General features: G+C 70.8%; 47 protein-coding genes and 2 pseudogenes (2 of these 49 running past the window's edge). 24 read left to right on the top strand and 25 right to left on the bottom strand.

Features of this window, described 5'->3' with window-relative positions:
* The 3 genes in view from OHU89_RS12460 to OHU89_RS12450 are tightly spaced (each overlapping or abutting the next) and all read right to left on the bottom strand, a layout consistent with a single transcriptional unit that may run on beyond the window.
* On the bottom strand, positions 1-490 hold the 5' portion of the coding sequence (locus tag OHU89_RS12460; RefSeq protein WP_405642408.1) for an ATP-binding cassette domain-containing protein. The gene continues 185 nt to the left of window position 1, outside the view; the window shows 490 of its 675 coding nt (coding positions 1-490); its start codon is at positions 488-490; the stop codon falls past the left edge of the window.
* Complete coding sequence (locus OHU89_RS12455) at positions 487-3,159, bottom strand: ABC transporter permease subunit (protein WP_405642407.1); 2,673 nt, start codon at positions 3,157-3,159, stop codon at positions 487-489. Before OHU89_RS12455 ends, OHU89_RS12460 begins: the two co-directional genes overlap by 4 nt.
* Positions 3,159-3,632 carry a hypothetical protein gene (locus OHU89_RS12450; protein WP_405642405.1) on the bottom strand — a complete coding sequence of 158 codons (474 nt, stop codon included), beginning with the start codon at positions 3,630-3,632 and terminating at the stop codon, positions 3,159-3,161. The genes OHU89_RS12455 and OHU89_RS12450 overlap by 1 nt, the downstream gene beginning before the upstream one ends.
* A 123-nt stretch (positions 3,633-3,755) precedes the next feature.
* Here OHU89_RS12450 and OHU89_RS12445 point away from each other — a divergent pair, with 123 nt between their 5' ends.
* Positions 3,756-4,343 (top strand): hypothetical protein, encoded by a 588-nt coding sequence (locus OHU89_RS12445; protein ID WP_405642403.1) that lies wholly within the window; start codon positions 3,756-3,758, stop codon positions 4,341-4,343.
* A complete protein-coding gene (locus OHU89_RS12440) occupies positions 4,312-5,604 on the top strand; it encodes an ABC transporter substrate-binding protein (protein ID WP_405642401.1) in 1,293 nt (430 codons plus the stop codon). The genes OHU89_RS12445 and OHU89_RS12440 overlap by 32 nt, the downstream gene beginning before the upstream one ends.
* A 10-nt stretch (positions 5,605-5,614) precedes the next feature.
* Here the strand turns inward: OHU89_RS12440 and OHU89_RS12435 are convergent, their stop codons facing one another.
* On the bottom strand, positions 5,615-6,748 hold the full coding sequence (locus tag OHU89_RS12435) for an epoxide hydrolase family protein (protein WP_405642399.1): 1,134 nt from the start codon (positions 6,746-6,748) through the stop codon (positions 5,615-5,617).
* Positions 6,749-6,810: 62 nt separating this feature from the next.
* Between OHU89_RS12435 and OHU89_RS12430 the strand changes: the two genes are divergently transcribed.
* Positions 6,811-7,851, top strand: a complete 1,041-nt coding sequence (locus tag OHU89_RS12430; RefSeq protein WP_405642397.1) for a helix-turn-helix transcriptional regulator — start codon at positions 6,811-6,813, stop codon at positions 7,849-7,851.
* Positions 7,852-7,894: 43 nt separating this feature from the next.
* Here OHU89_RS12430 and ctaD read toward each other — a convergent pair.
* Positions 7,895-9,421 (bottom strand): annotated as a pseudogene (ctaD, locus tag OHU89_RS12425) (cytochrome c oxidase subunit I); the annotation flags it as partial.
* A 396-nt stretch (positions 9,422-9,817) separates the two neighbouring features.
* Between ctaD and OHU89_RS12420 the strand changes: the two are divergent.
* A complete protein-coding gene (locus OHU89_RS12420) occupies positions 9,818-10,033 on the top strand; it encodes an I78 family peptidase inhibitor (protein ID WP_046256722.1) in 216 nt (71 codons plus the stop codon).
* A 99-nt stretch (positions 10,034-10,132) separates the two neighbouring features.
* Here the strand turns inward: OHU89_RS12420 and OHU89_RS12415 are convergent, their stop codons facing one another.
* Together OHU89_RS12415 and OHU89_RS12410 are read right to left on the bottom strand one after the other, a co-directional pair.
* Positions 10,133-11,131, bottom strand: a complete 999-nt coding sequence (locus OHU89_RS12415; RefSeq protein ID WP_405642395.1) for a phosphatase PAP2 family protein — start codon at positions 11,129-11,131, stop codon at positions 10,133-10,135.
* Between the two features lie 237 nt (positions 11,132-11,368).
* A complete protein-coding gene (locus OHU89_RS12410) occupies positions 11,369-12,685 on the bottom strand; it encodes a mannosyltransferase family protein (RefSeq protein ID WP_405642393.1) in 1,317 nt (438 codons plus the stop codon).
* A 273-nt stretch (positions 12,686-12,958) separates the two neighbouring features.
* Between OHU89_RS12410 and OHU89_RS12405 the strand changes: the two genes are divergently transcribed.
* On the top strand, positions 12,959-14,554 hold the full coding sequence (locus tag OHU89_RS12405; RefSeq protein WP_405642391.1) for an MFS transporter: 1,596 nt from the start codon (positions 12,959-12,961) through the stop codon (positions 14,552-14,554).
* An 89-nt stretch (positions 14,555-14,643) separates the two neighbouring features.
* Entirely contained in the window at positions 14,644-15,834 is a 1,191-nt protein-coding gene (locus tag OHU89_RS12400) for an acyl-CoA dehydrogenase family protein (protein WP_405642389.1), read from the top strand.
* Between the two features lie 39 nt (positions 15,835-15,873).
* Here the strand turns inward: OHU89_RS12400 and OHU89_RS12395 are convergent, their stop codons facing one another.
* The gene (locus OHU89_RS12395) at positions 15,874-16,314 is read right to left on the bottom strand and encodes a cell division protein SepF (RefSeq protein WP_037715589.1); all 441 of its coding nucleotides are present in this window, start codon (positions 16,312-16,314) and stop codon (positions 15,874-15,876) included.
* Between the two features lie 290 nt (positions 16,315-16,604).
* Between OHU89_RS12395 and OHU89_RS12390 the strand changes: the two genes are divergently transcribed.
* The 6 genes from OHU89_RS12390 (at position 16,605) to OHU89_RS12365 (ending at position 24,428) form a co-directional block, all read left to right on the top strand.
* Positions 16,605-17,780, top strand: coding sequence for a DUF5685 family protein (locus OHU89_RS12390; RefSeq protein WP_405642387.1), 1,176 nt, complete (start codon positions 16,605-16,607; stop codon positions 17,778-17,780).
* A 590-nt stretch (positions 17,781-18,370) separates the two neighbouring features.
* Positions 18,371-20,128: an FAD/NAD(P)-binding protein gene (locus OHU89_RS12385; protein ID WP_405642385.1), complete on the top strand. Its 1,758-nt coding sequence runs from the start codon at positions 18,371-18,373 to the stop codon at positions 20,126-20,128.
* Positions 20,129-20,235: 107 nt separating this feature from the next.
* A complete protein-coding gene (locus OHU89_RS12380) occupies positions 20,236-21,267 on the top strand; it encodes an LLM class flavin-dependent oxidoreductase (RefSeq protein WP_405642383.1) in 1,032 nt (343 codons plus the stop codon).
* 5 nt (positions 21,268-21,272) lie between these two features.
* Positions 21,273-22,532: an NtaA/DmoA family FMN-dependent monooxygenase gene (locus tag OHU89_RS12375; protein WP_405642381.1), complete on the top strand. Its 1,260-nt coding sequence runs from the start codon at positions 21,273-21,275 to the stop codon at positions 22,530-22,532.
* A gap of 210 nt (positions 22,533-22,742) precedes the next feature.
* A complete protein-coding gene (locus OHU89_RS12370) occupies positions 22,743-23,648 on the top strand; it encodes a S1 family peptidase (RefSeq protein ID WP_405642379.1) in 906 nt (301 codons plus the stop codon).
* 123 nt (positions 23,649-23,771) lie between these two features.
* A complete protein-coding gene (locus tag OHU89_RS12365; RefSeq protein ID WP_405642377.1) occupies positions 23,772-24,428 on the top strand; it encodes a hypothetical protein in 657 nt (218 codons plus the stop codon).
* Here OHU89_RS12365 and OHU89_RS12360 read toward each other — a convergent pair.
* Complete coding sequence (locus OHU89_RS12360; protein WP_405642376.1) at positions 24,423-25,292, bottom strand: alpha/beta fold hydrolase; 870 nt, start codon at positions 25,290-25,292, stop codon at positions 24,423-24,425. The genes OHU89_RS12365 and OHU89_RS12360 overlap by 6 nt on opposite strands.
* 90 nt (positions 25,293-25,382) lie before the next feature.
* On the opposite strand from OHU89_RS12360, the gene OHU89_RS12355 reads away from it, so the two are divergent.
* Positions 25,383-26,273: a slipin family protein gene (locus OHU89_RS12355; protein WP_405642374.1), complete on the top strand. Its 891-nt coding sequence runs from the start codon at positions 25,383-25,385 to the stop codon at positions 26,271-26,273.
* A gap of 233 nt (positions 26,274-26,506) precedes the next feature.
* A complete protein-coding gene (locus tag OHU89_RS12350; RefSeq protein ID WP_405642372.1) occupies positions 26,507-27,589 on the top strand; it encodes a S1 family peptidase in 1,083 nt (360 codons plus the stop codon).
* Positions 27,590-27,668: 79 nt separating this feature from the next.
* Here the strand turns inward: OHU89_RS12350 and OHU89_RS12345 are convergent.
* A pseudogene (locus OHU89_RS12345) lies at positions 27,669-28,702 on the bottom strand (DUF3533 domain-containing protein).
* A gap of 133 nt (positions 28,703-28,835) precedes the next feature.
* On the opposite strand from OHU89_RS12345, the gene OHU89_RS12340 reads away from it, so the two are divergent.
* From OHU89_RS12340 to OHU89_RS12330, 3 genes are read left to right on the top strand one after another with little or no spacing between them, the layout of a single operon-like run.
* On the top strand, positions 28,836-32,291 hold the full coding sequence (locus OHU89_RS12340) for a DNA polymerase III subunit alpha (RefSeq protein WP_405642370.1): 3,456 nt from the start codon (positions 28,836-28,838) through the stop codon (positions 32,289-32,291).
* Positions 32,288-33,256 (top strand): DNA polymerase thumb domain-containing protein, encoded by a 969-nt coding sequence (locus OHU89_RS12335; protein WP_405642368.1) that lies wholly within the window; start codon positions 32,288-32,290, stop codon positions 33,254-33,256. Before OHU89_RS12340 ends, OHU89_RS12335 begins: the two co-directional genes overlap by 4 nt.
* A 14-nt stretch (positions 33,257-33,270) precedes the next feature.
* Positions 33,271-34,320, top strand: a complete 1,050-nt coding sequence (locus OHU89_RS12330) for an NADAR domain-containing protein (RefSeq protein ID WP_405642366.1) — start codon at positions 33,271-33,273, stop codon at positions 34,318-34,320.
* Here the strand turns inward: OHU89_RS12330 and OHU89_RS12325 are convergent.
* Positions 34,298-34,672 carry a cupin domain-containing protein gene (locus OHU89_RS12325; protein WP_405642364.1) on the bottom strand — a complete coding sequence of 125 codons (375 nt, stop codon included), beginning with the start codon at positions 34,670-34,672 and terminating at the stop codon, positions 34,298-34,300. The genes OHU89_RS12330 and OHU89_RS12325 overlap by 23 nt on opposite strands.
* Before the next feature lie 104 nt (positions 34,673-34,776).
* Between OHU89_RS12325 and OHU89_RS12320 the strand changes: the two genes are divergently transcribed.
* The gene (locus OHU89_RS12320) at positions 34,777-35,220 is read left to right on the top strand and encodes a MarR family winged helix-turn-helix transcriptional regulator (RefSeq protein ID WP_405642362.1); all 444 of its coding nucleotides are present in this window, start codon (positions 34,777-34,779) and stop codon (positions 35,218-35,220) included.
* A gap of 183 nt (positions 35,221-35,403) precedes the next feature.
* Positions 35,404-36,267: an esterase/lipase family protein gene (locus tag OHU89_RS12315; RefSeq protein WP_405642360.1), complete on the top strand. Its 864-nt coding sequence runs from the start codon at positions 35,404-35,406 to the stop codon at positions 36,265-36,267.
* A gap of 60 nt (positions 36,268-36,327) precedes the next feature.
* Here OHU89_RS12315 and OHU89_RS12310 read toward each other — a convergent pair whose 3' ends face one another.
* Positions 36,328-37,326: a lytic polysaccharide monooxygenase gene (locus tag OHU89_RS12310; RefSeq protein WP_405642358.1), complete on the bottom strand. Its 999-nt coding sequence runs from the start codon at positions 37,324-37,326 to the stop codon at positions 36,328-36,330.
* A gap of 159 nt (positions 37,327-37,485) precedes the next feature.
* Between OHU89_RS12310 and OHU89_RS12305 the strand changes: the two genes are divergently transcribed.
* Positions 37,486-37,935 (top strand): GNAT family N-acetyltransferase, encoded by a 450-nt coding sequence (locus tag OHU89_RS12305; protein WP_405642356.1) that lies wholly within the window; start codon positions 37,486-37,488, stop codon positions 37,933-37,935.
* Between the two features lie 29 nt (positions 37,936-37,964).
* On the opposite strand, the gene OHU89_RS12300 is transcribed toward OHU89_RS12305, so the two are convergent.
* Positions 37,965-38,099: a hypothetical protein gene (locus OHU89_RS12300; RefSeq protein ID WP_266829305.1), complete on the bottom strand. Its 135-nt coding sequence runs from the start codon at positions 38,097-38,099 to the stop codon at positions 37,965-37,967.
* Positions 38,100-38,272: 173 nt separating this feature from the next.
* Here OHU89_RS12300 and OHU89_RS12295 point away from each other — a divergent pair, with 173 nt between their 5' ends.
* Positions 38,273-38,887 carry a class I SAM-dependent methyltransferase gene (locus OHU89_RS12295; protein ID WP_405642354.1) on the top strand — a complete coding sequence of 205 codons (615 nt, stop codon included), beginning with the start codon at positions 38,273-38,275 and terminating at the stop codon, positions 38,885-38,887.
* On the opposite strand, the gene OHU89_RS12290 is transcribed toward OHU89_RS12295, so the two are convergent.
* Positions 38,884-39,387: a DUF402 domain-containing protein gene (locus tag OHU89_RS12290; RefSeq protein WP_405642352.1), complete on the bottom strand. Its 504-nt coding sequence runs from the start codon at positions 39,385-39,387 to the stop codon at positions 38,884-38,886. The genes OHU89_RS12295 and OHU89_RS12290 overlap by 4 nt on opposite strands.
* Complete coding sequence (locus OHU89_RS12285; RefSeq protein ID WP_405642350.1) at positions 39,368-40,297, bottom strand: GNAT family N-acetyltransferase; 930 nt, start codon at positions 40,295-40,297, stop codon at positions 39,368-39,370. The genes OHU89_RS12290 and OHU89_RS12285 overlap by 20 nt, the downstream gene beginning before the upstream one ends.
* 72 nt (positions 40,298-40,369) lie before the next feature.
* Between OHU89_RS12285 and OHU89_RS12280 the strand changes: the two genes are divergently transcribed.
* The gene (locus OHU89_RS12280) at positions 40,370-40,738 is read left to right on the top strand and encodes a GntR family transcriptional regulator (protein ID WP_405642348.1); all 369 of its coding nucleotides are present in this window, start codon (positions 40,370-40,372) and stop codon (positions 40,736-40,738) included.
* A gap of 25 nt (positions 40,739-40,763) precedes the next feature.
* Here OHU89_RS12280 and OHU89_RS12275 read toward each other — a convergent pair whose 3' ends face one another.
* Positions 40,764-41,858: a DUF5925 domain-containing protein gene (locus OHU89_RS12275; RefSeq protein ID WP_405642346.1), complete on the bottom strand. Its 1,095-nt coding sequence runs from the start codon at positions 41,856-41,858 to the stop codon at positions 40,764-40,766.
* Between the two features lie 158 nt (positions 41,859-42,016).
* On the opposite strand from OHU89_RS12275, the gene OHU89_RS12270 reads away from it, so the two are divergent.
* The gene (locus OHU89_RS12270) at positions 42,017-43,438 is read left to right on the top strand and encodes a GH39 family glycosyl hydrolase (protein ID WP_405642344.1); all 1,422 of its coding nucleotides are present in this window, start codon (positions 42,017-42,019) and stop codon (positions 43,436-43,438) included.
* Positions 43,439-43,500: 62 nt separating this feature from the next.
* On the opposite strand, the gene OHU89_RS12265 is transcribed toward OHU89_RS12270, so the two are convergent.
* The 7 genes from OHU89_RS12265 to OHU89_RS12235 all read right to left on the bottom strand — a co-directional run bounded on the left by OHU89_RS12265 (position 43,501) and on the right by OHU89_RS12235 (position 53,214).
* Positions 43,501-47,340, bottom strand: coding sequence for a lipopolysaccharide biosynthesis protein (locus tag OHU89_RS12265; protein WP_405642342.1), 3,840 nt, complete (start codon positions 47,338-47,340; stop codon positions 43,501-43,503).
* Positions 47,333-48,133 (bottom strand): polysaccharide deacetylase family protein, encoded by an 801-nt coding sequence (locus OHU89_RS12260; RefSeq protein WP_267016306.1) that lies wholly within the window; start codon positions 48,131-48,133, stop codon positions 47,333-47,335. The genes OHU89_RS12265 and OHU89_RS12260 overlap by 8 nt, the downstream gene beginning before the upstream one ends.
* Positions 48,126-49,115, bottom strand: coding sequence for a glycosyltransferase (locus OHU89_RS12255; RefSeq protein ID WP_405642339.1), 990 nt, complete (start codon positions 49,113-49,115; stop codon positions 48,126-48,128). Before OHU89_RS12255 ends, OHU89_RS12260 begins: the two co-directional genes overlap by 8 nt.
* Positions 49,112-49,933, bottom strand: a complete 822-nt coding sequence (locus OHU89_RS12250; RefSeq protein ID WP_405642337.1) for a glycosyltransferase family 2 protein — start codon at positions 49,931-49,933, stop codon at positions 49,112-49,114. Before OHU89_RS12250 ends, OHU89_RS12255 begins: the two co-directional genes overlap by 4 nt.
* A 377-nt stretch (positions 49,934-50,310) precedes the next feature.
* Positions 50,311-51,408 carry a GNAT family N-acetyltransferase gene (locus OHU89_RS12245; protein ID WP_405642335.1) on the bottom strand — a complete coding sequence of 366 codons (1,098 nt, stop codon included), beginning with the start codon at positions 51,406-51,408 and terminating at the stop codon, positions 50,311-50,313.
* Position 51,409: 1 nt separating this feature from the next.
* On the bottom strand, positions 51,410-51,832 hold the full coding sequence (locus tag OHU89_RS12240; RefSeq protein ID WP_266894492.1) for a hypothetical protein: 423 nt from the start codon (positions 51,830-51,832) through the stop codon (positions 51,410-51,412).
* A 179-nt stretch (positions 51,833-52,011) separates the two neighbouring features.
* A complete protein-coding gene (locus OHU89_RS12235; protein WP_405642333.1) occupies positions 52,012-53,214 on the bottom strand; it encodes a S8 family peptidase in 1,203 nt (400 codons plus the stop codon).
* Positions 53,215-53,531: 317 nt separating this feature from the next.
* Here OHU89_RS12235 and OHU89_RS12230 point away from each other — a divergent pair, with 317 nt between their 5' ends.
* Positions 53,532-54,326 carry an SGNH/GDSL hydrolase family protein gene (locus OHU89_RS12230; protein WP_405642331.1) on the top strand — a complete coding sequence of 265 codons (795 nt, stop codon included), beginning with the start codon at positions 53,532-53,534 and terminating at the stop codon, positions 54,324-54,326.
* 4 nt (positions 54,327-54,330) lie between these two features.
* Here OHU89_RS12230 and OHU89_RS12225 read toward each other — a convergent pair whose 3' ends face one another.
* Positions 54,331-55,926, bottom strand: coding sequence for a protein kinase domain-containing protein (locus OHU89_RS12225; RefSeq protein WP_405642329.1), 1,596 nt, complete (start codon positions 55,924-55,926; stop codon positions 54,331-54,333).
* 57 nt (positions 55,927-55,983) lie between these two features.
* Positions 55,984-57,043, bottom strand: the 3' portion of a protein-coding gene (locus OHU89_RS12220) for a sulfite exporter TauE/SafE family protein (protein ID WP_405642327.1). The gene runs 647 nt beyond the window's last position; only the last 1,060 of its 1,707 coding nucleotides appear in the window; its start codon lies off the right edge, out of view — the gene reads right to left on this strand; the stop codon is at positions 55,984-55,986.

Genomic DNA, 57,043 nt, shown 5'->3' with positions numbered 1-57,043 from the left:
TGCGGGCCGCTACCGTCGGCGACATGCCCTGCGTCGGTTCGTCGGCGAGCACCACGCGCGCGCGTGCCAGCAGGGCGCGGGAGAGGGCCAGCATGCGCTGCTCGCCGCCGGAGAGGGTGCCCGCGCGGCGCGGGAGCAGCGCGGTGAGCTGGGGATAGGCGTCGAGAGCCCGGTCGTACGACGGTGCGGCCAGCGTCAGGTTCTCGCGCACCGTGAGCGAGCCGAACACCGCCTGCCGCTCGGGGACCAGGCACAGGCCGTGCCGGGCGCGCTCGTGGGCGGGTACGCGGGTCACGTCGGTGCCGTCCCACACCACGGCGCCGCCGGACAGCGGCACGGTGCCGGCGATGGCGCGCAGGGCGGTCGTACGGCCGCTGCCGTTGCGGCCCAGCAGGACGGTGAGGCCGGGGCCCGGGGCGGCGAGGGTGATGCCGTGGAGGGCCTCCAGGGGGCCGTAGCGCACGCGCGCGTGGCGCAGGGAGATGGTCATGGGGCGGCTGTCCGAGCGGTGTCCAGGACATGGTCGGGCGGGCCCGAGGCGACGATGCGGCCCGCCGACATGACGTGCACGACGTCGGCGAGGTCGGCGACCAGGTCGAGGTCGTGCTCCACGACGAGGAGGGCCGTGCCGTCGGCGGCGAGGGCCTTCAGCACACGGGTCAGGGCGGTCACTTCAGCCGTGTCCAGGCCGGCGGCGGGTTCGTCGAGGAGGAGGACCCGGGGGCTGCCGGCGAGGGCTCTGGCGAGTTCCACGCGACGCAGGGTGCCGGTGGGGAGGGCGGCGGCGGGGAGGTCTCGGAGCGGGCCGTCCAGGGCGAGGAGCCTGAGGGTTCGCTCTACGGCGGCGGGGTCGGGGCGGTGTCCCTGTTCGGCGCCCACGTGAACGTTTTCGGTCACGGTCAACGAGGGGAAGACCGCGAGTTGCTGGAAGGTGCGGGCGATGCCGAGGCGGGTGCGGGCGTGGGCGGGGAGGCGGGTGATGTTCCGGGTGCCGAGGAGGATCCTGCCGCTGGTGGGGCGGAGCGTTCCGGCCAGGCAGTGGAACAGGGTGCTCTTGCCTGCGCCGTTGGGGCCGATGATCGCGGTGACGCTTCCTGGTGTGATGTCCAGGTCGACTCCGTCCAGGGCGGTGAAACTGCCGTAGCGGGCTTTGAGGTTACGGGCTTTGAGTGTGGGTGCGGGTGGCCCCTGCGGGGGTGGAGCGCCGTCGGCGGCTGTGGCATGCGTATCGGCGGCCGGCGGTCGTCCTGCCTGTGCCCTGCTCGCCGCTCCGGCCAACGTCGCTGCACGCGCGGGGCGTTGCTCCACCGGCCGCAGCCTTCCCCGCACCCGGTCCCCGAGCGGTGTCAGCGCCGCTCGTCGCCGCAGCCGCAGTCTTCCCGCCGCCGTTCGCAACGCCTCGTACGGGCCGCCCGGGAAACGGCCGACCAGTACCGCGAGTACGCCGATCAGGGCCGCCGCCATCCCGCCCCGCGCGCCCGCGTCCAGTCCCACCAGGAGCGCCGCTGCCAGCAGTGCGCCCAGGGTGCTGTCGGCGCCCAGGACCACCACGGCCGCGAACCACAGCAGCCCGCGGACGGGGTCGTAGGCGCCGGGGTCGAAGGCGCGCAGGCCCATGCCGAGCATTCCGCCGCCGAGGGCGGCCAGCGCGGCGCCCGCCACGAAGGCCAGGAGTTTGAGGGACGGGACCTGGACGCCCGCCGCCGACGCGCCCGCCTCGTGGTCGCGCATCGCCGCCAGCGCTCTGCCCGTACGGCCCGTGCGGAGCCGGCGCGTCGCCAGAAGGGCCGCTGCCAGGAGCGCCAACTCCAGGACGTAGTACGCCCGGTCGCCGTCGAAGCCCGACGGGCGGCCCAGCGACAGCCCCGACGTGGCGTACGGCTGGGCGAAGACGAAGCGGCTCACCCCCACGCCCACCGCGAAGGTGGCCAGAGCCAGCGCCAGGCCCCGGCGGCTGATCGCGGGCCAGCCGGTCAGCAGGCCCAGGGGCGCCACCAGCACGACGGCCACCGCGAGCGCGGCCAGTTCGGGAAGGCGAGGCAGTCCGGGGAAGCGGCCCGCCGCCAGCAGCGCCGTGAACAGGGCGCCCAGTCCGGCGTACGCCGCCTGTCCCAGCGAGATCTGACCGCCGCGCCCCGTGACCACCACCAGCGACAGCAGCACCACGCCCAGCGCCGGCACCTGCACCGACGTATGCAGATCCGAGCCCGCGAAGCCCAACGGCAACAAGAACAGCACCACCGCCACGATCCACGCGCCCGGCGGAGTGGCCACGCGCGCGGTGGCCGTGCGCGGGAGGGCGTCGCGGGTGCCGATCCGCGGCAGCACGAGCGCCGCGACCAGCAGCGCCACCACGAACAGGTTCGCCCCCACCGCCTGCAGCAGCGGCTCGCCCCAGCCCGACGGATGCAGCCGCGTCAGCTGGCTCTGCGCCACCCCGATGCCCAGCGCGACCACCACGGCGACCGGCAGACTGCGCATCCGTGCCGCCACCGCGACCGCGACGACCTCCATGACCAACAGCGGCAGGCCGTACGGGTCCAGGCGTACGAACGGCGCCAGCAGCACGCCCGTCAGGCCCGCCGTGAACGAGCCGAACGCCCAGCCCGCCGCGGCCACCCGGTCCGCGTCGATCCCGCCCAGCACGGCCAGTTGCCGGTCGTCCACCACGGCCCGCAGCTCCCGCCCGAAGCGCGTCCAGCGGATCACCGCCCCCACGCCCCCGGCCAGCACCAGCACCACGGCGAGCTGACCCCACGGGTCCGCCGACACCAGCTCCGGAGCGTCGTCCCGCGCCCCCTGCCCCCACACCAGCGCCGCCCCGCCCACCAGCAGCACGAACACCCCGATGGACGCGACCAGCGTCTGCGCCGGGTCGCTGCCCAGGACCGACAGCGGACGGAAGACGAAACGCTCCAGCACCACGCCGAGACTCGGCGCCAGGACCAGCAGCGTCAGCGTGGCGCCCGCCCACAGGGGCCAGTCCCACTCCACCACGCACTGGCGCAGCACGAACGCGCACACCATCGCGATCGCCCCGTGCGCGAAATTCAGCACCCCCGTTGCGCGGTACGTCACGATCAGGCCGATTCCGGTGAGGGCGGCGGCGCTGCCGACCGAGAGGCCGGCGAGTGTCAGGTCGTACGTGAGGGACGACATCAGTCGGTTTCTTCGGCGGGCTCGCAGATGGGACAGGGACCCAACTCGCCGCTCGCCGCCAGCTTGGCGTCCACCGGCACGGCCTCCACCTTTCCGGAGACCAGCGGGCAGTCCGCGCGGTGCCACAGGGTGCCGCCCGGCACCATCAGCAGGTCCCCGCTGACGGCGATCGGCGCCGTGGCCCGGCCGGGCTCCTCGGCGTCCGCGGGTTCCGTGGCGACCAGGAGGCCGTACAGCTCCTCCACACGCAGCGCGGCGATCGTGTTGCGGCCGTGTGCGAGCAGCACCGCTCCGGCGATGATCAGCGCGGCGCCGGGGACCGTGCAGGAGGCCAGGTAGGGCAGCTGACGTTCGGCGTAGCGCTCGCCGGAGACGCCGTACCAGCCGATGACGCAGAGCACCGCACCCGCGGCGAGCGCGGCCCAGCCGGCCCACAGAACGGGGTGCACGGTCCGCAGTCGGCTTGTCCGCATCTCTGGCCCCCACACGTCACGTGTCTGTCCATGTCAGCCAATGGCTTGCACTATGCCTTCTGGAAGCTGACCCTGAAAGCACCGGGCGCACATGGCCCGGACCGACACCCGGTGGTGAGCCAGATGGTTCTCGGGAGCGACCTCAGGCGGGGGAACGCACGGCGGGGCCGCGGCCCACGCCAGGCGGGACGGGGTACGGCGGCACTGACCGCCCTGGTGCTCCTCCTCGCCCCGGCCTTCGTGGCCTGCAGCGACGACAGCGGCGGGAACGAGACCCCGTCCATGACCCCGACCCCGGAGACGACGACCAGTGCGCCGCAGACGAGCGCACCGGCCAGTGGGCCCGCCGACCAGGCGGCGGCCGAGAAGGAGGTCAAGGAGAACTGGGAGAAGTTCTTCGACCCGAAGACCTCCACGAAGGCGAAACAGGCCGTCCTGGAGAACGGCGAGGCGATGGGCCCGGTCATGGCGGCCTTCAGCGGTGACGAGCGCGGCGGACAGGTGGAGGCGCAGGTCACCGAGGTGGAGTTCACCTCACCGACCAAGGCGACCGTGACGTACACACTCCTCATGAACGGTGCCACCGCCCTGCCGGACACCTCCGGGACGGCGGTCGAGGACGACGGCACCTGGAAGGTGTCCGTCAGCACGCTGTGCGCTCTGGTCCAACTGAGCGGCAATGCGTCGGCGTCGGCCCTTCCGGGCTGTTGAGGCCGCGGCCGCGGTGCTGCTGCTCGTCCTGAGCGCGGCCTGCGGCAGCCGGCTGCCGGAGAGCGACTTCGAGCACGGGGAGCGGGCCGGTCCCGCGCCGGACGGCACGCCGATCCGCGTCGGCGTCATCACCAGCGCCACCAGCCCGGTCGGCGGCGACACCTTTATCGGCCCTCGCGACGGCGCCAAGGCCTGGTTCGACCGGCTCAACGCGCGCGGAGGCATCGACGGGCGCCGCGTCGAGGTCCGTGAGTGCGACGACGGCGGCAGCGGCGTCGGCAACAACACCTGTGTGCACCAGCTGATCGACGAGGACGAGGTGGTGGCCCTGGTCGCCACCACCGCCCTCGACTACGCGGGCGCCTCCCGCGTCTCGCACGCGCGCGTGCCCGACATCGGCGGTCAGCCCATCGGGGCCGCCTACGACACCTATCCGCACCTGTACGGCATATACGGCAGCCTCGCGCCCCGTGACGGCACCAAGGGGTGGAACGGCAAGCAGTACGGCGGCACGGAGGTCTACCGCTACTTCAAGCGGGAGCACGGGGCCCGTACGGCCGCCGTCGTCTCGTACAACCAGGCCGCCTCGGCCGCCTACGCCCGGCTCGTCGAGCGGGGGCTGGAGGCCGAGGGCTACGAGGTGGTGAGCGAGCAGGTCGACTTCGCCCTGCCCAACTTCCGTGCCGTCGCGGCCGATCTGAAGGAGCAGGGGGCGGACCTGGTCTTCGACGCCATCGACTCGCACGGCAACGCCCAGTTGTGCGAGGCGATGGACGACGTCGGTGTGCGGGTCACCGCCAAGGTCACCAATGTGCAGAACTGGAGTTCCACCGTCCCCGACGACTACAAGGACTCCCCGCGCTGCCGCAACGCCCTGTGGGCCACCGGCTCCAGCCGCAACTACGAGGACACCGACCAGGAGGCGGTGCGGGAGTTCCGGGACGCCACCGAGGGGCTGGAGACGCATTCTCAGTGGCAGTTGGAGGGCTGGGCGGCCGCGATGTGGTTCACGGAGGCCGCCGAGTCGTGTGCGGAGAGCGGCGGCGGTGTCACGCGCGCGTGCGTGGACGAGTTCATGAACCGCAGCGAGGACTACACCGCCGACGGGCTGCTGGTTCCCGTCCGGTTCGAGCGGTCGGCCGGGCCACCGACGACCCGCAGGACGTGTCTGTCGGTGGCCCGGTGGCAGGACGGCAAGGGGTGGGTGTCGCAGGGCGACATGGACGACACCTGCTTCGACGTGCCGCAACTGCCCTACTGACCCGCCGCGCTCACCGCAGCGAGCCGAAGAACTCCCTGACGTCGCCGGCCAGCAGGTCCGGGACCTCCAGGGCCGCGAAGTGGCCGCCGCGGTCGAACTCGGTCCAGCGGGCGAGGGTGTTGGCCTGCTCGGCCCAGCGGCGGATCGCCACGTCCTCGCCGAAGTTCGCCACCGCCGTGGGCACACCGGAGTTCGTGACCGGGAACCAGTCGCCGACATGGCTGTTCTCGTAGTACATGCGCGCCGCCGAACCGGCCGTACCCGTCAGCCAGTACAGCATCACGTTGGTGAGCAGCGTGTCCCGGCCGATCGCGTCCTCGGGCAGTGCGGCCGAGGAGTGCGTCCACGCCTGGAACTTCTCCATGATCCAGGCGAGCTGGCCTACGGGGGAGTCGGTGAGGGCGTAGGAGAGGGTCTGCGGGCGGGTCGACTGCAGTGTGTTGTAGCCGAAGCCGTCGGTGGTGAACTCGGCGATGCTCGCCAGGCTCCGCACCTCCCGGTCGGTGAGCCCCGCACGCTCCTCCTCGCTCACCGGGCCGAGCGGGATGAAGCCGACCGACGCGGCGTTCACATGGACGCCGACCACCGACTCGGGGGCGATGCGGGCCAGCGCGGGGGAGATCAGCGCGCCCAGGTCGCCGCCCTGCGCGCCGTACCGCTCGTAGCCGAGCCGGAGCATCAGCTCGGCCCAGGCGCGGGCGACGCGGTTGACGTTCCAGCCCTTCTCGCGGGTGGGGCCGGAGAAGCCGAAGCCCGGGATGGCGGGGATGACCAGATGGTGGTCCTCGCTCAGCCGGTCGATCACGCCGAGGAACTCCACGATCGAGCCCGGCCAGCCGTGCGTCAGGATCAGCGGCAGCGCGTCCGGCGCGGACGAGCGGATGTGCAGGAAGTGCACCTGGGCGCCGTCGATCTCCGTGACGTACTGCGGGATCTCGTTGAGGGCCGCCTCGTGCTTGCGCCAGTCGTAGGCGCCCCGCCAGTAGGCCGCGAGGTCGCGGAGATACGGCAGTGAGGCGCCGTACTCCCAGCCCGCGTCCGGCAGTTCGTCCGGCCAGCGGGTCAGGTCCAGTCGGGTGTGCAGCTCGTCGAGCTGGGCCTGGGGGATGTCGATCCGGTAGCTGTGCACGCTGTTGTCTGCCATGAGTCCAAGGTAGAAACCCTTGCGGACAGCGACTGTCCGCAATGCCTGCCAGACTCGGATTCATGTTGGAGACCTCGGCACGACTCCTGCGCCTGCTCTCGCTGCTCCAGGCCCACCGCGACTGGTCCGGCGCCGACCTCGCCGAACGCCTCGGCGTCACCCCGCGCACCGTGCGCCGGGACGTCGACCGGCTGCGCGAGCTGGGCTATCCGGTCAACGCCAGCCCCGGCACCGGTGGCGGCTACCAGCTGGGCGCGGGCGCCGAGCTGCCGCCACTGCTCCTGGACGACGACGAGGCGGTCGCCGTCGCCGTAGGGCTGCGCACGGCCGCCGGGCAGGGCATCGAGGGCATCGGCGAGACCTCCGTACGCGCCCTCGCCAAGCTGGAGCAGGTCCTGCCGAGCCGGCTGCGCCGTCGCGTGGGTGCCCTGAACGCCTTCACCGTGCCGATGCTGCGCGGCCCCCAGCCCTCCGCCGTGGACCCGGCCGTGCTGACCGAGCTCGCCAACCTCTGCCGGGACGCCGAGCGCCTGCGCTTCGCGTACCGCAGCCACAACGGCGACTCCACCCGCCGTACCGTGGAGCCGCACCGCCTGGTGTGCACCGAGCGGCGCTGGTACCTGGTCGCCTGGGACCTCGACCGTGACGACTGGCGGACCTTCCGCGTCGACCGCATCATCCCCAAGCCGCCGCACGGCCCCCGCTTCACCCCGCGCACACCCCCGGCGGAGGACCTGGCCGCGTTCGTCTCCCGGGGCGTCTCCACGCGCGCGTACGCGGCGCAGGCCGTCGTACGGCTCCTGGTGCCCCTGGAGGAGGCCGTGGAGCGTGTCTCGCCCTCCGCGGGGCAGCTGGAGGCCGACGGGCCGGACGCCTGCATCCTGCGCACCGGGGCCGCGAGCCTCGATGTGATGGTGATTCACGTGATGCTGATGGGCTTCGAGTTCGAGGTGCTGGAGCCCGCCGAGCTGACCGAGGCGATCAGGACGGCTCGGGACCGGCTTGCTCGCTCTGTGGCTCGGGCTGAGAAGTCAGCGCCGCGTACTCGGGATGGTGCAGATCGAACGCCGGGGACTCGGAGCGGATCCGCGGCAGCGTCGTGAAGTTGTGCCGCGGGGGCGGGCAGGAGGTCGCCCACTCCAGGGAACGGCCGTAGCCCCAGGGGTCGTCGACCTCGACCTTCTCGCCGTACTTGGCGGTCTTCCAGACGTTGTAGAGGAACGGCAGCGTCGAGCTGCCCAGCACGAACGCGCCGATCGTCGAGATCGTGTTGAGGGCGGTGAAGCCGTCGGCGGCCAGATAGTCGGCGTACCGGCGCGGCATGCCCTCCGCGCCCAGCCAGTGCTGCACCAGGAACGTGGTGTGGAAGCCGATGAAGAGCGTCCAGAACTGGATCTTGCCGAGCCGCTCGTCGAGCATCTTCCCGGTGAACTTGGGCCACCAGAAGTAGAAGCCGCCGAAGATCGCGAACACGACGGTGCCGAAGACGACGTAGTGGAAGTGCGCGACGACGAAGTACGAGTCGGAGACATGGAAGTCCAGTGGCGGCGAGGCCAGGATCACCCCGGTCAGACCGCCGAACAGGAACGTCACCAGGAAGCCGGTGGCCCACAGCATCGGGGTCTCGAAGGACAGCGAGCCCTTGAGCATGGTCCCGGTCCAGTTGAAGAACTTCACGCCGGTCGGCACCGCGATCAGGAAGCTCATGAACGAGAAGAAGGGGAGCAGCACCGCCCCCGTCACGAACATGTGGTGCGCCCACACGACCACGGACAGCCCCGTGATCGCCATCGTCGCCCCGACCAGCGTCAGATAGCCGAAGAGCGGCTTGCGGCTGAAGACCGGGAGGATCTCCGTGATGATGCCGAAGAACGGCAGCGCGATGATGTACACCTCGGGATGGCCGAAGAACCAGAACAGGTGCTGCCACAGCAACGCCCCGCCGTTGGCCGAGGCGAACACCTGGGAGCCGAACCGGCGATCCGCCTCCAGACAGAGCAGGGCGGCCGCGAGCACCGGGAACGCCATCAGGATCAGGATCGACGTGAACAGCGTGTTCCAGGTGAAGATCGGCATCCGGAACATCGTCATGCCGGGCGCGCGCATCCCGATGATGGTGGTGATGAAGTTGACCGCACCGAGGATCGTGCCGAAGCCGGCCAGCGCGAGACCCATGATCCACAGATCCGCACCGATGCCGGGCGAGCGCTCCATGCTGTTGAGCGGCGCGTAGGCGAACCAGCCGAAGGCCGCGGGCCCGGACGGCACGAGCAGCGAGCCCAGCACGATCAGACCGCCGAAGAGGAACAGCCAGTACGACAGCATGTTCAGCCGCGGGAAGGCCACGTCGGGAGCGCCGATCTGCAACGGCATCAGCTCGTTGGCGAAGCCCGCGAAGCTCGGGGTCGCGAAGAGCAGCAGCATGATCGTGCCGTGCATCGTGAACATCTGGTTGAACTGCTGGTTGTCGATGATCTGCAGCCCGGGCCGGGCGAGCTCGGCGCGCATCAGCAGCGCCATGAGACCACCGGCCAGGAAGAACACGAACGACGTGATCAGGTAGAGATGGCCGATCTTCTTGTGGTCGGTGGTGGTCAGCCAGTCGACGATCACCCGGCCATGGCTCTTGCTCCGCACGGGTCGCACCGTCGTCTGCACGGTCTCGGTCCCCATCGCTCGCTCGCCCCTTCGCTCGTCGCGTCCCGGGTCCGCCGTCATGATGCTCGCGTCGTCTCGTACGGCGACAGGGGGCGTACGGGGATTCTGTGTCGGACCCGTGTTTCTCCTACGCGGTGTCAGCTCCCGCGACCCCACCCCGAATCGGAATGCAAAGGCTCCGACGGCAGGCCTTCCGGAACTTTCCGTCCGGTTATTCGAAGAGTGGCTCCGACACGCGGGAATTCCGTTTGATTGCGCGCGGAAGGCCTACGGAACCGCCCGTACGTGTGACGGAGTTCGACGGAAACGGCTGTCGGCATCCTGTGACAGAAGCGTGACCGGAGAGGGATCAGTGACCCACAGTGTCCTGGTTCCTGGCCCCACCCCGCGGACAGGGCCTAGCGTGGCCGTATGGCACCGATACCGACACCACCCGCCGAACCCCACGACAGTCCCGACGCGTACGTCGGTCTGGAGTCCGCCAGGGCTGAGCGACTCGCCCGTGAGAAGGGCTGGTCGAGCGTGCGCTCGCTGCCACCGGGGGCGATCATCACGATGGAGTACCGCGCGGGGCGGCTGAACTTCGAGGTGAAGGACGGCCGCGTGGCCCGCGCCTGGAAGGGCTGACATCTGTCCTGGAACACGACGACGGCCCCGGCTCCTGCGAAGGAACCGGGGCCGTCGTTGCGGGGTGGGTGTGTGCGTACCGTCCCCGCTGTCCGCCGGCTAGCCGCCTGTCAGGGGGCGGGCCGCCGAGGTCGTGCCGCGTGCGACGCGGTCCGGGTGGGGTGGCCGGCGAGGGCCGACCGGGGTGACCGGGGTGCGCTCCGAGCGGGTCGTGTGCGGGCCCGGTGCCAGATAGGCGGGCGCCCGGGCCGAGCGGGCCGCGGGCTCGCTCTGGGTGGCGGGGGTGCGCGGCTTGAGCGGCATCGGGACCTCGACGGGCTTGACCGACGCGGGTGCGCTGCGGCGGGTCCGCCAGCGGTCGCGCAGGTCGAAGACGGCGGTCTCGGTACGGGCGATCAGCGGCTCGCACCACGGCAGCGCCAGCAGGACCAGCAGCCCCGCGACCCAGCCGAGAACGACGTCGCTCAGCCAGTGCGTACCGAGGTAGACGGTGGCGAGGCCGACGCCGAGGGAGGTCACCGCGGAGACGGCGGACAGCCATCTGCGGGCTCTCGGGGTGGAGGCCAGATAGGCCAGGATGCCCCAGGTCACCACGGCGTTCGCGGTGTGGCCGCTGGGAAATATATCGCCGCCCAGACCCATCTCGTTCGCGCCGATGGTGGTCGCGTAGTGCGGGCCGAGCCGGCCCATGCCGAGCTTGGCGGCGCCCACGGTGATGTTCAGCAGGAGCAGCACGGCGCCCAGGGTGAGCAGCGGGCGCAGGGTGTGCTGCCGCCAGGAGCGCCAGCCCAGCCAGGCCGCGACCATCACCGCGGTCGGGCCGCGCTGGCCGAGCACCACGTAGTAGTCCACGAACCAGTGGATCTCCGCCCACTGCTGGTACGGCCGGAAGAACATGACCTGCCAGTCCAGGCGGACCAGCCACGATGTGTCGACCACGAGCCACACGATCGCCAGGTAGAAGGCGAGGCCTCCGGCGATCAGGGCGACCCGGTGCCGGGACATCCTGGGCACGTCGATGTGAGCCGGTCGTTCCGGCTCACGGTCCAGCCTCGCGAACACCCGGTCCAGACGGGTGAGGTTTCGTTCGGTACGCACTCAATCGACGTTACAGCGAGTGAGGTCCGATGCCCGTCGAATCCACGGCTTTGTGATGACGATGTGATGTGGGATTCCTCTCAGGGAGGCGTTTATTTCCGAGGAATCCACTATCCGGCCCGGTCGTCCCCTTCAATTCCTTTGATCGTTCCGGGTTCCGGTTTATGGCCGCTTATGAATTCGTTCACCGAATCATGGGGCGGAATTCTCCCGGTGCTCATCGGACCCGCGAGTCGATCATGGCGGTCCTGAGCCGTTCAGCCAGAACGCCCCGTACACGGCCGACGCGAGGGCGATACCGCACACCACCAGCACGGACCTCGACGTCCGCAGCCTGGCCAGGGCCAGGGCCAGGGGGAACAGAAGGGGGAAGGCGGGCAGCAGCAGGCGCGGTTTCGAGCCGAAGTAGCTCGACGCGCACAGGGCGAGCGCGGTGACGACACCCGTGTACACCAGAAGCGGCAGCGGCTGACGCTGCCGTACGCCGACGACGTACAGCCACACCACGAGCCCGACCCCGATGATCAGCCCCACCCCGGCGAGCGCCGACGGGAACGACGTGAACTTCTCACCGATGAACCGGGCGAAGGCGTAGCCCCCGTCGAACCCGTTGCGCCAGCCGGCCTGGACGTCGAGATACCCGAGGGGGCCCTTGCCGGTGCGATGGCCGACCCAGAGGACGTAGGCGGCGGCGCCGAGGGGGGCGATGAGCAGGGCCAGGGCGCGGGGGAGTGGGTGTGCGCCGGCCGCTGACCGCGCGCCCGGGGCGCGCGGCGGGCGATGGGTGTCGCCCGTTCCCGGGTCGCGCCCGTCCGTGCCCTCGGCCGCCGGTTCCGGGGCGCGTTCCCCGGCGTCCGCGCCGCCCGTCCGCGCCGCGCTTCGTTGCCGCTCGGACGGGGGATCGCCCGCGCCTGCCCGGTCCCGCCTGAACGCGACGATCCCCGCCACCCACACCGCCGCGACCACCGCGAGTCCCACCGGCCGGGTCAGACCCGCGAGGGACGCCAGAACGCCCGCCGTCACCCAGCGGCCCGTCAGTACCGCGTACAGCGACCACGCGGCGAGGGCCGTGAACAGCGACTCGCTGTACGCCATCGACTGCACGATCCCGACCGGCAGCACCGCCCAGACCAGCACCGCGCAGACCCCGGCCCTACGGCCGTACACATGGTCCGCCACCGCGAAGACGCCCCAGGCCGCCGCGAGCGAGGCGAGCAGGCTGACGACGAACCCCGCGTCGGCGTGGGACAGGGGCGTCACCGCCGCGATGCCCCGCTCCAGCCACGGCAGCAGCGGGAAGAAGGCCAGATTCGAGTGGACGTCCCCGTTGGGCAGCCGCACCTCGTAGCCGTATCCCAGCTCGGCGACCCTCGTGTACCAGAGGGAGTCCCAGCGGGCCGTCAGCAGCGTGTACGCGCTCTTGTCGCGCGCGCCGCTCCACAGGACCAGGGCGAGCAGGCCCAGGGCACGGACGGCCGCGTACCCGAGGAGGGCCGGGGCCGCACGGCGCAACGCGCTTTCGGGGGGCGCCGGGCGCGTCTCAAGATCGGTCACGGGTCCGATTATCGACTGCGCCGCGAACCGGATGGGCCGCCGGGGCGTGTCGGTGAGAGGACGGTGGAGAGGGGAGCGTGGCGTACGCCACACGTGTTCTCCGCGGAGTGTGAGAGGTCCACCACTTGGCCGACGCGTGAACTCGCGTACGCTGACGTGTCACTCGCCTTCGTTGCGCGGGCCGGAGATCACCGCTCCTCTCCGGCCGAGATCACGGGGAGTCCCCACCCCGTGTGCCCGCCGACCGCGAGGGAACATCTGGGAGGTACGTGCATGTCCGGGACGACCACGGCCGCCGCTGCGCTGCGCCGTCGGGCGGCCGGGGCCGGTGCCAACCGCTGGGTCGTCCTCGTCGTCCTCTGTGTGAGCCTGCTGCTGGTCGCGGTCGACGCGACCGTGCTGCACGTGGCGGTCCCCGCCGTCACCGAGGACCTCAAGCCCGGCGCGATAGAACTGCTCTGGATCGTCGATGTCTACCCCCTCGTCTGCGCCTCGCTGCTGATCCTGTTCGGCACGCTCGGCGACCGTGTCGGCCGCAGACGGGTCCTTCTTCTCGGCTACGCCCTGTTCGGCGTCGCCTCCGGCATGGCAGCCCTCGCGGACACCGCCCAGGTGCTGATCGTGGCGCGGGCCCTGCTCGGCGTCGGCGGCGCGATGATCATGCCCGCCACGCTCTCGATCCTCCGCCAGGTCTTCCCCGACCGGCGTGAACGCGCCCTCGCCATCGGCATCTGGAGCGCCGTGGCCGCCGTGGGTGCTGCGGTCGGGCCGCTGCTCGGCGGCTTCCTCCTCGAGCACTTCTGGTGGGGTTCGGTCTTCCTCGTCAACATCCCGTTGATGCTGGTCAGCCTGCCGGTGGGCCGCCTCCTGCTGCCCGAGTCGAAGGGCACCGCCGACGGTCCCTGGGACGTGGTCGGCGCGCTGATGGCCGCGGTCGCACTGTTCGGCCTGGTCCTCGGCGTGAAGCGGCTCGGCGGCGGGGAAGTCGACGGGATCACGGTGCTGCCGCTGGTCGTGGGCGCCGTACTGCTGGTTCTCTTCGTACGACGGCAGAGGCGCCGTACCCATCCGCTCGTCGACCTGCGGATGTTCTCGCGCCCTGCCTTCAGCACGTCCGTCGGCTGCATCGTGCTGGCCATGCTCGCGCTGGTGGGCCTGGAGCTGATCGCGGCGCAGTATCTGCAGCTGGTGCTGGGGCTCTCCCCGCTGGAGACCGGGCTGCGACTGCTGCCGCTCACCATCGCGGCGATGGCCTCCGGACTCGCCGGCGCCCGGATGCTGCGGCGCTTCGGACCGCGTCGGATGGTCTGCTTCGGCTTCGTCCTGACGGCGGTCGCCGTACTGACCCTCATGGCGATGGGCGGCGAGGACAACGCGCCGCTGCTGCTCTCCGGCTTCCTCCTGCTGGGCTTCGGCCTGGAGACCACGCTCTTCGGGGCGTACGAGTCGATGCTGAGCGAGGCGCCGCCGGAGCAGGCGGGCGGGGCCGCGGCGATCGGCGAGACCTCGTACCAGCTGGGCGCCGGCATCGGCATCGCTCTCCTCGGCAGCGTGATGAACGCGGCGTACGCGCCCGGCCTTTCGTCGGTGCAGGGTGTTCCGGCGTCGGACTCGGCCGCGGCGGGGCATTCGCTGGGCGAGGCCTACGAGATCGCCGAGCGGCTCGGTGGGTCGGCCGGGGAGGCCCTGCGCCGCACCGCGCGGGACTGCTTCGTGCACGGGCTGCATGTCACGCTGCTGGTCAGCGCGGGTCTGCTGCTGCTCGGCGCGGCGATGGCGCTGCGGCTGCCGCGGACCATGCAGTGCGAGCCCATGGCGGTCGAGGTGCCCGCGCCCCGGGAAGTCGCCGAGGCCCGCGTCTCCGCCTGAGGTACTGGACGTGCGCGACACTGCACCCGTAACGTCGGCCGGAGAGTCGTAACTAGCGCTGCTAGTTTTCAGTTGCCGGAGGGTGCCCCATGTCCGCGTCCGCGAAGCTGCCCCCGTTCGATCCGGCCGACCCGCTCGGCCTCGACGACCTGCTGGACCCGGAGGACCTCGCCATCCGGGACACCGTGCGGTCGTGGGCGGCGGACCGGGTGCTGCCGTACGTCGCCGAGTGGTACGAGAGCGGCGAGCTGCCCGGGATCCGTGAACTCGCCCGTGAGCTCGGCGGGATCGGGGCGCTCGGGATGTCGCTCGACGGGTACGGGTGCGCCGGGGCCAGTGCCGTGCAGTACGGGCTCGCCTGTCTGGAGCTGGAGGCCGCCGACTCCGGGATCCGCTCCCTCGTCTCCGTGCAGGGCTCTCTCGCCATGTACGCCATCCACCGGTTCGGCTCCGAGGAGCAGAAGACGACCTGGCTGCCGCGGATGGCCGCCGGCGAGGTCATCGGGTGCTTCGGGCTGACCGAGCCCGACCACGGGTCCGACCCCGCGGCGATGCGGACGTACGCCAAGAAGGACGGCACGGACTGGGTGCTCAACGGGCGCAAGATGTGGATCACCAACGGATCCGTCGCCGGGGTCGCCGTCGTGTGGGCGCAGACCGACGAGGGGATCCGCGGGTTCGTCGTACCGACCGACGTGGCCGGCTTCTCGGCACCCGAGATCAAGCACAAGTGGTCGCTGCGCGCCTCCGTCACCAGTGAACTCGTCCTCGACGACGTGCGGCTGCCCGCGGACGCGGTACTGCCGGAGGTCGTCGGACTCAAGGGCCCGCTCAGCTGTCTGTCGCACGCCCGCTACGGCATCGTCTGGGGTGCGATGGGGGCGGCGCGGTCCTGCTTCGAGGCGGCCGTCGACTACGCGAAGTCCCGGGAGCAGTTCGGGCGGCCCATCGGTGGCTTCCAGCTCACCCAGGCCAAACTCGCCGACATGGCGGTCGAACTGCACAAGGGGATTCTGCTCGCCCACCATCTGGGGCGGCGCATGGACGCCGGGCGTCTGCGTCCCGAACAGGTCAGCTTCGGCAAGCTGAACAACGTACGGGAGGCGATCGAGATCTGTCGTACGTCGCGCACCATCCTCGGGGCCAACGGGATCTCCCTCGAATACCCCGTCATGCGGCACGCGACCAACCTCGAGTCGGTGCTCACCTACGAGGGCACCGTCGAGATGCATCAGCTGGTACTGGGCAAGGCGCTCACCGGGCTCGACGCCTTCCGGTGAAAACCCTGCGCGGGGGCAGGGCCGGTGAGCGGCCCTGCCTCAGCTCTGGTTGAAGAAGCCGTCCGTGCGGTGCGCGGCCGGGTCGCCGTTCACGATCTCCGTGTTGGCGGGGGTCAGCAGGAACACGCGTGTGGACACGCGCTCGATCGAACCGCGCAGCCCGAAGATCAGGCCGGCCGCGAAGTCGACGACCCGCTTGGCGTCGCCGGCCTCCATCGCGGTGAGGTTCATGATGACGGGCACCCCGTCCCGGAAGAGCTCGCCGATGGCGCGCGCGTCCCGGAAGCTGTCCGGAGTGACCGTGCCGATGCGACGGCCCTTCTCCTCGGCGACGTCCGAGGCCACCTTGACCCGCGGGTCGGTGACCCAGGCATCCCCGGGCTCGGTTCCTTCGGAGTAGCCGTCGTCGTCGTAGTAACGCTCGTCATCGTTGTCGTCAACGAGGCCCAGCCAGGCACTCGCCTTGCGCACCGATCCCATGGACGCCTCCTCTCACAGCGGTCTTTCTCGCTTTACGTATCCCTATGGTCATCCATGATGCGGATGACGCGCCATGTGGATAGACGCCGCGCGGGGGGTTTGTGACGGTACTGGTGCACAGCGCATTCGTCGAGAGCCCGGGTTTCACAAGGGCCGTTCCCCATACGGCTGCTGACTGTGAGTGAAATATGATTCTTCACGGCGTATGGGTGACGGTCGGGGCGTACGGGTGAACGGCAGGGTCGATACGATGCCGCAGCTCAATGTCGCACTGACCACGGGGGATCGTCGTGTTCGGAATCGTCAGGCCCTGCCGCCATCGGCTCGGTGAAAATCTCAAGACCCAGTGGATGGCGCATTTGTGCGGGCTGTGTCTCGCGCTGCGCAAGGACCACGGGCAGTTCGCGCGCATCGTCACCAACTACGACGGCTTGCTCATATCGGTTCTGACGGAGGCTCAGGCCGAGCGGGGCGTTTCAGGGCGTCGTACGGCGGGCCCGTGCCCGTTGCGCGGAATGCGCACCGCCTCCGTCGCCGACGGCGAGGGCGCGCGGCTCTCGGCCGCCGTCTCGCTCGTGCTCGCCTCCGCCAAGGTCCGTGACCATGTCGCCGACGGGGACGGACTGCTGGCCCGCAAGCCGGTGGCGCTCGCCGCCCGCCGGGTCGCGTCGAGCTGGGGTGCGGCGGGGGCCCGTAGCGGGTCCGCGGTCGGCTTCGACACCGCCGTGCTCGTCGACGCGGTGGACCGGCAGCTCGGCATCGAGACCCTGGCCGGGCCCGGGACGCCGATCCTGACGGTCACCGAGCCGACCGAGACGGCCACCGCGGCGGCCTTCGCGCACACCGCGGTCCTCGCCGGGCGGCCGGGCAACGCCGAGCCGCTCGCCGAGGCGGGGCGGCTCTTCGGGCGGCTCGCGCATCTGCTGGACGCCGTGGAGGACCGGGAGACCGACGCCGCGTCGGGGGCGTGGAACCCGCTGACGGCCACCGGGACGCCTCTGGTGGAGGCGCGGCGGCTCGCGGATGACGCGGTGCACGGGATACGGCTCGCGCTGCGGGAAGCCGAGTTCGGCGACCAGAAGCTGGCGCATGTGCTGCTCGTGCATGAGCTGCGGACGTCCGTGGACCGGGTCTTCGGTGCGTCGTCCTGCGGGCACGGGGCCGGGTCGGCCGGGTTGTCGCACCCTTACGCGCCTCCCGGGCCGGGTGGTCCGGGTGTTCCGCCGCCCCCGGAGCCGCCTCGCCGGGACCGGCGTGGGCTGCTCGCGGGGTGTGCGGTGTGGATGGGGCTGGCCTGTACGTGCCAGATGTGTTGCGGGGAGTTCGAGGACCCGTGGAGCGGGCAGCGTCGGGAAGGTCTGTGCAACCAGTGCGACTGCAGCGGGTGCAGTGACTGCTGCAGCTGCTGTGACTGTTGCGGGAACTGCTGCGACGGGTGCGACTGCGGGTGTGACTGCGGCTGCTGATTCGTCGTAGGGGCGTGGGTTGTTCGGCGGCTGCGGGTCCGGTGTGGCTGGTCGCGCCCACGGGGGGATAACCGCAAATCGATACAGTCCCGCGCCCCTTCAGGTGGGTGCGGGGCCATCGGTGATTGATGACACAGGGGGCTGTACGGAAGCGCGAGGTGAGGGGAGGCGCGTGTGAAGGCGGGGGAGAGAATGTGAGAGGGCGCCCGGGAATCAGGGCGCGCAGGGGGTCAGCTCAACAGGAACAGGACCACACGCGACCGAAGTCGATGTGGGAGCGCTTGACCAGCCACTGCTGTGGATGCATGGGGTAAGTGGAACAGGCATCCGGTTGTGCGTCAACCGACTTGAGACGTACGGCTCACAGTATGGACAGCCTTGACAGTGAGGGGAAACGCCCCCGTAGTCTCGAGGAGCGGCCCTGCTGAGGGGCTCGGCCGCGATCCGCGCCGCGCGGCGCGCTTGTGTGAAGGCACCCGTCCGAGTTCGAACGACTCGCTGCCACGGAGCCTTCACATGTCCTCCGACACCCTCGCCGAACCCGCCGCCCTCCGGGACCCGGCTGATCGACACCCTCAAAGGCACCTCCGATGACCCGGCACTCGCTGGTGATCATCGGCGCCGGACCGCGGGGGGCCGGTCTGATCGAACGGATCGCGGCCAACGCGCCCGAGCTGTACGACGGCTCGGGCCTCGACATCCATCTCGTCGACCCGCACGTGCCGGGTGCCGGGCGCATCTGGCGCGAGGCGCAGTCGCCGCTGCTGTGGATGAACTCGCACGCCGAGGACGTCACGATGTTCACCGACGAGACGGTGGACATGGCCGGACCGGTGCGTCCCGGACCCACGCTGCACGAGTGGGCCGGCATCGACGGCACCACCTTCGCGGACCGGCAGCTCCAGGGCGGCTACCTGCGGTGGGTGCACGAGCAGGCGGTGGCCGCGCTGCCTCCGTCGGTGCGGGTGCACCACCATCCGCGGCGCGCCCTGCGGGTCAGTGGGCCGCCCGAGGGGCGCCAGCAGGTGTGGCTGGAGGGCCGCCCGCGCCCGCTCCTCGCCGACCTGGTCGTCCTCGCGCTCGGCCACCTCGACGCCGAACTCGACGACGAACAAAGGTCGTTGGCGGCCTACGCGGCAGAGCACGGCCTCGTCCACCTCCCGCCCGACTTCACCGCCGACAGCGACCTGTCCGCGCTCACGCCCGGCTCGCACGTCCTCGTCCGCGGCTTCGGGCTCGCCTTCGTCGATCTGATGGTGCTCCTGACCGAGGGGCGGGGCGGGCGGTACGAGGGCGACACCTATGTACCGTCCGGACGCGAGCCCGTGCTGTACGTCGGGTCGCGGCGCGGAGTGCCGTACCACTCGAAGATCGGCTACGACTGGACCGGTGAACGGCCGCCGCTGCCCTGGTTCTTCGGGCCCGCCGAGGTCGACGAACTGCTCGCCCGGCCGACGGGGTTCGACTTCCGGCGGGACGTGTGGCCGCTGGTGGAGAAGGAGTTGGGGTTCGCGCACTACCACCGGTTGTTCACGGTGCACGGGGAGCGGACCGTGATGTCCTGGGCCGACTTCGAGGAGAAGTACGCGGTCGGCGACCGCACGGATGTCGAGGCCCTCGTGGAGGCCGCCGTGCCCGACCCGGCCGACCGGCTGGACCTGGGCGCGCTGGACCGACCGCTGGCGGGGGTGCGGTGCGGGTCGTTCGAGGAGCTCCAGGAGGGGCTGCGGGGGTATGTCGAGCAGGATCTGAGCAGACGGCATGACCCTGCGTACAGCCAGGACCTGTCGGTCTTCCTCGGACTGCTGTCCGTCTACGGCCAGTTGGTCCGGCTCGGGGGCACCGGACCCTGGTGGCACGGCTTCTTCAGCTATCTGGCCTCGGGGCCGCCCGGACCCCGGCTGCGGCAGCTGCAGGCTCTCTCGCGGGCGGGTGTCGTCAGGTTTCTCGGCGCGGACGTCTCGGTGGCGGCGGAGGACGGTGTCTTCCGGGCCACGAGCGCGGGTCTGCCCGGGTTCTCCGTCGAGACACGCGCGCTGGTCGAGGCGCGGTTGCCCGAGCCCACGGTCGGGCGGACCCGCGACGCCCTGCTGCGCGAGCTCCAGGAGGACGGGGCCGCCGAGACCCCGGAGGGGCTGCTCCGGGTGGACCCCGGCGACGGGCGGATCCTGGACGGGACCGGCCGACCACATCCCCGGCGCTTCGCGCTCGGCCCCTTCACCGACGGCCGTACCTCCGGCGCCTTCACCCGGCCCCGCACCGGCGGCCCGGCGTTCCGGCAGAACGACGCGACGGCCCGGGCGGCACTGGAGTCCCTCGCCGCCCTCGCCGGGCGCGCGGCCGCCTGAGCCCCCGCCGGCCACTCAAGACACCCCCTACTCCGAGGATTTCCCGCGATGAGCGTCATGGCCGACATCGGATCCGTCCACAAGGGCTTTCTCTCGAAGGTGCTGTGATGTTGCATCTCTCCGCCGCTGTCGACCAGCCATCCGCCCAGGACGCCGACTCCTACGTCGAACTGGCCCGGCTGGCCGAACACGGTGTCCTCGACTTCGTGACGCTGGACGACACCTTCGCCCGCCCCGGGCTCGACGCGCTCGCCGTCCTGTCCCGGGTGGCCCCGGCCACCGGCCGGATCGGTCTCGTGCCGACCGTCACGACCGCCCACACCGAGCCCTTCCACGTCCAGGCGGCCGTCGCGACCCTCGACTGGGTCAGCCGGGGCCGGGCCGGCTGGCGGCTCGACGTGTCGACCACCGAGGGCGAGGCCCGTCTCTTCGGCCGCCGGCACGCCGCCCCCGCCGACGCGCTGTGGTGGGAGGCCGGTGAAGTGGCCGATGTGGCCGCGAAGTTGTGGGACAGCTGGGAGGACGACGCCGAGATACGGGACGAGTCGACCGGCCGTTTCATCGACCGGGACAAGCTGCACCACGTCGACTTCGAGGGCACGGAGTTCTCGGTGCGGGGCCCCTCGATCGTGCCGCGCCCTCCGCAGGGCCACCCGGTCCGGGTGGTCGACGCCTCCGAGGGGCAGGCCCGGGACACCGCCGCCCGGTACGCGGACGTGGCGCTCGTACGGTCCGTGAGCGCCGCGCACGCGCGTGCCGTGCGGGACCAACTGCGCGCCGCCGCGGTGAGGTTCGGGCGCGATCCCGACGGACTGCGGGTCCTCGCCGGCCTCGTCGTCGACCTCGGCGACGGGGAGCACGCGGCCGAGCCGGGCCACGGCGGGGGCGGCCCCCGGCAGACCGCGCAGGGCCCGCTGTACCGCGGCGGCCCCGTCGACCTCGCGGACCTGATCGCCTCCTGGCACGGGGAGGGCGCCGTCGACGGTTTCCACCTCACGCCCGCCGAGCCACGCCGTGACCTGGAGCGGCTTGTCAACGGCACGGTGGCGCTCCTCCAGCACCGCGGACTGTTCCGCACCTTCTACCCGGGCAGCACGCTCCGGGAGCACCTGGGTCTGGCCCGGCCCGTCAACCAATAAGCGTCATGACCGAACGACCGCTCAAACAGATCCGTCTCGCGGCGCACTTCCCGGGCGTCCACAACGCCACCGTCTGGGTCGATCCGCGCTCTCGGTCCCAGATCGAGTTCTCCTCCTTCGAGCACCTGGCCCGCACGGCCGAACGCGGTCTGTTCGACTTCTTCCTCCTCGCCGAGGGGCTGCGGCTGCGCGAACACAAGGGCCGTATCCACGACCTGGACGTGGTGGGGCGCCCGGAGTCGATCACCGTGCTCAACGCGCTCGCCGCCGTCACGGAGCACCTGGGGCTCGCCGCCACCGTCAACGCGACCTTCAACGAGCCGTACGAACTCGCCCGCAGACTCGCCACGTTGGACCATCTCAGCGGGGGCCGGGCCGCCTGGAACGTGGTGACCTCCTCCGACGCCTTCACCGGGGAGAACTTCCGGCGCGGCGGCTTCCTCGACCGGGCCGAACGGTACGCACGGGCGGCCGAGTTCGTGGCCACCGCACGGGAGTTGTGGGACTCCTGGACACCGGACGGGCTGTCCCGGCCGTTCGCCCACCGCGGGCAGCACTTCGACATCGCGGGCGAGTTCACCGTGCCGCGCTCGCCGCAGGGGCATCCGGTCGTCATCCAGGCCGGGGACTCGGAAGAGGGGCGGGAGTTCGCCGCCGCCACGGCCGATGTGGTCTTCACCCGGCAGACCTCGCTGGAGGGCGGTCGCGCCTTCTATGCCGATGTGAAGGGGCGCCTGGCGAAGTACGGCCGTACCTTCGAGGACCTGAAGATCATGCCCGGGGTCGGTGTCGTCCTCGGCGACACCGCCGCGGAGGCGCAGGAGAAGGCCGCCGAGATCCGTCGGCAGCAGACCTCCCCGCAGACCGCGATCCTCACGCTGGAGCAGATCTGGGGCGTCGACCTCTCCTCGTACGGCGAACCGCGCAGCGTCCGCGTGGAGAACGCGGACGGACGGCCGCGCGGCCTCGGGCTGGGCGGAGAGCTGGCGTTCACCCTCGACGGACAGGAGTTCACGTTCCAGGTGACGGTCGAGGCGGACGGATCGCTGTGGGCGGTTTTCGGCGACGCGACGAGCGGGTCGAGCAGCCACCGCTTCCGGTTCCTGCGGCCCGCCGCACCCGACGCCGAGGGGCGCACGACGGTCGACTTCAACCGCGCTCTGCTTCCGCCGTGCGCATTCGCCGACCACTTCATCTGCCCCTTCCCGCCGCCGGGGAATACGCTGGGCATCGCCATCGAGGCGGGGGAGCGCACCCTGCTCTGAGGAGCGGTCAGCTCACGGGGAACGCATGGGTGGTTCAAAGCTTGACGGCCGAAAGGCGCCCTTGCGGCTACCGGTCGTTCGGCCGAATACTCCCCCTCAGCGCTTGTCAGGGGCACGGCGTGTTCGGAATCCGGACATTCGGGCCTCTGGCTGCGCCTCACGGGCCCCGACCCCACGCGGGCCCCCAACCTCCCTGGGAGGGAACGAAAAGTGAGGATCAAGCGCACCACCCCCCGCAGCGGCATTACGAGACGGACCCGGCTGATCGCCGTATCCTCCGGACTCGTGGCCGCCGCCGCGATCGCGATCCCCAACGCGAACGCCGCCCCGGACGCGACCCCCTTCAGCGCCAACGAGCTGAAGAGCGCCAACAGTTCGGTGCTCAAGGCCGATGTCCCGGGCACCGCCTGGGCCGTCGACAGCAAGACCAACCGTGTCGTCGTCACCGTCGACAGCACGGTCTCCAAGGCGGAGATCGCGAAGATCAAGCGGCAGGCCGGCGCCAACGCCGACGCGCTGACGATCAAGCGGACGAACGGCACGTTCAGCAAGTTCATCCAAGGCGGCGACGCCATCTATGCGAGTAGCTGGCGCTGCTCGCTCGGCTTCAACGTCCAGGACAGCAGCGGCACCCAGTACTTCCTGACCGCCGGTCACTGCACCGACGGCGCGGGCACCTGGTACTCCAACTCCGGGCGCACCACGGTCATCGGCTCGACCGCCGGCTCCAGCTTCCCGGGCAACGACTACGGCATCGTGCGCTACTCCGGGTCCGTCAGCCGGCCCGGCACCGCGAACGGGGTGGACATCACCCGCGCCGCCACGCCGTCCGTGGGCACCACCGTCATCCGCGACGGCTCCACCACCGGCACCCACAGCGGCCGGGTCACCGCCCTCAACGTGAGCGTCAACTACGGCGGCGGCGATGTCGTCGGCGGTCTGATCCAGACCACCGTCTGCGCCGAGCCCGGCGACTCCGGCGGCTCGCTCTACGGCAGCAACGGCACCGCGTACGGTCTCACCTCCGGCGGCAGCGGCAACTGCTCCTCCGGTGGCACGACCTTCTTCCAGCCGGTCACGGAGGCCCTGAGCGCCTACGGCGTCAGCGTCTACTAGTCCCGACCGGTCGACTGCACCTGTACGGCTCGCACCGCAGCCGGCACCTGGTGAGCCCCCGCACGCGCCTGCCGTGCGGGGGCTCGCTATTGTCGGCGTCAACACGGGGAGAGGACCGGGGCGTTGGAGTTCGACGACCGGCAACGGCGGGTGCGGCGCAGTCCGTTGTTGTTCGTGGCGCCGCTGGTGCTGCTGATCCTGCTGACGCTGGTGCTGCTGTGGGAGATCGTGCGGTCGAACATCACCGGCGACCTGGCCCGGCAGTGGCCCTGGCGGCTACGGCTCATGGACATGAACCCGCTGGGCGCGCTGCTCGCGGTGGCGCTCGCTGCGGTCTTCGGGCGAGCCCAGTACGCGCGGACGGTACGGCCCGCACTGGGCTGGAGTTCCTCCTGGGCGGTCGGTGACCTCGGCCCGGACGAGCCCGGCTGGCATGTGGAAGTGGTGAACGGCGGCTCGCAGCACGCGGTGGTGGAGCGGGCGGACTACTGCTTCGTCCCGCGCGGCGAGGAGCCCACCGAATGGACCGACCACGCCGGGGTGCTGGAGGAGCTCGCCGACCGGGGGCTCGTACAGGGCAAGGACTACTACCTGCGGCTGACCGGCGCCGGGTTCCCTCTGGGCAACGGGGGGATGCGAGCCGGGGCGTACGGCCGTCGGTTCGTCGGCGAGATCGACCAGCTGCGCCTGCGGCTGCGCGTCACCGACGCCGTGGGGGACAGTCACGAGCGGGTCATGGACCTGATGCGGGGCGCCCGCATGGAGCGCCCCGGATCATGACGCCGGGCACAGCCAGTCCAGTACGGCGGGCAGCGCCTCGATCGCCCCGAAATGACCGGCGTCCGGGTCCAGGACGGGTCGGGCGCGGGGGACGCGGTCCAGGAGCCACTCGAAGTGGCCCACCGGGGAGAACCGGTCCTGGGCGCCGTGCCACAGCAGGACCGGCCGCGTGATGTCCGCCGGGTCGAAGCCCCAGTGGCTCAGCAGGGCGAGGGAGTCGTCGAGCCAGCCGTACGCCGAAGTGCGCAGTGCCTCGCGGTAGTTGCGCAGCAGCATGTCGCCGACGGCCGGCTGGGAGATGATCCGCCGGTCGGCGTCGGTGAGCCCGTCGCGGATGGTCACGAGCAGCTGGGCGGGGTCCTGGCGGATGGCGGCGGCCCGGGAGGCGAGCCGCTCCGCGAAGGCGAGTGTGTCGGTCAGCGCCAGGGTGTAGTCCTCGACGTTGGAGGCGGCCATGCCGTCGAACCAGCTCAGCCCCTCCGCGTCCGGTGGCGCGAGGGACACCAGCGCCGCCGCCCGCCGTACCCGCGCGGGCATCAGCGCCGCACAGGCGAGGGCGTGCGGGGCGCCGCCCGACCGCCCGAGGACGGAGAACTTCTCCAGCCCGAGGGCGTCGGCCAGATCAGCCACGTCCCGGGCCGCGTCGGCGACCCGGCGTCCCGGGTGCCGGTCCGAGTCCGCGTAGCCGGGACGGTCGTAGGCGATGAACCGCACCCATGGGTGTGCCTTGACGACGTCGTCGGGCACGACCCCGGACCGGCAGCCCGGGGTGCCGTGCAGCAGCACCACCGGTGTGCCGTCCCGGTCGCCGTACTCCTCGACCGTCAGCCACCTGCCGTCGCGCGTCTGTATGCCGTCGAGCACCTGTGTCCTCCGTCTCCCCATCGTGTACATCGCGGAGTTACCGTCGAAGTACACACCTTGAGCGCCTGATTCGGACCCTGGGGGGCCGTCATGGTCGAGGAGCTGGTGGCAGCGGGCGTGACACTCGCCTCCGCCGGAGCGGTGTACGTGATGGCGGCCGCACGGGTCGTCAAACAGTACGAGCGGGGCGTGGTCTTCCGTCTCGGCAAGCTCCGCTCGGAAGTGCGCGGGCCGGGGTTCACGATGATCGTTCCGGGCATCGACAAGCTCCGGAAGGTCAACATGCAGATCGTGACGATGCCGGTGCCCGGCCAGGAGGGCATCACCCGGGACAACGTCACGGTGCGGGTCGACGCGGTCGTCTACTTCAAGGTGACCGCGCCGGCCGAGGCGATCATCCGGGTCGAGGACTACCGGTTCGCGGTCGCGCAGATGGCCCAGACCTCGCTCAGGTCCATCATCGGCAAGAGCGAGCTGGACGATCTGCTGTCCAACCGCGAGAAGCTCAACCAGGGACTGGAGTTGATGATCGACAGCCCCGCCGTGGAGTGGGGCGTCACCATCGACCGGGTCGAGATCAAGGACGTCTCCCTGCCCGAGACCATGAAGCGTTCCATGGCCCGGCAGGCCGAGGCCGACCGGGAGCGGCGGGCCCGAGTCATCAACGCCGACGCCGAACTCCAGGCGTCGAAGAAGCTCGCCGAGGCGGCCAAGGAGATGTCCGAGCAGCCGGCCGCGCTGCAACTGCGGCTGCTGCAGACGGTGGTGGCGGTGGCGGCCGAGAAGAACTCGACGCTGGTGCTGCCCTTCCCCGTCGAGCTGCTGCGGTTCCTGGAGAGGGCGGCGCCGGCGCCCGGACCGGTGCAGCAACCGCAGCAACCAGTGCGTTCTGTGGAGGAGCAACCGGTGCAGGAGCAACTGCCGTCGCCCCAGCCTCGTTTGGATCCGGGCTCCGAGGGGTCGAATTCAAGACAGGACTAGACCTCACAGGCTGCTCATTGGTTACCCGCACGTAGTGTTTGCACTGCGAAGCTGCCTGGCATGACTGTCCACGGTCAATTCGGAAGGGGCGCGCAACCGCGTTCTACGCGCGTCCGGAACTCAACCTTGTGCGCCCCCCGCCGGGTTCGAAAGAGTAAGGGCTCGTCAACCAGCCTTCCGGCCCGCGAGGTCCCCACAACCGACCGGGCCGACCCCCCACAGGAGGACCCGAGTTGAAGCACCGACGCATACCCAAGCGGCGGGCAGCCCTGGCAGGTGCGGGAATCACCGCACTGGTCGCCGCGGGCATCACCTTCCAGACTGCGAACGCCAGCGAGCCCACGAAGAGCTCCGCACCCGAGACCCTGTCGGTCGCGGCGGCCGGAAAGCTCGCCTCGACGCTCGGCGAGGACCTCGGAACCGCCGCGGCGGGAACGTATTACGACGCGAAGGCCAAGAACCTCGTCGTGAACGTCCTCAGCGAGACCGCGGCCGACACCGTCGAGGCGGCCGGCGCCAAGGCGCGGGTCGTGGCGAACTCCCTCGCCGAGCTGAAGAGCGCCCGCGGCACGCTCAAGCAGGACGCGACGATCCCGGGTACGTCCTGGGCGACCGACCCGACCACCAACAAGGTGGTCGTCACCGCCGACCGCACGGTCTCCGACGCGGAGTGGGCCAAGCTCACGAAGGTCGTCGACGGGCTCGGCGCCAAGGCCGAACTCCAGCGCACGAAGGGGGAGTTCAAGCCCTTCGTCGCCGGCGGTGACGCGATCACCGGTGGCAGCGGGCGGTGCTCGCTCGGGTTCAACGTGGTCAAGGGCGGGGAGCCGTACTTCCTCACCGCCGGGCACTGCACCGAGTCCATCTCCACCTGGTCGGACTCGAGCGGGACCGAGATCGGCACGAACGAGGTGTCCAGCTTCCCGGACAACGACTACGGGCTGGTCAAGTACACCGCCGAGGTCGACCACCCGAGCGAGGTGAATCTCTACAACGGGTCCTCGCAGGCGATCACGGGGGCCGCGGCGGCGACGGTCGGGCAGTCGGTCACGCGCAGCGGCTCCACGACGCAGGTGCACTCCGGGAAGGTCACGGGGCTGGACGCGACCGTGAACTACGGGAACGGCGACATCGTCAACGGTCTGATCCAGACGGACGTCTGCGCGGAGCCCGGGGACAGTGGTGGCTCGCTGTTCTCCGGAAGCAGCGCGATCGGGCTCACCTCGGGTGGCAGCGGTGACTGCACCTCCGGTGGGGAGACGTTCTTCCAGCCGGTGACCGAGGCGTTGTCGGCCACGGGGACGTCGATCGGCTGACGGTTCGTGGTTCGTTGAAGTCCCGCCCCTTCGGGGCGGGACTTCTTGTTTCCCACGTCCCGGTGGCCACCGGGACGTACTACGGCATCCGAGCCGGCAATGGTTCGTCCTCGCGCTTCCTCCGCAGCCCCGCCATCCCCAGCGTGACCGCGATCCCGGCCGCCGCCCATGCCGACAGCACCAGCAGGGAGGCGGTCGTGTCGTTGCCCTTGAAGTAGGCGATCGAGCGGGCCGTCCAGGTCCCCGCGCCCGGTGGCAGCGCCGGGCCGATCGCCTGCCAGAACGGCGGCAGCATCGGCAGCGGGAAGGCCCTGCCCGCGCTCGGGTTGCCCGCGATCACCACGAGCAGGATCGCGATACCGATGCCGATGATCCCGAAGATCGCCTGGAGGGCGAGGGTCGCCGCCCCCACCGCGAAGGTGACCAGCGCGCCGAGTCCCCAGAGGGCGAGCACGCTGCCCGGCAGCGCGTCCAGGATCGGCCCCACGATCACCGCGCCGCCCAGTCCGCCGACGATCGACGCCAGCGCCATCACGATCAGCCGGATCACCGCGCGGCGTGGGTCGGCGGGCCGGGCGCCGGCGCTGATCGCCAGGATCGAGGCACACAGATAGCCGCCGACGCACCAGCCGACGACCAGGTAGAAGGCCGACAGACCGTCGAAGTCCTGGGACGAGGCCGGGGCCACGTCCACCGTCCTGATGCTCCGCTTCTGAGGGGCCTCCAGGGCGGTGAGGTACCTCTCCAGGGTGGTGGCGAGGACGGTGCCGCCGCCGCTCGCGACGAGGAGCGTGTCGGTCGTCCCGGCCGGGTCGATGACCAGCGCCCCGTCGATGTCCCGGTTCAGGATCTGCTTCCGGGCCGTCGCCTCGTCGGCCACCGTGCGCGGGTCCAGGGGCGAGCCGGGCAGCTTCTCCATCGGGCCACCGCCTGCTCGGCGGCGGCTCGCGGTGCGGCCACCCCGAACGGCACGTTCTTCGGCTTCGGATTGTGCAGCGCCCCCACATAGGAGGCGATGAACAGCAACTGGAGGGCGATCACTCCGATGACCAGCAGCGTGGCCCGCGGGGTGACCGCGTCCTTCACCTCGGCGAGAAAGCTGTTCTGCGTCATGTCCTCACAGTCCGAGGTGAGGGACGTTTCCGCAGGTGGGAGGCGGCCGAACGGTTGTCGTACACATGTTCGAGATTGGGGGTATGGTGGGGGTGAGGCAGTTGGGAACTGATGTTCGAAAATGGAGGCGCGGGTGCCAGGGTTCACGCATCTGCACACCGTCTCCGGGTTCTCCCTGCGCTACGGCGCCTCCCACCCGGAGCGGCTGGCCGAGCGCGCCTTCGAGCGGGGCATGGACGCCCTCGCCCTCACCGACCGCGACACCCTCGCGGGCACGGTCCGCTTCGCCAAGGCCTGCGCGAAGGCAGGGGTGCGGCCGGTGTTCGGCGTGGAGCTGGCGGTGGAGGAACCCGCGCCGGAACCCGTACGGCAGGGTGATTCCGTACGACCCGAAAAGCGCCGCGCGCCCGTGCGCGGAGGTGCCTTCATCGATGAGTCGACACCCCGCGTCACCTTCCTCGCCCGGGACGGCGCCCACGGCTGGGCCGACCTGTGCCGGCTCGTCACGGCGGCACACTCCGAGAAGGGGAGCAAAGGGGCGGAGGGCGCGCCCCTGCTGCCCTGGACCGAGAACAAAGGGGACGGCCTGACCGTCCTGCTCGGCCCCGCCTCCGACGTCGGCCGCGCCCTCGCCGCCGGACGCCCCGACCGGGCGGCCCGGCTCCTGGCCCCCTGGCGCGAGGCCTACGGCGACGCCCTCAGGCTGGAGGCCGTCTGGCACGGCCGCGAGGGCACCGGCCCCGGCTCCCTGCGCCTCGCCGCCCGCACTGTCGGTTTCGCCGCCGAACAGCGTGTGCGTCCCGTGCTCAGCAACGCCGTCCGCTACGCCGACCCCGGCCAGGGCCCGGTCGCCGATGTCCTGGACGCCGCTCGTCGCCTGGTCCCCGTCGACCCGACGAAGGAGCTGGACTCCGGCGAGGCCTGGCTCAAGGACCCGTCCGCCATGCTGGCGGCGGCCGAGCGGATCGTGGAGGCCGCGGGCTTCAGGCGCGACACCGCCCACCGACTGCTGGAGCAGACCTGGGCGACGGCCGCCGAGTGTCTGGTCGACCCCGAGGACGACCTCGGCATCGGCACCGTCCACTTCCCCGAACCGCACCTCGTCGGCGCGAGCCGCCGCACCGCCCAGCGGACGCTCGCCTCACGGGCGGCGGCGGGGATGGTGGTGAAGGGGTACGCCGGTCGGCGCGCCTACTGGGAGCGGATGCACCGGGAGCTGGACATCATCGCCCACCACGGCTACGCCTCCTACTTCCTGACGGTCGCTCAAGTGGTGGACGACGTACGGGACATGGGCGTCCGGGTGGCCGCGCGCGGCTCCGGTGCCGGGTCCCTCGTCAACCACCTCCTCGGCATCGCCCACGCCGACCCGGTCGAACACGGGCTGCTGATGGAGCGGTTCCTGTCCAAACGCCGGCTCGTGCTGCCCGACATCGACATCGACGTGGAGTCCGCCCGTCGCCTGGAGGTCTACCGCGCGATCATCGGCCGGTTCGGCACCGAGCGGGTGGCGACGGTCGCGATGCCGGAGACGTACCGGGTGCGGCACGCGATCCGGGACGTGGGCGCGGCCCTGTCCATGGACCCCGCCGACATCGACCGCATCGCCAAGTCGTTCCCGCACATCCGGGCCCGGGACGCCCGCGCGGCACTGGAGGAGCTGCCCGAACTGCGCGCGCTGGCAGGGGAGAAGGAGCGGTACGGACGGCTCTGGGAACTGACCGAGGCCCTCGACGCCCTCCCGCGCGGAGTCGCCATGCACCCGTGCGGGGTGCTCCTCTCCGACGCCTCCCTTCTCGCCCGTACGCCGGTCATGCCGACCAGTGGCGAGGGTTTCCCCATGTCGCAGTTCGACAAGGGCGACGTCGAGGACCTCGGGCTGCTCAAGCTCGATGTGCTGGGCGTGCGGATGCAGTCGGCGATGGCGCACGCGGTCGCGGAGGTGGAGCGGGCGACGGGAGACCGGATCGACCTGGACGCCGTGCCACCGGGCGACCCGGCGACGTACCAGCTCATCCGCTCCACCGAGACGTTGGGCTGCTTCCAGATCGAGTCGCCGGGCCAGCGGGACCTGGTCGGGCGGCTCCAGCCGGCCACCTTCCACGACCTCGTCGTCGACATCTCGCTCTTCAGGCCGGGTCCGGTCGCCGCCGACATGGTGCGGCCGTTCATCGAGGCGAGGCACGGACGGGCGCCCATCAGGTATCCGCACCCGGACCTGGAGGAGCCGCTGAAGGGGACGTACGGGGTCGTCGTCTTCCACGAGCAGATCATCGACATCGTCGACATCATGACCGGCTGCGGCCGCGGCGAGGCGGACCGGGTGCGGCGCGGGCTGTCCGACCCGGAGTCGCAGGGGCGGATCCGGTTCTGGTTCGCGCAGCACGCGGCGGTGAACGGATACGACGCGGAAACGATTCAGCGGACCTGGGAGATCATCGAGGCCTTCGGTTCTTACGGCTTCTGCAAGGCGCACGCGGTCGCCTTCGCCGTACCGACGTACCAGTCGGCGTGGCTGAAGGCGCATCACCCGGCGGCCTTCTACGCGGGGCTGCTCACGCACGACCCCGGGATGTATCCGAAGCGGCTGCTGCTGGCGGACGCGCGACGGCGTGGGGTGCCGATCCTGCCGTTGGACGTGAACCGGTCGGCGGTCGCACACGGTATCGAACTGGTGTCTGAGTCCCCTGTGGTGTGGGGGCTGCGGCTCGCCCTCTCCGACGTGCACGGCATCAGCGAGGCCGAGGCGGCGCGGATCGCGGACGGGCAACCGTACGACTCGCTGCTGGACTTCTGGGAGCGGGCGCGCCCGAGCCGGCCGCTCGCCCAAAGGCTGGCCCAGGTGGGCGCGTTGGACTCCTTCGGCGCCAACCGGCGTGATCTGCAACTGCACCTGACCGAGCTGCACCGGGGCGCGAGGGGTGCGGGCGGAGGCCAACTCCCGCTGGCCGGCGGGCGGAAGACCGCGCCCGCCGGGCTGCCGGACCTGTCCTCCGCCGAGAAGCTCAGTGCCGAGCTGGGTGTGCTGTCGATGGACGCCTCGCGCAACCTGATGGACGACCACCGGGAGTTCCTGGGGGAGTTGGGCGTGGTCGACGCACGCCGGCTGCGGGACGCGCGGCACGGTGAGACGGTCCTCGTCGCGGGCGCCAAGGCGGCCACCCAGACACCGCCGATCCGGTCCGGCAAGCGGGTCATCTTCAGCACCCTGGACGACGGCACCGGCCTGGTCGACCTCGCCTTCTTCGACGACTCGCACGACGCCTGCGCCCACACCGTCTTCCACTCCTGGCTGCTGCTGGTGCGCGGGGTGGTGCAGCGCCGCGGCCCGCGCAGCCTCAGCGTGGTGGGCGCCGCCGCCTGGAACCTCGCCGAACTGGTCGAACTGCGCGCCGAGCACGGCCTCGACGCGGTCTCCGCCCGGTTGGCGGAACCCGTGCCGGAAGGGGCCGGTGATTCGACCGGCGGCCGGCGCATCCAGATGCCGACGGGATACGAACTGCATCCGTGGGCGGATCTGCGACCTGCGGGTCAAGAGCCTTCACAGGTACGGAAGTTGTGGCACCAGAGTCCGGGGAGTGCGGGATGACCATCCTCTGCGTACGTTTCCAGCTGCCGCCGACGGGCGAGGCGGCCCTGTCGGGTCTGCTCGGGTTGCTGGAGGAGTTCACGCCGGTCGTCGAGGCGCTGCCACCGGACGCGGCGCTGGCCGATCTGCGGGGCGCCGAACGGTACTTCGGGCGGGACGCCGTCGAACTGGCCTCGGTGATCCGGGTCCGCGCCCTCGCGCTGTACGGGGTCGACTGCGTGATCGGCGCTGGGCCGGGCCGGATGCTGGCCCGGATGGCGATGAAGGATGCGCGGCCCGGACTGACCTGCGCGGTGACCGAGGAGGAGGGTGCGGACTTCCTCGCCGGGAAGCCCGTCGCCGCACTCCCCGGCGTCGGTACGGCCACCGCCCGCACCCTGTGCGAGTACGGCCTCGACACCCTCGGCCTGGTCGCCGCCGCACCCCTGTCCACGCTCCAGCGCCTGGTGGGTGCGCGGGTCGGCCGTGAACTGCGGGAGAAGGCGAGCGGAGTCGATCGCGGCCGGGTGGTCCCGAACGCGATCTCCCGCTCCCTGGCCGCCGAACGCCCCTTCACCCGCGACGAGTTGGACCCGGACCGGCACCGCCGCAGTCTGCTCGCCGCCGCCGACGAACTGGGCGCCCGACTGCGCGCCCTGGACAAGATCTGCGGCGCCCTCACCCTCACCGTCCGCTACGCCGACCGCTCGGCGACGACCCGCACCCGCACCCTGAAGGAACCCACCGCACACTCGGCCGCGCTGACCAGGACGGCCTACGAGATGTACGAGGCACTCGGCCTCCAGCGCGCCCGGGTCCGCTCGCTGTCCCTGCGCGCCGAGAGCCTCGGCCCCGCCGAACAGGCCTCCCACCAGCTCACCTTCGACCCCGCCGACGAGAAGCTCCGCCGCATCGAGGAGGTCGCGGACCGTGTGCGAGCCAGGTTCGGGCCGCACGCGCTGATGCCGGGGTCGCTGGCGGCGTGACATAGGGTGCCCGCATGACATGGCGGGGGCCGACGTATCGGACGGTGGGCGGGGAGAAGGTCGACGGGGTCTGGTGCCATGTGTGGCTCCGGCACCAGCTGGGCGACGTGTATTACGTGCACGATCTCGTCGTGTACGCGGACGGCGCGATCAAGTGCGAGGGAAGCGATCTCGTCGACCTCGCCGGGCTGGAGCGCAGGCTGGCCAAGGGGATCATCGCGGTGCGGGATCCCGGGGCGCCGCCGCCTCCCGAGCAGCCGTCCAGGTGGGGCGCCCGGTACCCCGAGCCGCTCACCCCGGAGAACTTTCTCCTCGAAGTCGCCGACCGCATCGACGAGTTGAGCGGCAGACCGACGGCGGCCCAGCGCTGCCACGAGGCGATCCGGCACTACCGGCAGGAGCCGACCGAGCTCAGCCGTGAGGCCCTTCGAAAGGCATACCTGGCGATTCCGGCGCACCTTCGCGTCTACGTTCTGGGCGACATGGAGCGCCAGGACCGCCCCCTGCGGATCCTGCTCACCGACGTGGGCGAGCCCGTGGACGGGGACGGCCCGGTGGTGACCGAGGAGATGCACCGGGACGTTCTCGAGTTCTTCGACGAGTACGACCACGGAGTCACGGAGCGGCCGCGACCGGCGTACGCGGACGACCCGGCCGAGGCCGTCCTGCCACCCGTCGTTCTGCGCGACGTCATCTACCCCCGGGGCTGGCCCGAGGAACTCGACCTCTTCGTGCTGCGGAACAACTACCCCGCCGAGGTCCACTTCGCCGGCGGCACCCATCCCTCCGTGCACGAGGGTTACTGGACCCTGGCCGAGAGCCACCAGGGCGACGACTGGCCCGACGTACGCCTCGCCGTCATGGCCGGCCTCCTGCGCGCGAAGTTCACCCAGCACCCCGACCTCGCCGAGATCCTCCTCGCCACCGGCAATGCGACGATCAGTTACACCGGCCACAAGGAGTCCCCCTACTGGCGGGACGCCGGCTCCCGCGGCGGCCGCAACTGGATCGGCCGGCTGCTGGAGTTGGTCCGCTCCGAGCTCAGTTGGCCCACGGCGGGGTGATGACCGTGCCGTCGGCCAGTGTTGCCTCCAGGCCGATGGACGTGGTGACCCAGGAGACCGCGGTCCGATCGGTCGGGTTCTCGACGCTCAGGGTTGCGCCGGGGTTGATGATCAGGGTGTCACCCGCCGTGATGCGGTGGGTGTCGTCGTCGAGGGTGATCAGGAGTTCGCCGTCGAGGAGATGGAAGATCTCCTCGCGGTTGACCGTGTGAGCGGGGCCTTTCGTCCCCGCCGGGATCTCGCCGCGCCAAGCGCACAGCTCCTTGCTGCCGGTGAGGGGAGTGGCGTACGAGACGAAGCGGGCGCCGTGGATCTCGTGCGTGACGGCTTCGGACGAGCGGATGACGGGCATGGAGTGCCTCCGGATCGGCGAATCGGTAATTGGTCAAGCAGCTTGACTATATGCCTCTATGGTCAAGCTGCTTGACCAACCTGTCAAGGGTGTTCAATGCATCCGTGCAGAACTCCGAAGCCCTGGCCCTGTCCGCCGTCCTGCTCGCCGCCGCGGGCGACCTGACGCAGCGCATCAATGACGGTGTCATCGCGCGGGGGTTCGAGGGGCGGCCCATGTACGGGTTCGCCTTCACCCGGCTCGCCCCGGACGGGGCCACGGTCACCGAGATCGCCGTGCATCTGGGGGTGACCAAGCAGGCAGCCAGTCAGCTCGTCGAGGAGCTCGTGCGGAAGGGATATGTCGAGCGGCGGCCGCATCCCGACGATGCGCGGGCCCGGCTCGTGGTGCTGACCGAGCGGGGGTGGGCATGCACCCGGGCCGCGGAGGAGGCTGCCGCGGAGGTCGTCCGGATGTGGGCCGAGCTGATCGGTGAGGGTGGAGTGCGGGCGTTGCGTGATCAATTGGGGCGCATCGCCCCCTATGGTCCCATCAGGCCTGCCTGGTGATGGTTCATCAGGGAACGCACTTGAGTCGCACTCGCCTCCGGTTAGCACTGGAAGTTTTTACTGACGCGTAACTTCACAAGTGCACTACCCGTTCGTAACTTGACGAGTGAACAGCATCCTCGTGATCCGGATCACAGGGCGTAAGGCCATCGCAACTCCCTTGAGCCGCAAGGAGATCACCCGATGCTGCCCTGGAAACGACTGCTCAGACCCCTGACCGCGCTGCTGCTGACCGCATCGGTCGTCCTCGTCCCCGCCGCCACCAGCGCCCATGCCGCCGACGCTCCCAGCCGAGGCTGGAACGACTTCTCCTGCAAGCCGTCCGCCGCCCACCCCCACCCCGTCGTTCTCGTGCACGGCACCTTCGCCAACTCCGTCGACAACTGGCTGGGCCTCGCGCCGTACCTGAAGAACCGCGGGTACTGCGTCTACTCCTTCGACTACGGCCAACTGTCCGGCGTCCCCGTCTTCTACGGACTCGGCCCCATCGACAAGTCGGCCGAGCAGCTGTCCACCTTCGTCGACAAGGTGCTCGGTTCGACCGGCGCCACCGAGACCGACCTCGTCGGCCACTCGCAGGGCGGCATGATGCCCCGCTACTACCTCAAGTTCCTCGGCGGAGCCGCGAAGGTGGACGCCCTCGTCGGTATCGCGCCCAGCAATCACGGCACCACGCTGGGCGGCCTCACCCAGTTGCTGGACTACTTCCCCGGAGCCGGCGGCCTGCTCTCGCAGAGCACCCCGGCCCTCGCCGACCAGGTCGCCGGATCGCCCTTCCTCACCAAGCTCAACGAGGGCGGCGACACCGTCCCCGGCGTGAAGTACACGGTCCTCGCCACCAAGTACGACGAGGTGGTCACGCCGTACCGGAGCCAGTTCCTCAGCGGATCCGGCGTCAACAACGTGGTGATCCAGGACCTGTGCCCGCTCGACCTCTCCGAGCACGCGGCGATCGGACTGCTCGACCTGATCGCCTTCCACGAGGTCACCAACGCGCTCGACCCCGCGCACGCCACCCCGACCACCTGTGCGTCGGTCCTCGGATAAGGCATGACCGGGGGCTGTCCGGCCTGAGCCGCCGGACAGCCCCCGCCCCCCGTGGTGGTCTCAGCGGCCGTGCCGGCCACCGCTCATCGCGCGCCGGCGGACCGACCCGAAGAGGATCGCCGCACCCATCGCGAGGACGGCCGCGCCGCCCATGGCGACATACGCCGTGCTGCTGTCGCCACCGGTCTCGGCGAGGTCCTCCGTGGCACCGGCCGCCTTCACCTCGTTCGCGGGCACGGCGGCGGCCGTCTCCGATTCCGTCGCGGTCGGCTCCGCCGAGGTGTCGGCGTCCTGGTCGCCGTGGCCGTGGTGCTCGACGGTCGACTCGTCCTCGCCCTCCTCGATCTGTTCCTCGGAAGGGGCGGAGGCGCTCGGGGCAGGGGACGCGCTGCTCTCCGGGCCGGCCCCGGAAGAGCCACCGCTGCCGCCGAACGTCACGTCCGAGCAGGAGTAGAACGCCTCCGGGCTGTCCGAACGCTGCCAGATCCCGTACAGCAGCTGTGCGCCGGAGCGCTGCGGGAGGGTGCCGGAGAACGTGTAGTAGCCGTCCGTCGCGGTCGGGTCGGTGGCCGTCGCCACCGGGTTGTCCAGGTCCAGATCGTCCCAGGCCAGCGGCTGCGTCGGGTCGTAGCCCTCCTTGGTGAGGTACACCTTGAAGGTGCCCTTGTGCGGGGCGGTGACGCGGTACTTGAAGGTGTACGAGCCACTGCTCACGCTCGTCGTCGGCCAGTCCGCACGGGCCAGGTCGAGGCCCTTGAACTCGTCGCTGTTCGCGCTGCACAGCTTGCCGTCCGGGATCAGCGACTGGTGCTGTCCGTTCGCGTCGCCGATGCGGATGCCGTTCCAGTCGTAGAGCGCCTGCGTGCCGCCGGCCGCGACCGCCGCCTTGCACGCGGCGGACTTCGGGCTCTCGGGACCCTCCGCGTAGCACTGCGCGACCCGGCTGACCGGGTCACCCATCGTGCCGTGCGCCGACGCGGGCGCGGCGGCCAGCGCGGTGAGGGCGAGCGGGGTCAGGCCGAGGGTGGCGACGACGGCGACCTTACGGCGTGCAGGCATGGGGAAACTCCTCGCAGCGGTTCTTGGGGATCCCGTGGGGGCGATCAGCAAGCTAGCCCCAAGAAACCGCGGAATCGCCTGCTGGGAGCGGCTGACGGAGATCCTTATGGTGCCGTTAAGGGAGTGCTCAGACTGCGATCAGGTAGGTACCGTCGCGGCATGACCGACGAGGAGATCCGGCAGGCCGTCGCCGCCGACGTGGCGGCCGTGAAGAGCGTGACCGATGCGGCGTATCGCCACTACATCGAGCGCATCGGGGTGGTGCCGCAGCCCATGGAGGCGGATCACGCGGCGAACGTGGCCGCGGGGCGGGTCTTCGTGACGGGGGAGCCCGTGGTCGGGTTGGTGGTCGTCGAGGAGTACGCGGATCATCTGTACCTCGACAACATCGCCGTCCACCCCGACGCCCACGGCAGGGGCGTCGGCGGACGGCTGCTGCGGTTCGTGGACGCACGCGCGCGTGCGCGGGGACTGGCCGAGGTCAGGCTCTACACGAACGCGATGATGTGGGAGAACCAGAAGATCTATCCGAGGTACGGGTACGAGGTCGTGGAACGGCGAGTGGACGGGCCCTACGACCGCGTCCACTACCGCAAGCGACTGGACTGACGCGTCTCATGCGCCGGGTCATGTCGGCGTCAGCCGTCCGGCCACCAGGTGCGCGCGATGTCCTTTCGCACCTCGGGGCGTCCGGCGGAGCTCTCGTCGGCCTCCTCGCGGATCCGACGGCTGTCCGACTTCTTCAGGGGCTTCTGCACGGTTACGCGGCGCATGGCTGCCTCCTTCAGTGCCTACCGTGTTCCGCGTTCTCGCGGAGGTAGACCCTTTTGGGGAGAGTTACTCATCGGAGCGAATCTGTCAGTGGTGACCATCACGATTTCGACTGGCTTTCGAGTGATGTTCCACCGCCGTCTGATTGTCAGTGCCGGGTGGCACGCTGTGGACCATGGCGAATCACAGGGAATTCGACGCCGACGCGGGCATGGATTGGGACGCGGAAGCCGCTTCTTTCGACGACGAGCCGGACCACGGCCTGCGTGACCCCGAGGTGCGCGCCGCCTGGGCCGACCGACTGCGCTCCTGGCTGCCCGGCCGCGCCTGCGACATCCTCGACCTGGGCTGCGGCACCGGCAGCCTGTCGCTCCTCGCGGCCGAGCAAGGACACCGCGTCACCGGCGTGGACAGCTCCCCGGCGATGGTGGACCTCGCCCGCGCCAAGCTCGCCGGACGCGACGCGGCGTTCCTGGTCGGTGACGCTGCGATGCCGCCGGTGGGGGAGCAGCGCTTCGACGTCGTTCTCGTACGGCATGTGCTGTGGGCGCTCCCGGACCCCGGCCGCGTCCTGCGCCACTGGCGCGAGCTGCTGCGGCCGGGAGGCCGGCTGGTGCTGATCGAGGGCGTCTGGGGTGCGGTCAGCCCAGTAGGGATACCGGCCGAGCGGCTGACCGCCCTCCTGGAGTCCGTCGCCGCACACGTGCGGGTCGAGCGGCTGTCCGGCGATCCCCTGCTGTGGGGCAGGGCCGTGACGGACGAGCGGTACGCGGTGGTGGCGGCCGTCTAGGCCAGCAGCGACTCCAGACCACCGTCGACGGAGGCGAACACCTCCAGCTCGTCCAGAGCCGTCATGGCGGCACCCGCCGCCTCGGGATCCCTCTCCGTCAGACCGCTCTCGGCGAACTCGTCCTCGTCCAGGCGCAGTACGTCCGTCCCGTCGGCGGAGCGCCACAGGTCCAGGTCGAGATCCTCCACGACGAGTTCGGCGCCGGAGCGGAGGGCCGGGCGGGTGATGTCGCAGTACCAGCCCTTGAGCGTGCCGTCGCCGGCGCGGACCTCCTTCACCGCGTACCAGCGGTCCCGCCAGTAGTGCTCCGTGAAGGCGTCCCCGGGCTCGAAGCGGACGAAGCCGAAGTCACGGACGCCCTCGCCCGCCCAGGCGGCACGGACCGTGATGTGGTTGCCGTCGTCGCCGACCAGCTCGGCCGGGTAACGGATCTTCGTGCGGCCTGCCTTGACCAGCACCACGTCCAACTGCTCCGTCGTCTCAGCCGAGTTCGCGGACATACCGAACCTCCGTGGCGCAGATCTCGTATCCGAACCATGTGTTGATGGCGATCATCGGGCCGTTCCCGGCGTCGTTGCCGGTGAACGCCTGGGTGAACCCCGCGGCGCGGGCGCGGTGCAGGGAGTCGTTCTTGGCGAGCTTGGCCAGGCCCTTGCCGCGGTGGGCGCGGGCCGTGCCGGTCATGGCGGTGCCGTAGCGGGTGCCGCCGTCGGTGCGGGCCAGGCTGAAGGCGGCGGGGCGGCCGTCGACCACGGCGACCGAGGTCAGCTCGGGGCTCATCAGCGGCTGGTGCCAGGTCTCCCGGAGCCACGCCTCGTAGTCCGTGAACTCGTAGTCGACATCGCTCGGTTCGTCCGCCAGCGTCTCCGAGTCCAGCTCGAACAGCGGGCGCGGGTCGTCCGCGAAGTCGGCGCCGGTGCGCAGCTCGACGCCCGGCGGCGGGTCCTGGAGCGGAGGCAGTGTGCCGTTCGCCAGGTCCAGGCGGAGGAAGTGCGCGGAGCGGCTCGCGCGATAGCCGTGCCGCTCGGCGAAGGCGCGGTTGCCCGGCTCGTCCAGGACCCAGGCGAACAGCTTCGTCGCACCGTGGGCCGCCAGATGCTCCTCGGCGGCGCGGACCAGCAGTGCGCCGGCGCCGCGGCGCGTCCGCTCCGGGTGGACGTACACGTTCACGTAGCCCTGGCCGGGCTCCGGACTGTCGTACACAAGGCCGACCTGGGCCGTGCCGATCGTCTCGCCGTCCGCCTCCGCGAGGAGCGGACGGTAGTGGGCGTCGGGGTGCATCTGGGCGACGTCGTAGGCGAGGCCGTCGGGGGTCGACAGGAAGAAGGGCATGGCGAGGTCGCGGACCCGGACGAAGCCCTCGAAGTCGGCCCGTACCTCGGGACGCAGGTCGCGCACGATCACAGTCATGTGGTCGGACGCTACGGGGCGGATGTGTCCCGCTGCCTCTCATTTTCCGGCGGGTGCGGGACAATCGACCCCGTGACCCTGAAGATCCACATCGATGACAGCGCGCCGCCGTACGAGCAGGTGCGGGCGCAGATCTCCGAACAGGCGCGGTCGGGGGTGCTGCCGGTCGGGTACCGGCTGCCGACGGTGCGCGGACTGGCCGAGTCGCTGGGGCTCGCCCCGAACACGGTCGCCAAGGCGTACCGGGCGCTGGAGACCGACGGCGTGATCGAGACGCGGGGGCGCAACGGGACGCTCGTGGCTCCGGCGGGCGCCGCGGCGGAGCGGGAGCTGGCGTCCGCCGCGCAGGCGTACGTCGAGCGGGCCCGGCGGCTGGGGATGGATGAGGACGCGGCACTGGCCGCGGTGAGGGATGCCCTGCGGGCCGCATACGAGGGATGAGCAGTTCCGTACCCCCCTGCAAGCCCTACAGATACAGTCCCGCGTCCGCGTCGCCCCGAGGCTCCGGCAGCGCCGTCGGTGACGTGCCGCGCCGCAGCGCGTACAGCTCCGCCAGCGTCGCCCCCTCGCGGCCCACGCCCTCCTCCGCGCCCAGCCAGTCGATCGCCTCGCGGCGGGTCAGCGGGCCCACCTCGATGCGGGCCAGACAGCGCCCGGGGCGGACGACGGCCGGGTGCAGCCGCTCCAGGTCCTCGTTGGTGGTGACACCGACCAGGACGTTGCGACCCTGGCCCAGCAGGCCGTCGGTCAGGTTCAGCAGCCGTGACAGGGCCTGGCCCGCCGTGTGCTTGGCCTCGCCGCGGATCAGTTCGTCGCAGTCCTCCAGGAGCAGCAGCCGCCAGCGGCCCTTGCCCGTCGAGTCGTCCTCGCCGATCGCGATGTCCATCAGATAGCCGACGTCCGTGAAGAGCCGCTCCGGGTCCAGTACGCAGTCCACCTGGCACCAGTCCCGCCAGGACCGGGCCAGGGTCCGCAGCGCCGACGTCTTGCCGGTGCCTGGCGGACCGTGGAGCAGGAGCAGCCGGCCCGCGATGCCCTCCGGGGTCGTGCTCATCAGGCTGTGCATCGCCTCCGCCACCGGCGCCGTGTAGTTCTCCCGCACCTCGTCCCAGGTGCCGGCCGCGATCTGCCGGGTCGTGCGGTGCGGGCCGCGGCGCGGTGAGTAGTACCAGAAGCCCATGTTCACGTTCTCGGGCTGCGGCTCGGGCTCGTCCGACGCGCCCTCGGTGGCCTGGTCGAGGACCTTCTGCGCGAGCTCGGCGCTGGTCGCCGTGACGGTGACGTCCGCGCCGCGGTTCCAGCGGGAGACCAGCAGGGTCCAGCCGTCGCCCTCCGCCAGGGTCGCGCTGCGGTCGTCGTCGCGGGCGATGCGCAGCACCCGGGCGTTGTCCGGGAGCAAGGTCGCCCCGGACCGTACGCGGTCGATGTTCGCCGCGTGCGAGTACGGCTGCTCGCCCGTCGCGAAGCGGCCGAGGAACAGCGCGTCGACGACGTCGGACGGCGAGTCGCTGTCGTCGACGTTGAGCCGGATCGGCAGTGCGTCGTGTGGGTTGGCAGACATGCCCGCCATGATCCGGCACGGGGGCGTCGCATGCATCCGGTTTCCGCGTTGCGTCCGGTGTGTCGGGTGAGACCGTTTGCGGGGCCTCCGTCCTGTTACAGAGCTGTGCATCTCAAAGCTCTGCCGTAGCTGTGGCCCCCCGATTACTGTTGCCCTTGATGGGACGTCATGGGTGGAATTCGGGGGCACGGCGGTGGCGGCTCACCGCACTGCTCGGAGTGGGTGCGGCGGCGCTGGCCCTGGTCGTGACCCTCCTCAACACGCTTCCCGGGAACGGCGCGAGCACCGACGGCACCACACGCAACGGCAGCAAGGCACACGGCACCCCTACCAGCACGCCGGACGCGGAGACCCCTGAGGTGGGGTGGGGCTTCACCCACACCCAGTTCAGCGCCGACGAGGGCGCCGCCGCCGCGATCGAGCGGGTCGAGGGTCGGCTCGCGGACCTCGGCGGGCTGCCGCAGAACCAGCACATCATGGGCTGGGGCGCCGACAACCCCGAGCCGGTCAAGGGGCGTTACGACTTCGAGGACCTGGACCGCCGGATCGACTTCGTCCGCGCCTCCGGCTCCACCCCGGTCGTCACGCTGTGCTGTGCCCCGGACTGGATGAAGGGCGGCGAGTCCGGCGTCGGCAACACCGACTGGAGCCAGGCCTCGCTGGAGACCGCGCCGGAGCCCGCGCACTTCAAGGACTACGCCGCGCTCGCCGCCACGGTCGCCGAGCGCTACCCGGACGTCCGGCACTTCGTCGTCTGGAACGAGTTCAAGGGCTTCTGGAACGACGCCGAGGCCCGCTGGGACTACGAGGGCTACACCCAGCTCTACAACCTCGTCTACAAGGCGTTGAAGAAGGTCAACCCGCAGATCATGGTCGGCGGGCCGTATCTCGTGATGGACAGTCTCGACCCGCGCGCCGAGGACGCCTCGAAGACCTTCAAGGGCCCGTGGGGCGCCATGGACCAGCGGGTCCTCGACGCCTTCGACTACTGGAACAAGAACAAGACCGGCGCCGACTTCGTGGTCGTGGACGGCTCCAGCTACACCAACGACGACGAGCTGTTGCCGGACGAGTTCGCGGCGACCGACAAGTTCACCGCGGTCAGCCGGTGGGTGCGCGAGCAGACCGACGATCTGCCGCTGTGGTGGGCCGAGTACTACGTCGAACCCGCCGACAGCAGGGACGAGCGCGAGGGCTGGTCCGAGAACCGTCGCGTCGCCGTGCAGACCGCGGGGATGATCGCGCTGGCCAAGGGCGGCACCACCTCCGCCTTCTACTGGAACCCGGAGAACGAGAAGGGCACGGACTGCGCGGGCTGTCTCTGGACGCCGACCAGCGGCAAGGACGGCGGGCAAAAGCTGCCGATGTTCGATCTCGTCAGCCGGTTCAGCAAGGCGTTTCCACCGGGCACGTCGTACAGGACCGTGTCCGTGGCCGCCGACGACGTGCCCAATGTGCGGATCCTCGCGACCGACGACACGGTTCTGGTGGTCAACACCCTCGACCGGCAGATCAGCGCGAAGGTGGACGGGAAGACGTTCGACATGGCGGCCTACGAGGTCAAGTGGCTCAGCCGCTGAGCCACGCAGAGGTCGAGTGGCTCACCCACTGAGCCACTCGACCACCGTCACCGCAACCGCCCTCACTTCATCGTCACGAACCGCTGCACCAGCGAAGCCAGCAGCACCGCCAGCAGCGGCAGCGAGAACCAGAAGCTGCTCTGCAGCCACCGCAGCTGCCGCACGCTCGGCCGGACCGCGACCCGGACCACCTCGCGTGCCGTCAGCAGCACGATCAGCGCCAGCGCCGCGAGGCCGCCGACCACCGACCAGGGCGTCCACGTCACCTGCGGCCCGATCGGACCCGGATCCGCCTTCGGCGCCTTGCCCGCGGGCTGCTTGGCCAGCGCGTACATGGTCACGTCCGCGTTGACGAAGACCTTCTTCAGCTCCGCCCGCTTGTCCAGGTTCCGGATCAGCCGTGGCTCCCACATCTTCGAGTAGCCGACGTCCAGCTCCAGATACGTCACCTGACTGCGGTTGATCATCAGATACGAGTTCGGCCCCGCGTCACTGAGCGCCTTGACCAGGCTCGACACCAGCACGGGGTCGGTCGGCGCCAGCGTCGGCACATACTCGATCCTCTCCATGTCCCGGGCACCCCACGGCATCGCCGGCGTCACGTTGTCGACCGTGTCGTTGCTCAGCCACAGCAGCCGTACCGTCGGATCGTCGTGGGCGTACACGTAGTCCATGGCGGCGACCTCGCCGGGCCGGATCCGCTCGAACGGCTCGTTGCCCCAACGGGCGATCAGGAAGCCGCCCATGAGGAGCAGACCCGCCATGAGGGCGGCCAGCGGGGCCAGGCTCACCCGGTCCTTGTCGCGTTCCTTCGCCGTGATCCCGGTGCGCGGGAACAGGGCGAGCCCCATCAGCAGGGCGGCGCCGGGCAGGGCGAACATGAAGACCCGCAGCGCCATCTCACCGCCGTAGGACTGCATGCCGAAGCCCAGGAACGGCACGAAGGTCAGGACGAGCAGCGAGCGCTCCCGGTAGTGGTGGTCGCGCCGGCGCCACCAGCCCCAGCAGGCGAACGCCATCACACCGCCGGCCAGCAGCACGCGCGTGTAGAGGACGAGCTTGTGCGTCGAACTGCCGCCCTCGATCCGGCCGCCCACCGACGACTGCACATTGCCGCCGACGCCGCCGACGCCGCCGAACAGTTCGTCGAAGTGCCCGGACCAGTACGGCTCGGCCATGAAGCCCACCCACACGGCCACCATGACGGCGAACAGGATGGGCAGACCGCGCAGTTCGGACTTGCCGATCATCACGAGGGCCGCCAGCAGGCCCAGCATCACGAACGGGGTGAGCTGGTGGGCCGGGACGCTCGCCGCGAACAGCCCTATGACGACCATCAGCAGCACGGCCCGCTGGCGCCGGTTCGTCGGCTCGACCTCCGCCTCGCCGGGCCGCTTCTTCGTCCAGATCACGCGCGGGGCGCGGAAGTAGACCAGCAGGAGCGCCGCGAACATCAGATAGAGGAGATACGTGAAGCCCTGCGGCGAGAAGTAGTCCTGGCCGACCCAGCCGCTGAGCACGAACACCCACAGGCCGGTCCACTTGGCCCGCCAGCTCGCCCGCATCGAGCGGATCAGCAGGAACATCGGGGCCAGATAGAGGAGTTGGATGGCCAGCGGCCACCAGCGGATCACCTCGGTGAAGTCCGTGACCCCGCAGGACTCGGCGACGAACGCGGCCGCCGCGAAGAAGCCCGGCCAGCTCCAGCGCGCGTCCAGGTCGGGCACGGCGGAGCCGGTCCGGTCGATGTAGTCGAGGAAGCCCAGATGCTGCCAGGCGGTCGCGAACCGGGGTTCCGTCTCGATCACCGCGGGCAGCGCGTGCAGCGACACGACCGTCGCCAGCAGGGTGATCAGCAGCAGTGCCTTGTGCTCACGGGCGAGCCACAGCAGCGAGGCGAAGGCCACGGCCAGCAGCGCGGCGCCGACCAGCGTGGGCAGCGGCAGCACGGAGATCAGCCCGAGCCCGCCCATCTCGTCGAGGTCCGTCTCGCCGAGGCGCAGCGCGGGCACCCAGTACAGCAGCAGCGCGGCGGTCAGCAGACAGCCGAGCACGACTCCGACCCGGCTGGGCTGAAGGCGCTCGCGCCACGACAGGAGCGGCGGCTCCTCGGACACCGGCACCTCTTCCCGTACGGGTGGCTCCTCCCGTACGACCGGGCGGGCGGTCTCGAACGGCGCGTCCACCTCCACCTCGGACGACGCCTCGGAAGACACCCCGGACGACGTCTGGACCGGTCCCAGCGACGCCTCGGACCCCGGTTCCCGCGCCTCCACCGGCAGCCCCACCTCGGGCAGCTTCGCCCAGGTCGGCCGGTGCGGCTCGGCATGCGGCCGGGGACGCACCACGGGCGTGCCCATGGGCGGTGTGCCCGGACCCGGCCGGACGTCGGGGCGGCGTTCCAGGTGGTCGAAGTCGACGTGGATGCCGAGGCCGAGCGTGTCCTGGTCGAGCGCCCAGGCGGGCCCGCGCCTGCGGAGGCCCAGCGGGACGGTGGCCTCGCGCGCCCCCAGGTCGGCGAGGTCCCCGTCGGGCGCCGCGTCCTCGGGGACGGTCCCCGCGGGCGAGGCCTTGAGGATCTTGTACAGCTTGGGCGCGGCGATCGCCACGATGACCGCGAGCGAGGAGATCTCCGCGACGCCGGCGCCGGTCAGCCCCATACGGGGGAGCAGCATCAGGGTCAGTCCGAGCACCAGGGCGCACAACAGGCCCTGGAGCCACGCCAGTCCGGCGGTACGGCTCTGGGCGCGCAGCACCGCGAAGTACGTCTCCATGACGACCCGCAGCACCGCGCCGATCGCGAACCAGCGCAGCAGCGGGGTCGCCGCGTCGGCGTAGCCCGAGCCGAAGACACCGAGGATCCAGGGCGCGCCGAAGAACAGGACCGCGCACACCGGCAGCATGATCCGGGCCATGCGCCGGAGCGCCGCGCGGGTGTTGGAGGCGAGCCGCCCCGGGTCGTGGGAGCCCTCGACCGTGAGGGAGGCGCCCATGTTGATGGCGAGCAGGTTGACCGTGCCGCCGATCGTGGTGGTGATGTAGAAGTACGCGTTGTCCTCGGAGCTGACCTGCGCGGCGACGATCACCGGGACGAGGTAGACCACGGCGAGCGAGAACAGGGAGCCGGTGTAGTCGCCCGCGAGGAAGCGCCCGATCTCCTTCACCGACGGCGGTCGCCCGTGGTTCTCGGTCGCCTTCACATGCCGGGCCACCAGCCGCCGGAACACCAGCCAGCCCAGCGGCAGCACCGACACCGCGATGGCCGCGACCCACGACACGAACACACCCATGGTGGGGATCGCGGTGGCGAAGGCGACCAGCAGCACCAGCTTCACCGCGGAGAACACGGTGTTGCCGACCGGTACCCACAACGCGCTGCGCAGTCCGGTCAGCACCCCGTCCTGCAGGGTCAGCACCGACCACGCGACCACCGCGAGCACGAAGAACAGGGCGTGCGAGGGGTCGTTGAGGAATCCGTACGACGGCCCCCACAGGCCCAGCGTGAGCAGGAAGGCGCCCGCGGCCAGCGCCACGATCACCGAACTGCCCGCGTAGGTACGGAAGATGAGCCGTCCGGTGGCCCGGCCCGCGACCGGGATGAAGCGGGCCAGGGCGCCGGTCAGGGTCACCGCGGTCAGCCCCGCGAGGAGCTTCATCGCGGCGATCGCGGCGGAGCCCTGGCCGACCGCGGACTCGGAGTAGTAGCGGGCCGCGGCCAGCCAGAAGCCGAGGCCGAGCACGGCGGAGATCCCCGTGTTCAGCATCAGGGCGTAGGCGTTGCGGAACAGCTGGCTGCCGCCCGGCGACCGGCCGAGCCCGGGCAGCCGGAGGCGGCGCCCCGGCTGCCCGGGCGCCTCTGTCGCGGGTTCGGTGGCCTCAGGGGTGGTCGTCGTGTCAGACACGGGAACGGATGGCCTTCCGGCGGACCTGTCGTGCTCTTCGGACCATGGCGTACCCCTTGGTGAACGCGCGGTCCCGGGCGAAGTTGCGGGCGATGGCCCGGCCTTCGATCAGCCGACGGAACTCCTCGGCGTCCGTGCCGCGGCGCACGGTGACCCGCAGCAGCGCGTACGGCCCCTGGTGGCGGCGGGCGAGCCCGTTGCCGACGGCGAGGGCCTGGGCGTACCCCGTCTCGCGGACCTTCTCGCGCACCCGGCGGCTGGAGTAGCCGTACGGGTAGGCGAACGAGGCCGGGACGGTGCCGAGTTGGTCCGTCACGATCTCCTTGCAGAGGATCAGCTCACGGCGCAGCGCGTCGTCGTCGAGCTGGTCGAGCTGCGGGTGGGTGTGGCTGTGCCCGCCGATCTCGACGCCCTCCGCGGCGAGTTCGCGGACCTGTGGCCAGTCCAGCATGGTGTCCAGGGCGTGGCCGTTGTCGTGCGGGCCGCGCAGCCACCCCGTGGACACGAACAGCGTGGCCGCGAAGCCGTGCTTGGCGAGCACGGGCAGGGCGTGCCGGTGCACACCCTCGTAGCCGTCGTCGAAGGTGACCAGGACGGGCCGCTCGGGCAGCGGACTGCCCGAGCGCCAACTCGCCGCCAGCTGCGCGGTGGTGATCGGGGTGTGCCCCAGGTCGCCGACGATCTCCATCTGCCGGGCGAAGGCCTCGGGCGACACGGACAGTTCGCGGGTCGCCTCGTTCGGGTCGGCCGCGATCGCGTGGTACATGAGAATCGGCACACGTGCGTCACCCATGCGCGTCCCCCTCGATCCGCGCCACCTGGAACGTGGCGCCGCCCCTGCGGGCCCGGACACTGCCCACCACGTACCCACCGGCGGCCGTCAGCACCCCCGCGACGATCGCGCCCGCGCGGCCCGCGCCGCCCGGCCGGGCCAGTGCTGCGTCGCGCAGCCCGCGCACCACCCCGGCGGGCAGCACCCGGGTGGTGTACCGGCGTTCGGACTCGAGTCCCTTGTCCGCGCCTACACTGCGCGCCACCAGGGCCTTCGACAGTCCCTCGGCGTAGGAACGCGTGCGGAAGTACCCGAAGTGCTCACGCGCCTCGGGCACCCGGTGGTGGATCACCGCCCGGTCGTCGATCAGCAGGACCGCGTCCGGTCTGGCCCGGGTGAGCCGGATGCACAGTTCGGTCTCCTCGCAGCCCAGCGGCCGCTTGTCGCCGTCCCGTCCGATACCGGTGGCGAAACCGCCGGCCGCGTCGAACGCCGTACGGCGGAACGAGGCGTTGCCGCCGAGTACGTTGCGGACGCGGACCAGGCCCGGCGGCAGACCCTTGTACGTGCAGCCCACCACCCAGTCGAACTCCTCGGGGAACCAGGCAGGACGGCGCCCCGACGCCCAGATCGGCACCGTACGACCGCCCACGGCCATCACCCGCGGATCGGCGTACGCCGCGGCGAAGTGGCGCAGCCAGTCGCGTTCGGCGACGGCGTCGTCGTCGAGGAAGGCGATGACCTCGCCGCGCGAGGCGGCGATCCCGGTGTTGCGGCCCGCGGACAGGCCGCGGGGGCCCGCGTTGGCGAGCACCCGCACCTTGTCGGCTTCCTTGTACTCCTTGGCCAGCCGGTCCAGGAGCGCCGCGTTGTGGTCGACGACCAGCAGCGTCTCCCGGGCCGGACACGACTGCGCCGCGACCGAGGAGACCGCCGCGAGGATGTCCTCCCAGCGGTCCTCGGTGTAGACGCAGATCACGACGGAGATGTCGGGATCGCTCAAGACACCTCTCCCCGGACCGAGTCGAGCATCGGGGAGTGATGGGCCTGGCGGCGCAGCTCACGCCGGTTGGAGCGCTCGCCGAGGATCACCTTGAGCACCCGGAACCCGTCGCGCACGGCACGCAGATTGCTCGTGCCATGGATGCGCAGGTACTCGTGGCTGGGTATCTCCTGGACCTTCAGGCCCGCCTTGACCACCCGGATGTTGATCAGGGTCTCGATCTCGAAGCCCGTGCAGTCGAGGTCGATCTTGTCGAGGCAGTGCCGCCAGAACGCGTTGTATCCGTAGCAGAGATCCGTGTAGCGGGCGCCGAACTTGCGGTTGACGATCGTGCACAGCGCCCAGTTGCCGAGCTTGCGGATGAAGGTCATGTCGTCCGTGCCGCCGCCGTTGGCGAAGCGGGACCCCTTCGCGAAGTCCGCGCCCGAGAGCAGGGCGGAGACATAGCTGAGGATCTCGTGGCCGTCGGCCGAGCCGTCCGCGTCGACCATCACGATGATGTCGCCGGTGCACGCCTCGAACCCGGTGATCAGCGCGTCGCCCTTGCCCTTGCCGCGCTGCTTGACGACTTTGACCTCCGGCCACAGCCCACGGGCCACTTCGACGGTGTCGTCGGTGGAGTTCCCGTCCACCAGGACCACTTCGTGGATCCAGTCGGGCAGGGTCTTGAAGACGTACGGAAGATTCTCCGCCTCATTCATGGCGGGAATCACGACACTCACCGGTGGCGCGATGGCCAGGTGAGTGGAGACAGGCCGGTACTTCGCGGCCGTGGACAGATCCTGGCCTGTGGTCGCCGAGCGCAGAACAGAGCTCATGAGTCTGGTTCCCTCTCGTCCGGCTGGACCGCCCGCCCCTGGGCGGCCCGGCTGTTGTCCGGTTCGAAAGGGGGGTTTGTTTCACCTACGGCATGCCGAAAGGGATCTCCGAGCACGCCCGGGTGAGCTGGCAAAGCCGGCCGACAACCGAAACGGCCGCCGGTCGCGCGGCACGACTCGGTCACAAGTGCTGTCACCGAGCACGGCACCCCCCTACCGCGCCCCGCCCCGGTCCGTCGCGGTCCTTGAGCCCTCCCCTAGTACCGCTGGGTGACTTTCCGATGCGGGTGAGATGTACGACGGTATTGACGATTGAACCCGTATGGCAAGACCTGAAACCAGGTCTCACGTTTTTGATGGTTTGACCGTTACGGAACCTATTGGCTCCGCGAGCGGATCCTTCCCATCCTCTTGAGGATCCGGTCCGCCGGCTCGAAGAGCTCCGGCCGTGACTGGACGGTGTTGCGCAGCGCCCGGACCGGGGCGCGGCGCGCCCTGTGCCCGAGTGCGACCGGGTGACGCCGGGTCACCCACCCCTCCGACACGGTGATCTCCCGTGTCTTCAGGGAGTCCTTGTACTCCTTCTGTCCCCGCCCCAGATCCAGATACGCGATGCCGTCCGCGGCGGCCGCCTCCGCCATCCGCAGATGCAGGACCAGGCCCGGCGAGTACTTCGAGAACGCCGGGTCGTACGCCGGGAACCAGCAGGCCAGCACCCGTTCGGTACGCAGCCCGAAGTGCGCCGCGATCGGCTTGCCGCCCGCGTACAGCACCGACAGGATCCCCGCGAACGGATCGGAACGGGTGTGGAACAGCCGCTCCACGAGATGGGTGATCCACTCGTGCGCGAAGCGGTCGCTGCGCCCGGTCCTGCGGTACTGCGCGGACTTCCAGCCCATCAGGGTGCGCAGGGCCGCCGGATCGCGCTCGTCGTGCACGTAGCGCATCTCGCCGGCGTCCCGGCCGAGCCTGCGCTCCTTGGCGAGCGTGGTCCTGGTGAACTTCGGCGCGTGGGAGCGCAGATGGGCCAGATAGGCCTCGTAGCCCTGGTCGACATCCATGACCGGCGACGGGAAGCTGCCGGTGGCCCCGACCGCGAACGCCTCCTGGCCCTCCACCAGGTGGTCGAACTCCCATACGGCGAGCCCGCAGGCGCGCAGCAGCTCCTGCGCGTCCCACGCGAAGCCGGGCCGGTGCACCAGACCCTGGGCGTCCGAGACGCCGAGTCCGACGGCCCGGCCCACTCCGGTGACGCTTCTCTGGTACGGGAAGAACGCGGCGGGCTCCCCGCCCTCGCGTACCACCGCGATCCGCACACCCCGCCGGTACCGGCCCACCGCGAGCGCGAACTCGGGGGACAGGAACGGGTTCGCCAGCTCCGGGGATCCCTGCAGATGAGCCTTGGACTGCAACGACGTCCACGCCGCCCGGTCGGCGGCGCTGACCTCGCCGGGGCGGTACACACTGATGTCCACGTCAGGGAGTCCGTCCCGTCGGCGTACGGCCGCCTCGCCGCCGCACCCAGACCAGCAGGAGAAGAATTGAGCTGATCGCGGTCACGGCCACGATCCCGCCGCGCCACGACCAGCGGTGCGTGGCGAGCATGCCCTGTGCCACCAGCATGTTGACGACGACCGAGCCCGCGAGCGCGGTGAGCACCCGGCCGAGCGGTTCGAGGCCGCGCAGTGCGGCGGCGATCGCCACGGCCGGTGCCATCAGCAGGAAGAACAGCGTGAACGGGCCGCGCAGCGGTGAGTCCGAGCCGACGAGCGCGAGGATCGCGCCGAACCCGCCGACAGCCGTCGCGGCGCCCGCGAGCAGCGGCGAGAGGTCTCTCTCCGCTCCTGTTCGCGCGTGCTCGATGTCCGTTGAAGATCCTTTGACACGTATCGTCTGCATTGGCGACTTTGCCCCCCGAAGCGCCGGATGCGAGGCTTCAATGTCGCGCAGGGGCGCCGGGGCCGTCAAGACCGAAAAGGGCCGCGTATCACGGTTGGTACGGACAATGAGACAAGTGTTCCCCGGAGGCGGAAGTCGCCTCCGGGGAACGGCCGTTCAGGCGGTGTGCTCCGGGAGCGTTACGGGACGAGCTTCAGGAGCCGGTTCGGCGAACCGGTGCCCGGGCTGGTGACCGCATTGGTGGTGGCACCGCCGGTGAGGGCCGTGGCGACCTGGGCCGGGGTGGACGAGGTGTGGCCCGCCAGGTAGACGGCGGCCGCGCCCGCGACGTGCGGGGTGGCCATCGAGGTGCCGGAGATGGTGTTCGTCGCGGTGTCGCTGGTGTACCAGCCCGCAGTGATCGAGGAGCCCGGCGCGAAGATGTCCAGGACCGAGCCGTAGTTCGAGTAGCTGGCCCGGGCGTCGGTGCTGGTGGTGGCGCCGACGGTGATGGCCTCGGTGACCCGGGCCGGGGAGTACGAGGAGGCGTTGGCGCTGCTGTTGCCGGCCGCCACGGCGTAGGTCACGCCGCTGGCGATGGAGTTGCGCACAGCCGTGTCCAGGGCGGTCGAGGCGCCGCCGCCGAGCGACATGTTGGCGACCGAGGGACCGGAGTGGTTGGCGGTCACCCAGTCGATGCCCGCGACGACGCCCGCCGTGGTGCCGGAGCCGGCGTTGTCGAGCACCCGGACCGCCACGATCTTCGCCTGCTTGGCGACACCGTAGGTGGAACCCGCGATCGTGGTGGCCACATGGGTGCCGTGACCGTTGCCGTCGGAGGCGGTGGTGTCGCCGTCGACCGCGTCGTAGCCGTACGAGGCACGGCCGCTGATCTGCGCGTGGGTGATGCGCACACCGGTGTCGATGACGTACGCCGTCACGCCGGCGCCCGCGGTGTCCGGGTAGGTGTAGGTCCCCGAAAGCGGAAGCGCGGCCTGGTCGATGCGGTCGAGGCCCCAGGGGGCGCTGGGCTGGGTGGCGTCCACGTGGACGCGCTGGTTCTGCTCGACGGAGGCGACGGCCGGGTCCGCCGCGAGTCTCTTCGCCTCGGCTGCGGAGAGGGTGGCGGAGTAGCCGTTCAGGGCGGTGCCGAAGGTCTTCTTGACCGCGCCGCCGTACTCCTTGACGAGGTTCTTTCCGGCGGCCGAGGTCGACTTGAAGCCGGTGGAGCCCTTCTTCAGGGTGACGATGTAGCTGTCCTTGATCGCCGTGGGGGAGTCGGCGGCAAGGACCTTGCCCTCGGCCGGAGCGGCCTCGGCGGGGAGGGTGGTGAGCCCGCCCACGAGGGCGGCGGTCGCCAGGCTGGTTATCGCGGCGAACCGGAACTTACGCAGTTGTGCCATGCGAGGGAGTCCTCCTCTTAGGCGACGCGCGTTTCGTGTGGGGCGCGCGTCCGTGGGGGGTGCGCGCGTGATCGCGCACACGACCCGGAACGTCGCGTTCCCGTCCCGGGCTGGAGTAAAGACTGGGTGATCTACGGGGGTAGATCAAGGGAGTTGAGTACCTGTCAACAAATCTGTCATGCACGCGTAATCAAACACGCCATGAACATATGCGGGTGCGTTGAGTAAGGACGGAAAAGTCTTGGCATGGACACTTCCCGTCAACACGCGTAGTTGCTACGACGGTTGAGGCAGAGATCCTGCTAAAGGGAGGTTCCATGAGACGTTCCCGATTTGCCGCTTACGTCACCACGCTCCTCCTCGCCGTCGGCGCCGCACTCGCGGGGGCAACCCCCGCGCAGGCAGCCAGCGGCCCGTACGTAGCCCTCGGCGACTCCTATTCCTCGGGAGTGGGCGCCGGCAGCTACATCTCCTCCAGCGGCGACTGCAAGCGCAGCACGAAGGCGCACCCCTACCTCTGGGCCGCCGCCAACTCACCCTCGTCGTTCGCCTTCACGGCCTGCTCGGGCGCTCGAACGGGTGATGTTCTGGCGAACCAGCTGGCCCCGCTGAACAGTGCCACCGCCCTGGTCTCCATCAGCATCGGCGGCAACGACGCCGGCTTCTCCGACGTCATGACCACCTGTGTGCTCCAGTCCGACAGCTCCTGCCTGTCCCGCATCAACACCGCGAAGGCCTACGTCGACTCGACGCTGCCCGGCCAACTGGACAACGTCTACTCGGCGATCAGCACCCGCGCCCCGAACGCCCACGTCGTCGTCCTCGGCTACCCCCGCTTCTACAAGCTCGGCACCACCTGCGTCGGCCTCTCCGAGACCAAGCGGAAGGCGATCAACGACGCCGCCGACTACCTCGACACCGCCATCCAGAAACGCGCCGCGAACCACGGCTTCACCTGGGGCGACGTCCGCTCCACCTTCACCGGCCACGAGCTCTGCTCCGGCAGCTCCTGGCTGCACAGCCTCAACTGGCTCAACATCGGCGAGTCGTACCACCCCACCGCGGCCGGCCAGTCCGGCGGCTATCTGCCCGTACTGAACAGCGCGGCCTGACCCGTCACTCGGTAGGCGAAGGAGAAGGGGAGGAGGCCCCGCCCGTCGGGGTCTCCGTCTCGCACGTCACCGAGAACGGCACCGAGTTGGACGTCACGTGCTGCGGGTCCTGGACCTCGACACTGATGTCGCTCTCGAACGTCCCGCTGTCGTTGTTCGTCGTCGCGACCACCTTGTCCTGCTTGGAGGTGCCGCCGCCCGCCGGGAACGACAGCGTCTTCCAGCCGTTGTCCATGACATCGCCGTCCGACGACACCCAGCGGTAGCGCACCTCCGCCGGCACCCGGCTCACCGTGATCGTCGCCGTGAAGGCGGGCGCCTCGGCGTTCGGCGGCGGACAGGTCCCCGCGTACTCCGTGTTCGCCCCCGCGAGCGTGGCCTGGACGGTCACCGGCGGCGGAGCGCTCGTCGTGGTCCTGTCCGGGGTGGAAGGAGGCGGCGGCTCCTCGCTGTCCTCGTCCGTCTCGGTCGGCGTGCTCTCACCCATCGACCGGCTCGTTTCGTTGTTCCCCTGCTTGTCCCCGTTGCCGTCGCCGTTCAGCAAGGCGTACGTCAGTCCCGCGATCGCGAACGCCAGAGCGGCGAGGCCCGCGATCAGGACCACCGCGGCACGGCGGTTGCGGTCGGGAGGCCCGGAGGACGTCCTGGTCGTCGGAGCGGCCGGCGTGGGGGAGGTGGGCGCGGTCGGGAAGGGCGATGTCGGCGGCTCCTCCCGGTAGCCGGCGATCGTCGGTGCGTACGGCCCGGGCGGGATGGGTTCGGCGCGCGTGGTGCCCCCCGCCGCGATGAGTCGCAGGTCCTGCTCGGCACGGTCGGCCGGCAGCCGGTCCGCCGGGTCCTTGCGCAGCAGCCCCTCGATGACAGGGGTGAGCGGACCGGCCCGGTACGGCGTCGGTAGCTCCTCGTCGACGATCGCGCGCAGGGTGCTCAGCGGGGTGTTCTGGCGGAACGGCGAGTTGCCCTCGACCGCCGCGTACAGCAGCACGCCCAGTGACCACAGGTCGGACTCGGGGCCGGGGGTACGGCCCAACGCCCGTTCCGGGGCGAGGAATTCGGGCGAGCCGATGACCTCGCCGGTCATCGTGAGCGCCGAGCTGCCCTCCACCTGCGCGATGCCGAAGTCGGTGAGCACCACGCGGCCGTCGTTCGACAGCAGCACGTTGGCCGGCTTCACGTCCCGGTGCAGCACCCCCGCCTCGTGCGCGGCCCGCAGCGCGGAGAGGACCTCGGCGCCGATGTGCGCGGCCCGCTGCGGGGGCAACGGGCCCTCCGCGTCCAGGACGTCGGCCAGCGAGACACCGCGGACCAGCTCCATGACGATCCACGGGCGGCCGTCCTGCGTGGCCACGTCGTACACCGTCACCACATTGCGGTTGGAGACCCGGGCCGCGGCCCACGCCTCGCGCTCCAGCCGGGCGTACAACCGCTCGACGTCCGAGACCGCGAGGCCCGAGGGTGCGCGTACCTCCTTGACCGCGACCTCACGGTGCAGCACCTCGTCGCGGGCGCGCCACACGGTTCCCATGCCGCCCTCGCCGAGCGGGGACAGGAGGCGGTAGCGGCCCGCGATCAGACGTTCACTGCCCGGATCTTCGGACACGGGCGTCCCCCATTCGCAATTCCGCGTGACTTCGCGTCATTTCTCCCCAAAAGTAGCTCAGCCAAGTGCGGATGCCGCCCCCTTGAGCACCAATCCGGCCCCGAGCGTCACGACGAGGAGCGCCGACATCAGGGGTGCGGACCTGCGGACGAGCGCCGTCACCGGATGCGTGGTCCAGCGGGGACGCCGGTCCAGCAGCCGATTCATCCCGGTACCCAGCTTCACGACGGCGAACCCCGCCGCGGTGAGAGTGAGCGCGAGACCGACGCCGTACGCGACTACCAGGAGGAAGCCGAACCAGGCCTGGCCGAGCGCCATGGCACCGACGAGGACGACGACCGCGGAGGGGCTGGGGACCAGGCCACCGGCGAAGCCGAGGAGGATCGTGCCGCGGAGGGTGGGGGCGGTGGAGTGGGTGTGGGTGAAGCCGCCGTGGGTGTGCTCGACGGTGTGCGAAGGGGTGTGGGGATGGGGGTGCGGGTGACTGTGACTGTGGTCGTCGTCGTGGCCATGGTCGTGCGAGTGGTGCGGGTCGTCGTGCGTGTGGCCGTGGGTGTCGGTGGTGGGGTGGCTGTGCGCGGCGACCAGGGCCAGTTGGCGCGCGGGGACCGGGGCGGGTTCGTGCGCGTGGTCGTGCCCGTGCCCGTGTCCGTCGTCGTCGTGCCCGTGCCCGTGCCCGTGGTCATGCTCATGGGAGTGACCGTGTGTGTGCCCGTGGTCCTGCGCGTGCTTGCGGTGGTGCCAAGCCCGTCGTACGAGGGTCAGCCCGGCCCCCGTCACCAGCACCCCGCTCGCGATGCCCAGCCAGGTGATCACCGAGGGCGCCGCCCCCGAACCCGCCGTGACCAGCAGGCCCAGGGCGACCACGCCGAGCGTGTGGGTCACCGTGACCGACGCGGCCAGGGGCATGACGTCCTTGAGGCGGGCCTTGCCGCCGCGGGCCGTCGCCACCGCCGCCATGAGGGTCTTGCCGTGGCCGGGGGCGAGCGCGTGCAGCGCGCCCAGGGCTATGGCGATGAACAGGGCCAGCGCGGCGAAGCCGAAGGTGAGGTCGTGGCGGGCCACCAGGGAGTCCAGCGCCCGGGTCCAGCGGTCGGCGCCGCGGGGGAGTACGGAG

This window comes from Streptomyces sp. NBC_00019, from assembly GCF_045041015.1.
In the GTDB taxonomy this organism is placed as follows: Bacteria; Actinomycetota; Actinomycetes; order Streptomycetales; family Streptomycetaceae; genus Streptomyces.
The sequence above is the reverse complement of the archived record's forward strand: the minus strand, read 5'-3'. Positions and strand labels throughout refer to the sequence as shown.

Bases quoted from the DNA above. Each gene is read 5' to 3' on its own strand.
- OHU89_RS12455 (WP_405642407.1), bottom strand. From the start codon at position 3,159: ATGTCGTCCCTCACGTACGACCTGACACTCGCCGGCCTCTCGGTCGGC.
- OHU89_RS12450 (WP_405642405.1), bottom strand. From the start codon at position 3,632: ATGCGGACAAGCCGACTGCGGACCGTGCACCCCGTTCTGTGGGCCGGC.
- OHU89_RS12445 (WP_405642403.1), top strand. From the start codon at position 3,756: ATGGTTCTCGGGAGCGACCTCAGGCGGGGGAACGCACGGCGGGGCCGC.
- OHU89_RS12440 (WP_405642401.1), top strand. From the start codon at position 4,312: ATGCGTCGGCGTCGGCCCTTCCGGGCTGTTGAGGCCGCGGCCGCGGTG.
- OHU89_RS12435 (WP_405642399.1), bottom strand. From the start codon at position 6,748: ATGGCAGACAACAGCGTGCACAGCTACCGGATCGACATCCCCCAGGCC.
- OHU89_RS12430 (WP_405642397.1), top strand. From the start codon at position 6,811: ATGTTGGAGACCTCGGCACGACTCCTGCGCCTGCTCTCGCTGCTCCAG.
- OHU89_RS12420 (WP_046256722.1), top strand. From the start codon at position 9,818: ATGGCACCGATACCGACACCACCCGCCGAACCCCACGACAGTCCCGAC.
- OHU89_RS12405 (WP_405642391.1), top strand. From the start codon at position 12,959: ATGTCCGGGACGACCACGGCCGCCGCTGCGCTGCGCCGTCGGGCGGCC.
- OHU89_RS12400 (WP_405642389.1), top strand. From the start codon at position 14,644: ATGTCCGCGTCCGCGAAGCTGCCCCCGTTCGATCCGGCCGACCCGCTC.
- OHU89_RS12395 (WP_037715589.1), bottom strand. From the start codon at position 16,314: ATGGGATCGGTGCGCAAGGCGAGTGCCTGGCTGGGCCTCGTTGACGAC.
- OHU89_RS12385 (WP_405642385.1), top strand. From the start codon at position 18,371: ATGACCCGGCACTCGCTGGTGATCATCGGCGCCGGACCGCGGGGGGCC.
- OHU89_RS12380 (WP_405642383.1), top strand. From the start codon at position 20,236: ATGTTGCATCTCTCCGCCGCTGTCGACCAGCCATCCGCCCAGGACGCC.
- OHU89_RS12375 (WP_405642381.1), top strand. From the start codon at position 21,273: ATGACCGAACGACCGCTCAAACAGATCCGTCTCGCGGCGCACTTCCCG.
- OHU89_RS12355 (WP_405642374.1), top strand. From the start codon at position 25,383: ATGGTCGAGGAGCTGGTGGCAGCGGGCGTGACACTCGCCTCCGCCGGA.
- OHU89_RS12335 (WP_405642368.1), top strand. From the start codon at position 32,288: ATGACCATCCTCTGCGTACGTTTCCAGCTGCCGCCGACGGGCGAGGCG.
- OHU89_RS12330 (WP_405642366.1), top strand. From the start codon at position 33,271: ATGACATGGCGGGGGCCGACGTATCGGACGGTGGGCGGGGAGAAGGTC.
- OHU89_RS12325 (WP_405642364.1), bottom strand. From the start codon at position 34,672: ATGCCCGTCATCCGCTCGTCCGAAGCCGTCACGCACGAGATCCACGGC.
- OHU89_RS12315 (WP_405642360.1), top strand. From the start codon at position 35,404: ATGCTGCCCTGGAAACGACTGCTCAGACCCCTGACCGCGCTGCTGCTG.
- OHU89_RS12310 (WP_405642358.1), bottom strand. From the start codon at position 37,326: ATGCCTGCACGCCGTAAGGTCGCCGTCGTCGCCACCCTCGGCCTGACC.
- OHU89_RS12305 (WP_405642356.1), top strand. From the start codon at position 37,486: ATGACCGACGAGGAGATCCGGCAGGCCGTCGCCGCCGACGTGGCGGCC.
- OHU89_RS12300 (WP_266829305.1), bottom strand. From the start codon at position 38,099: ATGCGCCGCGTAACCGTGCAGAAGCCCCTGAAGAAGTCGGACAGCCGT.
- OHU89_RS12295 (WP_405642354.1), top strand. From the start codon at position 38,273: ATGGCGAATCACAGGGAATTCGACGCCGACGCGGGCATGGATTGGGAC.
- OHU89_RS12290 (WP_405642352.1), bottom strand. From the start codon at position 39,387: ATGTCCGCGAACTCGGCTGAGACGACGGAGCAGTTGGACGTGGTGCTG.
- OHU89_RS12285 (WP_405642350.1), bottom strand. From the start codon at position 40,297: ATGACTGTGATCGTGCGCGACCTGCGTCCCGAGGTACGGGCCGACTTC.
- OHU89_RS12275 (WP_405642346.1), bottom strand. From the start codon at position 41,858: ATGTCTGCCAACCCACACGACGCACTGCCGATCCGGCTCAACGTCGAC.
- OHU89_RS12270 (WP_405642344.1), top strand. From the start codon at position 42,017: ATGGGACGTCATGGGTGGAATTCGGGGGCACGGCGGTGGCGGCTCACC.
- OHU89_RS12260 (WP_267016306.1), bottom strand. From the start codon at position 48,133: ATGGGTGACGCACGTGTGCCGATTCTCATGTACCACGCGATCGCGGCC.
- OHU89_RS12250 (WP_405642337.1), bottom strand. From the start codon at position 49,933: ATGAGCTCTGTTCTGCGCTCGGCGACCACAGGCCAGGATCTGTCCACG.
- OHU89_RS12240 (WP_266894492.1), bottom strand. From the start codon at position 51,832: ATGCAGACGATACGTGTCAAAGGATCTTCAACGGACATCGAGCACGCG.
- OHU89_RS12235 (WP_405642333.1), bottom strand. From the start codon at position 53,214: ATGGCACAACTGCGTAAGTTCCGGTTCGCCGCGATAACCAGCCTGGCG.
- OHU89_RS12230 (WP_405642331.1), top strand. From the start codon at position 53,532: ATGAGACGTTCCCGATTTGCCGCTTACGTCACCACGCTCCTCCTCGCC.